This window comes from Lentilactobacillus parakefiri (assembly GCF_002157585.1).
GTDB lineage: Bacteria > Bacillota > Bacilli > Lactobacillales > Lactobacillaceae > Lentilactobacillus > Lentilactobacillus parakefiri.
This window is the reverse complement of the sequence record NZ_BDGB01000105.1, coordinates 1-57671: the sequence shown is the minus strand read 5'-3', so window position 1 is coordinate 57671 and position 57671 is coordinate 1. Positions and strand designations below refer to the sequence as shown.

Sequence of the window (57671 nt, the reverse complement as noted above, 5' to 3'; positions counted from 1 at the left end):
TAATCGGGCCAAACGTGCCGCCGACGCCCATACCATAAGCACCAGTATCACCAGAAGCAATAAAGTTGGAAATCCCTTGAAGGGCACCCTGAGCCATTAAGAGACTCATTGCTTGACCATAAACCGGTGTCAGCAATTTCTTCTGGTTCAAATAATGGGTGACATATTCATTTAGGCCCCAACTCATTGACAGTGAACTGGCCTTGTTCTCATCGAATGCGGTTGCGTAAGCATTGGTCAACCCAACGTCACTCCAGTTAGCCTGGTAGACACGGACGTTGGCTTGGGGAGCAATCGCACCTGATTGTTCAACATCAAGTGTCGTTTCCAGCGGACCGACGGAGCCGGTTGAACTGTAAACGGGTGAAGCAATCTTCTTAACGCTCAGACGGTTTGGCTTCACATCAAGCCCTTCACCCTTCCAGAAGGTTTCAGCGTCACTCTTCTTAAAGCCGGCAAAGGTAATAATCCCAACAGTTTGTCCCTGACCTTGATAACCTTTGTCGTACAGTGGCTTTAAATTGTAGTGATTAACAAATTTACTTGGCGCATTCTTCGGGTTCATCTTGCCAGTGGGCGTTTTGCTTTTGGCTTTACTGGAAACCATGCCGCTGCCGCCCTGATTGAAGGTGGTTACCCCCAACACGGTCAGCACCTTGTCAGCCAAGTTCGCAGGCATCACCGGTTTCTTTGATGAGAATTGGACTGGATTGGAATGATAAGTTGCCGTCTGCAGGTTGGTTGAGAATGCCTTGTTAACATTCTTAGCCTTCCCGCTCACCTTGATGATCAACCCATTTGAAAAGGTGCTTGATTTCAGATGATATTTATTGAAAAACGGCTTGAATTGACCAGTGACACTTGCCGGCTGACCAAATTGGTCACGGAAGTGCTGTGGCGTATAGAAATTCTTGAAGTCAGGATTCCCCGGAGTGTTCACGGCATAAATCTGATTGGCAATTTGATCTTCATTTTGGGGCTTCAAAACAATGTCCAACTGAATTTGTTTGTTAGGGGACATGGTCTTTTTGGCCATTAGTTGCTTAAGGATCTTCTGAATCCCATAAGGATCTTTCCCGGCAGCTTTCTGATGCGTTGCTGCTTGAGTCATTGGTGCTGCGGACACAAATAATGCTAAGCTGGCCAATCCGACCAGCCAACGATTGATTGTCTTCATTCTTCCCAACCTCTTTCAATATGATATTGGTCGAAGTACACCGGTTCTGAATAATCCCCCAATCATCAGGACTGTATATTATGTAACGGGCGCAATTTGCGAGGCGCCAAAAACATCTCCAATTATTGCGAGCATACACGTTTCGGCCGAATATGTCAAGAATGTTACAGGACTAATTGGGTTGGGTATTTATACATAGAGAAGCATCCCAAAAGCCAGATGACTTTTAGGATGCTTCTATAAGACTATCGAATTCAAACCACTAGGTGATCTAAATTATTTTGGATTTGCGGCAGTTAATGAGAGGTTGCTCCAGAATTCGTTGTTGGTTGGTGCAACACTGTAACCCTTAACCCGCTTGTTAACTGGACTCCAAGCCATACTGAAGCTTTCAGGCGCATAAGCAGCTTGACTGTTCATGTACCGTTGCCACTTCTTGTATTGTTGAGCCCGATACTTGGCGTTCCATGCCTTGTTATTATTCAAACTCTTCATCAGCGCGGTATTCTTCTTAGTTGCAAAGTGACCCATGTTAAACGGTGCGTCAACACCATAGATTTGAGTGGGCGTTGGTTCTGTTGAAAGCGACCATGAAGCCAAGAAAACATCAATTGAAGTTTGCTTTGGCTTCTGCAAAGTTGAATAGAAGCTGTTCATCTCCATTGGCTTCCCGCCAGTCATTTTGACGTTCAAACCAAGCTTGTGCCATTGTTGCAGATAGAATTGATATTCAGCTTCGGTAGCAGCTGAGCTTTGCATTGCACCCAAATGAATGACCAGCTTCTTGCCATTTGGATCAGTCCGCCACTTACCGCTCTTCTTGTAGCCAGCTTTATCAAGCAGTGACTTGGCTTTCTTCATGTTGTACTTGAAGCCAGGATTCTTGGCATCATAAACATCCTTGAATGCAGGTGGAATCAAGGTATTCGCTTGCCAAGAAACACCGTTTCCAAATTTCTTCTCAACAGCATTAACATTCGCAGCATAGATCATTGCTCGACGAAGATTTTTGTTAGCCATCTTGGAATTCTTGTCCATAACATTCAAACCAGTCTTGGTGTCCATGTGACCAACGTTAAATCCAAAGTAGTCATAGCCCATCGAAGGCGTTCCGGCAATACCGTAATCGCTTAGCTTCTTGAACTTAGGGTATTGACTGGATGGCATCACTGAGTTAGCACCACCGGCAACAAAGTCATATTTTTTCGACTTAAATGCTGCCAACGCATTATTGGTTGAAACAACTTGAATGGTAATGTGCTTAACTTTGGGTGTCTTGCCATAGTAATACTTGTTCGGTGACCAACTAGTCGATTCACCTTGAACCACTTTATCAAGTTTGTAAGGCCCAATGAAGATCGGGTTCTTACGAACTTTACTTGATGAAGCAAGCTTGGCGATTGGAATTCCCTTATAGTATTCGTAGGGTTCAACCGTTGTCCAAACGAATGAATTCCCAGCATACTTCATTGAAGGTGACATCTTGCTGTAATGAATAACGGTTGTCCGCCCATTCTGACCATCAGGGAAGGTAATCCCGGAAATCGTCTTAGCTTTCCCAGCATGGTAGGATGCCATTCCCTTAATTGCGGCATAGTCTGCAGAATACTGCTGAGAAGTGGTGTTCTTGTTACCAATAATTTCGTATGGATATTCAACATCCTTAGCAGTTACCTTTGCTCCGTTTGACCATTTAGCATCTTTTCGTAAGGTAATGGTAATAGTCTTAGCGCTACGATTAATCTTTTGGTTTGCAAGTCCGCGATCAATAATCTTATAATCCTTGCCAACATTGAATAAGCTACCTTCGCCACCAGGCGAAAAGACATCTGAATCTTCAGCGTTGGTTACCAAAGTTGGAGCAAAGATTCCTGCAAACGGTGCATCGTTAACCTCTGCAATCTTTAGTGTACTATTATTTCCTGCAGTAGTCGCCTTACCAGGGCCACTATATGTAGCTGACATTGATACATGCTTACCAGCGCCGGATTCACTGCTCTTACCATTAGAGCAGGCAGCCAGTGTCATAACCGACAGCATCGCAATTCCAGCCGTAAGCCATTTCTTTTTGCTCATGAAACATCCCTCCAAATCTTTATTCGAACGTCACTACCAACGAAACCTCACCTCAAAATGCAAAAACCGCATCATCTCCTTTAATGCTCATTTTTTACTTTTGATCCTGACCACGCCGTTGAGCAGCGTTGGTGGTTCGACGCATAACTTGGCCAATATAACTGATTGACAGACACAAAATAATAATCTCAATTGCGGCAGGCAGCCAAGTCCACCAGTATTGCGTAATATTTTCAGGGTCGTTAGCATTGGCGATTAAGGTTCCTAGTGATGGCGTTCCCATTGGCAGGCCAAAGCCCAAGAATGACAGCCCAGTTTCAACCCCAATATTTTCCGCGAATGACAAAGTAGTATCAACGATGATCAACGAAGAAATATTGGGCATGATTTCTCTGAAAATAATCTTAAAGTTACTGGTACCAGAGGTCTTAGAAGCGGCGACATAATCTTTTTGCGATTCAGCCAACGTCCGCGAGCGAATCAGCCGGGACGTTCCCATCCAATAGAAGATCGACAGGATCAACGTCAAAGTGATGGCGTTGTAATGTGGAATAATCGTCACAATCACAATAATCGTCATCAGCATCGGAATGATCATCATGAAGTCATAAACCCGTTGCATGGCCAAATCAACCAAGCCGCCGTAGTACCCAGAAATGAGGCCCCAGCAGATACCAAAAGTTGATGAGATGATCGTCAAACCAATCGCAATCGAAATTGAGTTCCGTGAACCAACAATTAATTCTTTGACAATCGATCGACCACCGGCATCGGCACCCAGCCAGTAATCCGGGGTGAAGGGCTTATTGTAGTAGCCCATGATGTTAGTTTCCATCATTTTGGGAACATCAATGAATTCTGAAGCGATAATCACAAACAGAATAAAGAATACTAATAAGAAGAGGGAAACCAACGCCGGTTTGTCAGCCTTGAACTCCCCCCACATGATTTTAAGCCGTGACGGGGTGGCTTCTTCGTTGGCTTCTTTGGTTAGTTTAGCGAGGTCAGCTTTTGAAATGGTCGTTGCGTCTTCAATATCTCGTTTCATCTTCAGCACCCCCTATTCAACCCGAACTCGTGGGTCAACGATACTCAAGACAATGTCTGAAAGCAAAGTTCCCAGCAAGTTCAAGAAGCCATACAGCAGCACTAAGGCGGTAATGACGGTGTAATCCCGGAAGTTGATGGCGTTCAAAAATAAGAGCCCCATACCTGGATAAGAGAAGACCATTTCAGTAAAGATCGACCCACCCAGCAGGCCTGTGATCGAGTAACCGGCAAACGCCGCGATTGGCAATAGTGAGTTACGGAAGATGTGGTGGCGATAGATGTCCTTCATTGGCACCCCTTTGGAGCGGGCGGTTCGGACATAATCGGAATGTTTGGCATCGATCACTTCAGAACGCAGATACTGAACGATATTCACCGTTCCAAACAACGCTCCTAGAAGCCCTGGCAAAATAATGTGATCCAGCCTGGACAACACCGTCCCACCAAGTCCACTGGCCTGAGCAGAAACCGATCCACTGGTTGGGAACCAGTTCAATGCATAACCAAAAATCCAAATTCCGATAACTAAAACAACGAAGAATGGAATCGACATTGTGACATATGTATATACACGTACCAGAGTGTCTTGCAGTTTGCCTTCATGATGGGCAGCGTACATCCCAAGCGGCAGACCAATCCCGTAAGTTAAGACCATTGTGAATAATGCGAGCCACAAAGTGTTGGCACCACGCTGTTGAATCAGATCAACAACTGGTTCCTGATACTCATAACTCATCCCCAGATCGCCATGGAACAGATGGGCCACCCAGTTCCAGTACTGCTGGTACCATGGGTCATAGAGTCCGTGAATGGCCATTAAATGGTGAATTTGAGCAGGATCAGCTCGAGGGTTGATTGACCCGGTAAACGGATCACCGGGCATCGCCTTAGCCAGCAAGAAAACCAAAATGCTCAAGATAATTAGTTCCGGAATCATAATTAAGACCCGGCGTAAAATTGTTTTCCACATCAGACGTTGACCCCCTTATTCTCAGATTGTTGTTCGAATTTCTTAGCTAACTCGGGCGGTAAGGCTACCGAATGGGTTGGTGAGACTTTGACCAGTGGAAACGCCATGCGGTCTTGATCATAATAAGTTTTCTGCTGCTCTTGGTAGATCTTCTCAATTTCTAATCGATGCTTGCGGTGGGCTTCGCGGTGATTCACGTTCGTTTCCGGAATCGCAGCCAGCAGGCGTTTGGTATAAATGTGCATCGGGTTATTGTAAATGTCGTCTCTGGTGCCAACCTCAACGATCCGGCCGCGGGTCATGATCGCAATATTCTTGCACATGTGGCGAACAACCCCTAAGTCATGGGAAATGAAGAGGTAGGAAATACCAAACTGGCGTTGAATTTTCTTCATGAAGTTCAAGACTTGGGCTTGAACGGAGAGGTCCAGGGCGGATACCGGTTCGTCAGCGATAATCAATTTCGGGTGGGTAGCGACAGCTCGGGCAACCCCGATTCGCTGTCGTTGACCCCCTGAAAATTGGTGGGGATATTTGTATAAGGCATCGGCGTCCAAACCAACAATATCCAATAATTGCAGGACCCGGAGCTTTTCTTCTTCCTTATCGAGATGCTCAAAATTTCGTAGTGGCTCGGCGATCACATCTTCAATTCGTTTGCGGGGATTTAAGCTCGAAAGTGAATCCTGGAAAATCATTTGCACATCACGGTTATAGTCGAGCTTGCGGCGATTTTCGCCTTTGGTAACATCTTTTCCTTTGTACATAACCGTTCCAGCGGTTGCCTTTTCCAAGCCAATGATGGCCTTAGCGGTCGTCGATTTGCCCGATCCAGACTCGCCAACCAGGCCGTAAGTTTCGCCGGCTTCGATGTCGAAGGTGACTCCGTCAACCGCTTTGACGTTGTCGACCACCCGGTTCCAGAAGCCGCCGCGGATGGGATAATGGACCTTCAATCCGTTAATTTCAATTAGACTCATGACCGGCACCCTCCTTTACTTGGTCTGGGAAATAAAAGTCTTTGTAGCAGGTGCAGCGGACAAGGTGATTGTCACCAATATCATGCATTTTTGGCTGGGCTTCGTGTGCCGAAGCGGGGATCCACGGAATTCGTGGCGCGAAACGATCGCCTGCTTTAGGCATCTTCTGCAGCGACGGAACCATCCCTTGAATCACATAAAGTTCATCGTTTTCGTTGTCGCGCTGTGGCATCGATCGCAACAGTGATCGGGTATATGGATGCTTAGGTTCATTAAAAATCTGGGAAGCCGTTCCCTGTTCAACAATCTGGCCGGCATACATCACGGCGACTCGGTCAGCGGTTTCAGCCACAACCCCAAGATCATGAGTAATCAGGATAATTCCGGCATGGTTTTCTCTTTGAATATCTCTGAGAACGTCCAGAATTTGAGCCTGAATCGTCACATCCAACGCAGTGGTTGGTTCGTCGGCAATGATTAAGTCGGGCTTGCAAGCGATGGCGATCGCAATAATAATCCGCTGACGCATTCCGCCTGAAAGTTGATGGGGAAACTGGTGCGCGGTTCGTTCAGGATCTTCAATCCCCACTTGGTTCAACAATTCAATCACCCGGGCATGACGCTGTTTTTCATTCATCTTAGTATGGTAGACCATCACTTCTTGAATCTGGTCTTCAATCCGTTTGAGTGGGTTCAATGCCGACAAGGGATCTTGGAAGATCATGCCAATCTTGGCGCCGCGGACTTTGTTATAACCTTGTTCGTCAAGCTTTAATAAATCGGTACCCTCAAAGTCAATTTCTCCCGATATTTTCGTTTCCTCAGGGTCATGTAATCCCATGATGGTGGTTGCAAGTGTGCTCTTGCCACAGCCAGACTCCCCCACAATCGCGAGAATCTCATCATGCTTGACTTCCAAGTTGACGTTTGAAACGGCATCATAGAATTGACCGTTGATTTTGAATGCGGTACTAACATTTTTGATGCTCAAAAATTGGTCATTATTTGTCTCAACCAAGAGAATGTCTCCTTTTGCCAATGTATTTATGTATAAATGAAGAGAATATTAAAGATTGATAAATTGTGTTGCCATTAATTAATTGGAGGTTATTATATTCTCATTGTATTCTAATTTCAAACCATGTTAAGTGTTTTTGGTAAATTTTTGAGTAAGCCTTCATGACGAACAAAGATAATCACCGATTCTAAGCGGATTCTGGCACTTTCTAAGATTCAAAATAAATAGTTGTCACACACCTACCATGCGGGTATATTTAAAAACCATCAATTTCTGAGGAAAGTCCATTATCAAAACAAATCAAAAAGCGCCGCCCAATTAGAGAAATCTAATTGAGCAGCGCAGTTGTTAATCATTTAATTATCTTAATATATTTAACATTACCAGTGATATAGCCGCCTGTCACTCGATACCTCAAGGTGCCATGGCGGATCACACTGTTGCCCTGTGAATAGTCAAACCCATAAACCTTGAAAACCTTGTGCACTTTCTTTGCGTAGTGTTGATTACGCTTAGTTAAGCCAAAGTTGGCATACCGATTAATGGTGCCTTTGGCTTGAACCTTCACCGGAAAGGTACGATGACCCATTTCGACCAGCTTACGATTGCCGGTAATATATTGACCATTCGTTAGGACAAATCTGGTTGTCAAATTGTGCGTGACGACTTTTTTGACCTTTAAGGTGGTCCCTTGCCTGTATTTTTTGATTTTACCGGTTAAGTTTGCCCACTTGTACCCATTTACACCTTGGGGGCTGATGACCGTCATGGTTGAGTGGCGCTTTGCATAATAAACCGGACGGACAGACTGCCAATCAGCAGTAATATATCCCGTCTCATGGCGGTTCTTAGTTAAATGATTGACATCTCGCACCTGATAACGCAAATGCCCTTTCGCATCACGGGTATAGCCGGTCACGACAAACATCGGCCGGTAAATCCTTGGTTTTTGGACATACCATGTCTGCCGATTTGCCTTTGAAAAGTTCTTAGCATTATAAAGGCCAATCTTTTTAACGGCATACACGACCGTTCCCATTTGAGCAATATTGTCTGGTTGATCAACCAGAGTTGAAGATGAGGAACGATCGCTTGGCGATGGCTCAGACGGTGTGCTTGGGTTACTTGGTGTCACGTTACTTCCGCCACCATTTCCCCCAGGCGTTGAAGCCGCGTTGATTCTGAAAGTTGCTTTAACGCTCGTTAAGCCAAAGTCGTCGTTGGGATATTGGTCTTGCAACCGTTTGATTTCATTGGGACTCAAGGAAATTTGATAAGTACCAACCGCTGATCCATCATGATCAATGACGTATTGATCCGAATTTAACATGATTGTAGCCACCGTGACCCCCTTTGTATTCCGTAAGGTCAACGTTGGTGCGTAATGACTCTGACTTACCTTTTTACCATCATAAGTTTTAGAGCCGTCGGTTAAGGTCGCCGTTCCTTTAGAAGGGGGGATGGTTGGAGCTTGATAATCAACGGTATAGTTTCCAGAGTAAACCGTGTCGTTGGCAGCTGTCAGCGCCCAACTGAATGAAAACTGCTTAGTGTTTCTTGGAATCTTAAATTTGCCAGTATCCTGATCGTAAGTGACATTGTTAGAAAGATTTGATAGATCAAGATCTAAATTTTTCTTATCATTTGTGTCAATATTAAACAAGTCACCAATTGACAAGGTGGCATTTTCTGCGGTCGCTGTGGCAATCTGATTGACCGCCCCGTGACTTGCCAGTTTGCCAGTTGAATTTGCGATTTTGGTAATTTTATTTTCCGAAGAGGCGTCAGTTCCAATTGTAGGTGTTCCTAGCACATCAATACCGCTGATGCGATTCCCAATAAATGCCTGGCCCCCAATCGAAGTAACTCCCTTTGGAATCGTAATCGTGTCCACCAGTTGATTATAAGCAAAGGCGGATATTCCGATCATTTTCAAATTCTCGTCAAAATTGATCTTAGTCAACTGATTACCGGCAAATGCCTGGGTACCAATTGTTTCTAAGCTCGATGGTAATGTTAGTGACGCTTTTAACCCAGTATAAATAAAGGCGCCTTCACTAATTGTTTTCAATGAGGTCGCTTCCGTAAAGTTGACGTCAGTTAGATTAGAGTCGTACACAAACGCTTGGGCCCCGATTGCCGGCAAGCTGGCGTTGAGAATCACCTTGTTCAAATTAGGCATTGCAGCAAAAGCTTTAAAACCAACTTCCTGCGTATCTCGCCCCAATGTGACCTGATTTGTCGCCGCGTATGCAAAGGCAAGCGACGCAATTGAAGTCACCGAATCGGGTAAAGTGATAGGCGTCTCTTGCTTGAGTGCAACAAAAGCTTGATCACCAATCGTCTTTAGACCAGTCGCCTGAGAAAAATCAACGTTCACCAATTTGTCCAAATAGGGAAACGCGCTTTGATCAATCGTAGTTAGATATTTCGGTAATGTCACACTGGTCATATTATTTTGAAAAGCAAACGCATTTTGCCCAATCTCAGTTACTTTATAGGTGGTTCCATTGTCACTCACAGTATCTGGAATGACAACGTTGGCAGAATCGCCACTCTGACCAGCCCAGATGCTGAGTCCTGTCAATGTAGCCGTCTTATTAGTTGGATCATAGGTCCACTTAAAGTCAGACTGCTGATTTGGTTGTGCTGTGTTTTTTACATCAGCAGCCTGGACAAGAGTCGGTGCAAACAAAAAGTAATCCATATCTAAAACACCGGCTCCAACCCCCAAAGTCAGTGTTAAAAGCGCTGCTACCAGCTTAGATCTATTCATATAAAAATCCCCCAGAATCAATTTAACTTAATCTCTTCGGATAATTATAGGTGTTATTTAAAAATTAACCGTTACAAATACATAATACTTTACTAATCTTAATGTTTTAGTATGCCTCTTTACTTATCTACCGCCGTAAACCGTTCATTATGGTGCGCCGGATGTTCAATCTCATCATTAATCACTTTTGCCATCGTACCGGCAGTAATTTCGGATTTGCCCTCAGGGTTTGTCAGGAGATCATTTTGACCAAGTACATAGTCCGTCGCATCACCGGGTTTAAAAGTGGCGCTCGGCGAAACGGCCACCCAATCAACATGATTGGTATTGGTTAACAGCTGATACTCTTTGAGCTGCTGACGAGGAATCTCAATGAACGACTCACTATTGGGCACTTTTTCTAACTTTTCCACGAATCGATGACCATTCTCAGTTTCCAAACTGCCAGCGCCCAAAATGAAGAACAGCCGTGGCTTGTCGGCCTCTTTGGCAAATTCGATCAGCCGGGCAGCTAAGTCAACGTGTTTGTATGCGTGGCTCATATTATGAGTCGCATAGGCATCCACCAACACGTCCAAGTCCTGAACATCGACCCGCTGGATATCAAAGGCATCTTTGACCACCAGCTTGACGGTATCAGGCAGCACTTCCTTTGCCTTTTCTGCATTACGAACAAATCCGGTTACTTCAAATCCACGATCCACTGCTTCCTCAGTAATCGCACTGCCGGCCATGCCGGTTGCGCCGATAATGCCAACTTTTAATGTCATATCAAAGCCTCCAATGATTTTTTTGCTTTTTTCGTCCGTCACAAATTAATTATCTGTCGACCTATATAGTCGGTCAACTATTTGGCATGATCACCATGAAAACAAATGAACCGGGCATTCCGACGATCGGAATACTCGGTTCATTAACTTATTTGATTGGATCAAAACCCGCTGATTCCGATTACTTACTCAATTCAACAGGCTTACCGGCAACATCAATCGTAATTGGTTCGCCATCAATTAACTTGAAGTGGGAACCATCCTGATCAACGTCGACTTCAATTAAACGATCACGGAAGACTTGTCTAAATGAATAGTGTGACCATTTCTTCGGCAGGAATGGTGCGTAATGCAACTTGCCGTCGCGAACCCGCATCCCAGCGAATCCTTGGACCACCGCAATCCAGCCGCCGGTCATCGCCGTAATGTGCAGGCCATCAACGGTATCGTTGTTGTAGTTGTCCAGATCAAGTCGTGCTGTTCGTTCATAAAGTTCAACGGCTTTTTCTTCATAGTGAAGGTCAGCAGCCAACACGGAGTAAATGGCAGGTGACAAGCTTGACTCATGCACGGTGTATTGCTCATAGAAATCAAAGTTGGATTTCTTCTGTTCCGGTGTAAAGTCATCAATGAAGTCCCAGATACCCTGCAGTACATCCCCCTGCTTAATGTAAGGGGAGCGCAAAATCTTGTCCCATGACCAGTTCTGGTTCAATGGTAATTGATCTGCAGGAATTTCTGATACCGGCTTGAGATCTTTATCGAGGAAGCCATCGTGTTGAACGAAGACGTTGAGATCTTTGTCATATGGCAGATACATGTTGTCGACAATGTCTTGCCAATGCTTCTTTTCATCTTCACTAACATTCAGCTTCTTAGCTTGTTCGGGTGAAACTTCCTTAAGAATCTGAAGCGTGTATTTCAAAGTCCACTGGGCCAGAATGTTGGTATACCAGTTATTATCAACGTTGTTTTCATACTCATCAGGGCCAGTCACGCCATGAATCATGTAATTCTTGTTTCGCTGGCTGTAGTGAACCCGGTCTGCCCAGAAACGGGAAATTTCGGTCAAGACTTTTGAACCTTCGTTTAGAACATACGAAGTGTCGCCGGTGTAACGGGTGTAATTGTAAATGGCAAAAGCAATATCGCCATTTCGGTGAATTTCCTCAAAAGTAATTTCCCATTCATTATGACACTCGATTCCGTCAAAAGTGACCATTGGGAACAGGGCACCCTTGAGTCCCTGCTGTTTTGCGTTATGGTACGCACCGTCCAACTGCTTGTAACGATACATCAAGAGGTTGCGGGTTACCTTAGGATCGGTAATTCCCAGGTAGACAGGCACCGCAAAGGCCTCGGTATCCCAGTAGGTAGCACCACCGTACTTCTCACCAGTGAAGCCTTTAGGGCCGATGTTCAAGCGTGAATCCTCACCATAGTAGGTGGAGAAGAGTTCGAACAAGTTGAAACGGATTCCCTGTTGGGCTTCGGTGTCACCATCAATGACGATGTCAGATTTGTTCCAGCGATCGGCCCAGACCTGCTCATGAGCTTCAAGCAGTTCATCGTATGACTGGCCGGCAACCTTGTCGCTTAATTGATGCATGGCGTCAGTTAAAGCAGCTTGAGTATCATAATCTCTGGAAGTCACAATGATCACGTGCTTTTCAAGTTGAGCAGATTCATTGGGTGCCAAGACACCGGTGAATTCGTTGACAACTTCTTTTTCACTGGGTTGAGCCACTTTGTCAGCAGTCAAATCCGTGACGTTACGCATTTCCATTCCGGAAGTGAACCGGGGTGTCCCAAACGGGTTCGGGGTTGTTTCGGCAAGGACATTGCCTGAATCAGTCCCCTGTTCAGTTGAGAGAACCTCCCAGAACCGTTCGTCGTAGTTGGCGTCCTCGTTCTTAACGTCACCGTCGATAGCGGAATCAATCACCAGATCCACTTTATTTGAGCCGACGTTTTGAACGCGCACCCGCTGAACGGACAATTCCGGCTGGGCAACGCTCAAGAAACGAACAAATTCGACTGCCACCTTGGCATCACCTTTGGTAACCGTAAACGAGCGGGTTAACAAGGCTTTTTTCATATCAAGATTGAGTTCGAAATCACTGAACTGGTCTTTGGCCAGGTCGATGGCTTCACCATTAATTTTAATGTGCATCTTGATGAAATTAACCGCGTTAACAACTTTCCCAAAGTAATCGGGATAACCGTTCTTCCACCAGCCAACTCGGGTCTTGTCCGGATACCAGACACCACCAAGATAGATGCCGTTTAAGGTGTCGCCACTGTAATCTTCCTCGAAGAATCCGCGCATCCCCATATAACCATTTCCTAGGCTGGTCATGGATTCTTGAAGCCGTTTGTCTTCTGGCTTGAAGTCATGAGTCACAATGTTCCAAGGCGTCACTTCAAAAGTTCTTTTCATAAATAAACGTCCTTTCTATGCTTTGTAAGTTTCTTTGATAAATCCAACTGAGGCTGCACCCAGGGCCATGATGATGCCGGCCAACAAGAACATATTTGGCTGAGCGTTACCCAATAATGGGAATAAGCCAAAGCTGGCAAGTGAGGCAACAATTTGTGGCAGGCAAATTGAACCGTTGAACAGTCCAAGATAAGTCCCCATATGTTCACCAGACAGGGCGTTGGTAACCATCGTTAATGGATAAGTGTTCATCGATGCCCATGCCATTCCGACTAGGATAAATGATAGGATCAAAATGTATTGGGTGTGAATGAAGAATACTGAGATGAAGCCAACTGCACCAAGGGCCAAGCTGATTGAGTAGCCCAACTTGTGATGGTTATTTGGCATTTTAGCCAAAACGTATGACCAGGCAACGGCAGCAATTGATTGAACGGCTGCTAAAACACCGTACCAGTTACCGGCAGCTTGGTAGCCTGCGGAAGCGGCGTTGGTGGTGTTCCAAACGTTGCTGGCAATCGCACCGGCAGAGTATGTCCAGAGATATTGGAAGGCAATCCAGCAGAAGAATTGAACCAATGTCGTCGTCCAAAATACTTTCGGTGCCTTCTTAAGCAATGTCCACCAGTTACCACCGGTTGAGTTAGCCTCTTCAGTAATACCGTGATATTTGGCGTAAGTCTTGGGATCATATTCATGAACTTTGAAGATGGTCAGCAAACTTGTCAGTAACAGAATTGCCGCACCAACATAGAAGGAAATCACAACTGATTGTGGAACGACACCCTTTTTAGCGGTATTGGCGACGCCGAATGCCGTAAAGATAAATGGGAAGATGGCTGCGATGACCGCACCACCATTTGACAGGAAACTTTGAATGCCGTATGCATAACTCTTTTGGTCATCATTGACCATATCGCCGACCATCATCTTGAATGGCTGCATGGCAATGTTAGACGACACATCCAGCAGGGCAACAGTGACTGCCCCGAATACCAATGCCGTAATTGATGCGTACCCGAAGCCAAAACTCCCCGAATTAGGCAACAGACACATCACGATGATGGCAATCAAGGTTCCTAATGCCAAGTATGGCAATCGACGGCCGCCCAACTTGGGTGCCCAAGTTCGATCTGAATAATAACCGATAATTGGTTGAACGATTAAGCCTGCAAGAGGTGGCAAAATAAAGAACCAGCCCAACTTATTGGGATACGCTCCAATCGTTTGAAAAATTCGACTCATTTGTGAGCTTTGCAGGGTAAAAGCAATCTGCACACCTAAGAAGCCAAAGTTGATCATCCAAATGGTACTGGCGGGAAGTTTGGGCAAACCAGACTTCTTGGTTGCGGCTGCGCTACTTTGTTCATCCATTTCATATTCCTCCAATTCAAAATATCGTATTAATAATAGCGTTTACATTTTGTATTATGGCACCTTTTGGCAAAAGTTGCAAACGGTTGCATGAAATTAATTGAGCATTTTCAAAATTTAAGGTTTAAAAACGTCGTGTTACCGGTTACTTTCGCGGTAAATCAGTTTTATAAAAAAATCAACACCAGTGGTTATGACGATGCGATTTCAGCTGACTCATTATGAGAGAAAAAAACTTTTTTGCCTTTTTTCACTGATATATAACGGCTGTGGTCTAGACCTTAATGGTAATATGAAAATAAAATGTGTAAATTAGATACTTCTTTTCATTGCACTTCCATCAAAAATGTTTTGTATTGAACAAGCATTCACAAGTAACTTGATGGATTACAATTTCATAAGGTGGTGAGATTTACATGTTGTTAGGTAGTGTTGAAGCCGGTGGTACAAAGTTCGTATGTGCTGTTGGTAACGAGGATTACCGAATTTTGGATCGGACGCAGTTTCCAACGACCACTCCAAAAGAAACCCTGCAAAAGACTGTTGACTACTTCAAACAGTTTAAGGATTTAAAGGCAATCTCAATTTCCTCATTCGGACCAATTGAGCTCCGTAAGAACTCACCTAAGTATGGGTACATTACAAATACCCCGAAAAAAGGCTGGGCTAATACAAACTTTGTAGGTCGGATTAAAGAAGACTTTGATATTCCAATCAGCTGGACAACTGATGTTAACGGCTCTGCTTATGGTGAGTACGTCATGGCAACGCTGTTCAACGAAAAGATCAATTCGCTGGTCTATTACACGATTGGTACTGGAGCTGGTGCTGGTGCGATTATCAACGGCAACTTTGTTGGGGATATCGGGCATCCTGAAATGGGACATGTTCGCCTCAAGCGTCATCCAGACGATCTCAATTTCAAGGGAATCTGCCCTTACCATGGTGACTGTTTGGAAGGTTTGGTTTCAGGACCAACGTTTGAAGCAAGAACTGGTAAAAAAGGCCAAGATGTTCCTCTCTCAGATCATACTTGGGATATCATGGCATTCTACGTTGCTCAAGCCGCAATCCAAGTCACTTTGATGATGCGTCCAGCCAAGATTGTCTTTGGCGGTGGCGTTGTCAGCGAAGAATTCTTGAAAAAGGTTCGTGAACAGTTTAATGAATTACTGAATAACTACGTTGACGTTGGTGATCTCGATAAATACATCGTGATGCCATTAGTCAAAGATAATGGTTCAGCAACCGTCGGGGATTTTGCTTTAGCGTTGAAAGAATACAACAAGTAATAGCTTATTTTTTTGGAAAGTTCCGCAAACGTTTGTGGAATGAATGGATTTTAAAAGGAGATTATTTATATTATGAAAGCACTCGTATTTACTGGAAAACAACACATGGAGATCCAAGACATTGACAAGCCAGAAGTAAAGCCTAACGAAGTTCGTGTTGACACTGCCTACGCTGGCGTTTGTGGTACCGACCACGCCCTTTACAATGGCCTTCCAGGTTCAGCCGATGCTGTTCCGCCAATCGTCTTCGGTCACGAAAACTCAGGTGTGATTTCCGAAGTTGGTTCAGATGTTGATGGCTTCAAAGTTGGTGATCGAGTAACTGTTGACCCTAACATCTACTGTGGCAAATGTTTCTACTGCCACACCGGCCGTCCAGAACTCTGTGACAACCTTTCAGCTGTTGGTGTAACTCGTAATGGTGGCTTGGAAGAATCATTCACTGCCCCTGCCACAAACGTTTACCCTATTCCTGACAACGTTTCATTAAAGGACGCTGCTGTTATCGAACCAATCTCATGTGCCGTTCATGGTATTGACTTGCTTAAATTAACACCATACCAAAAAGCTTTGGTTATTGGTGATGGCTTCATGGGTCAATTATTCGCTCAAATTCTCCAGTCTTATGGTGTCCATCAAGTTGACTTGGCCGGAATCATCGACGAAAAATTGGATCTTAACCGTGAAAAATTAGGCGTAACCAACACTTATAACACCACTCGTGACCAGATCCCTTCAGATTACGATGTTGTGATTGAAGCCGTTGGATTACCACAAACTCAACAACAAGCTGTTGAAGCTACTCGTAAGGGTGCTCAAGTATTGATGTTTGGTGTTGGTAAACCAGATGCTCATTTCGAAATGAACACTTACGAAATTTACCAAAAGCAATTAACTGTTCAAGGTTCATTCATTAACCCTAACGCATTCGAAGACTCAATCGCCCTTCTCCAAAGCGGTGACTTGAACGTCGATGCCATCATCAGCAACGTCTTTGACTTGGACGAAGTTGAACCATTCTTACAAGGTAAGACTAAGGGCGTTTCAAAGGCAGTTGTTAAAGTAGGTGAATAGTTTGAAGAATAATGAGGAAACCGCCAGCCAAGTTCTAAATGGCCGGACGATCTCGATGTCTAAATCAATCACGTTTTTCATCATTTCTTTGGTGATTAACTCCGCCGGAAACGTGTTGACCTTGGTTACCAGCGCCCAAATCCACCCTTCCTACTTGGGATCGGCCTATTGGACCGCTGCTGAAGCCAACCTGGCCGTTGCATTTGGCTGGAATCTGTTTTGGACATTCTTAATTCTTGGGGTCGTTATTACAATTTTAAATGCCATCCTGGTTGGACACTGGGAGTGGCGGCGCGCACTTGGAAATCTGATCTTCATGGTTCCCTTCTCAGCGTTAATTCAAGTATTCGAAGACTTCTTCCTCGGTAAGTACCCGGCACTGTTTGGTGGTTTTCCACCAGCCAAGACACCATTCATGATTGGATTTTATATCCTCTTGAACTTCTTGGGTGTCGCAATGATCGGAACTGCCATCTCCATTTATCAGCGGGTCAACCTCGTATTACATCCCGCCGATGATTTGATGCAGATTCTCCGATTCAAGTACTTCAAAGGAAATGCCAATACAGCGATGTGGGCGTCATACATTCCACCGACGTTGATGGCAATCTTGGCCTTCGCAATCACCCGTCAATTTACCAACTTGGGAATCGGAACCATCTTTGCGTTCCTGTTCCAAGGAGGCATTACGGGAATCGCGGGCACTAAGGTCTTCCCTAAGCTGAAGCATCAGGCGTTGGATGTGGGAAAGAACTAGAGAGCGCGAAGAGCAACGGGTGATGCGGTGTGTAAGGCCGAAAAGATTAAAATCCTGGGTTTGGATTTAAATCTTTTTGGTCTTACACGTTAGCATCAGTTGCTCGCAGCGCATTTCAAAGGCCGAATAGCTCTCAAAATCGGCCAATAAGCGTTTGCCCAAGGTGCTTTATTAAAAATCAAACCTGGTTTTTACTGGAGTTCCTTGGGCTTAGGTTTCCTCACAAATGAACACGGTTACAAAATGTTTTCCACAAATTGAAACGAAAGAGGCAATTAAACATGGCAATTAAAGATGATATTACTGGAATCCAACACGTTGGAATTCCATCCGTTGACTTAGATAAAACGATCGCATTTTACGAATCACTTGGCTTCGAACAAGCCGGCTTATTCCATAACGGCGAGAACCGTTGCGCATTCATGCGTTTTGGTAACTTAACCATCGAAACTTGGGAAGGCGATCCAACCGCTCGTAAAGCTGGTGCGATCAACCATATTTCACTCAACACACCAGATGTTGAAAAAGCTTTCGCGGATGCCAAGGCACAGGGATTACGGATGGTTAACGATGAAATTCAATCCATTCCTTCATTCTGGGATAAGGGGATCAAGTTCTTCAATATCCTTGGCCCTAACGAAGAAACCATTGAGTTCTGTCAGATTCTGTAGTTCCAGTCGAATGATTCTTTTGAAACAACTCTAATGAGTGGCTGGAATGAAACTTCGGTTTTGTTCCAGCCACTTTGTGTTTTATAATTAAATCATTGAATGAATTCCAGAAAGGAAGTACAAACAATATGGCTCATATTTCTTTTGATGGCTCAAAATTATCAAAGTTTGTCCATGACAACGAACTCGGTGAAATGCAGGCATTGGTTAACGCCGCCGATGACGAATTACGTAAAGGCACTGGTGCCGGCAGTGATTTCCGCGACTGGCTAACTCTGCCAAAGGATTACGACAAAGAAGAATTTGCACGGATCCAAAAGGCTGCTAAAAAAATTCAATCAGATTCTAAGGTCTTGGTTGTCATCGGGATCGGTGGCTCATACCTCGGTGCCAAGATGGCTGTTGACTTCTTGAATGAAACTTTCTTCAATTATTTGCCAGATGACAAGCGCAAATTCCCACAAGTGATGTTTGCCGGTAATTCATTGAGCTCCTCATACGTTTATGATCTGATCAACTTGATTGGCGACCGTGACTTCTCAGTCAACGTCATCTCTAAATCAGGTACGACCACTGAACCTTCAATTGCATTCCGAATCTTCAAGGAACGCTTAATTGCCAAATATGGTGAGGAAGGTGCTAAAGATCGGATCTACGCCACCACTGACAAGGCCCACGGTGCTTTACGCAAAGAAGCCGACGCCAGCGGTTACGAAACCTTTATCATCCCGGATGGTATCGGCGGCCGCTACTCCGTCCTGAGTCCAGTTGGCCTGTTGCCAATCGCTGTCTCCGGTGCTGACATTGAACAGTTAATGAAGGGTGCCGCAGATGCTTCGGATGAGTACAGCGACCCTGATTTAACCAAGAATGAAGCCTACCAATACGCTGCCTACCGAAATATTTTGTACCGCAAAGGCTTCACCACTGAATTATTGGAAAACTACGAACCAAATATGACCTACTTCGCTGAATGGTGGAAGCAGCTGATGGGTGAATCGGAAGGTAAGGACCAAAAGGGGATTTACCCTTCATCCGCCAACTTTACGACCGACCTTCACTCTTTGGGCCAATACATCCAAGAAGGTTTGAGAAACCTCATGGAAACGGTTATCAAGTTAGATAAGCCGAACCACGACGTTGACATCCCTAAAGAAAAAGACAACCTGGATGGCTTAGGCTATCTAGAAGGCCGCACGATGGACTACGCCAATACCGAAGCCTTCCATGCGGTGGTTCTCGCTCATACTGATGGTAACGTACCAAACATGGCCGTTCACATCCCTGACGAAACGCCTTACACTTTGGGATATTTGATCTACTTCTTCGAGGTTGCGGTTGCCATTTCCGGTTACTTAAACGGTATCAACCCATTCAACCAACCCGGTGTTGAAGCCTACAAGCAAAACATGTTTGCCTTGCTTGGCAAGCCTGGATTTGAGGAAAAAGGTAAGGAACTCAAGAAGCGCATCTAACTTCACTTAATTAGAAAGCAAACCCGCTCGCTGACATCATTGATGTTAACGGGCGGGTTTTCATTTGAAAGCATATTGATTAACAAAATTGGGCTTGGTCGTTTTGGATTGGCGTTTCGGTATGACTAACTATCGCATCTTCCTGACTCTATGGGTTGTTTTATCATCAACGCCAAAAATGACCCGTCACCTCATCGTGACGGGTCATTTTTGACGAAGACTGATTTTTAAGTTACACAAACATGGCGACCTATAACACTTGTATCTAGAGTCGCTATCTATTCCGGGATTGCAATGGTAAATCCAGGAGCTTCATCATCGATAAGACGGTGCGGATTATTGTAATAATAAATACCAATCTGATATTGGTTTAGTGCATTCCGTTTTGTTTGACTGTAGCTTTTATCTAAACCATCTTTGATTAACTTAAATCTATTGTTATCGGAGATATTTGGCTTGTAAAATCGCTTATTAAAATACCTTTGGACCGTTGGAAATTCAAGAATGTTTTTGTATCCATCAACTGTCGGGCTATTCCAATCCCAAGGGCTGGCCCCGTTAGCAGCTTTGGTAAGTTTTATGGATAATTGAGTATTCGGAAACAACTTCAAAACTTCGCGGGTTAGTTTTTGTGATGGTGATTTTTTAATGTAATCTAAATATTCAGTGTCGGTATTGAAATAACGATAATTGATATTATTGAGTTGTTTATAGTTTGGGTTAACACCATGGGTTAGATAGCCATGCCAAACGATCCCTCGTATCTTACTGGCTTCATTACCATTCGGGGTAATTCCTTGAATATAGTAATAAACTGATCTTTTTGAATTGTATGACAAGATCACGCTTTTGCCATAATATCGCCAACTATAATTTTTATAATTACGTAAGTTAGCTTTAGCTTTCGTATGTGTCCCGTTCCAAAGATAAGCATTCTTAGAATTATTAGCTAAGTGGTATGCTACGTTGGCATTATTACCAGTCATTTTTTTGACAACTGTATACCCTGAGTCAGCACTAGTGCTAATCATTGTTGTAGCAAATCCAATGAGCAGGCTAGGAATTAATAGCATCAAAAATTTTATTCGTTTTGGTACGTTAATTATCTTCTTATTCATTTTAAATCTCCCTTCAGTAACCACATTATCCAATAGCTTGGAACGGCTTGCAAAATTATTAATCGTTGAAATGGGCAAGATAGAAGCGAATAAGTGCTCAATCTAATAACGAGTTTGGAGATTCTTGGTTAAGAAAGGTCGGCAAAACAAGGTTTGTTCATCACAATTAGTACAAAATCCCAGCCTTCTTTTTGCTACTTAGTCATTGGTGGCAATAAATTGATCATAATAATTCCATAAAAAATGCTATTTTTTGGAAATGCATATGCCCCAATCGACCAACCGGAAAAATCAGAGAACGTTTTATGCTCAGCCTTCAAATACTTTTGAAGCCGAGCTTTTTCAAATTGCAAGAAGCTTACCTTATTCCTTCTAAGCTGATTATACGCACCCGGTGCTGCTGTGTAAGTAGTAAAGCCGGTAACCTTCTTTTGCTTGTCAGCACCTAAAACTGCCCCTTCATATTCGTAGTAAGTATCGCCTGGTTCAGTAGTATTGACCGCATGAATATAGTATTCGGCCACTTGTTGCAACTGCTTATCCGGAATGGCACCTGGAAATAAATTGATTAATGATTGATTTAATTTTGAATCAATTAAGCCAGCCGGATAGGTTCCCTTAGCCAAAGCACCTTTAGTTAGATAAGCTTTCCAAATGTAGCCACTCATACTCTTCTTTGCGTTGGTCACTTTATAAAAAATTCCGGTTTTATGCCCATTAGTCATTTTTAACGACTTTGAAACGTACCAAGTTGTTACTGGCCAGTGAGCCAGACGATGTTGTCGTTTTGTGAGGTTCGCATTCCATAAGTACGCACGACTACTCTGACCGTTCCAATGATACGGAACATTCTTATAAATCTTAGTTTTAATAGGCGTGTATGCTCCTGTGGCGTATGCGGGATAAGCTTGAGCAACAAATCCAAGACCGCAGGCTAAGCTACCGGCCACCAATTCTTGCATTAATTTATTCATCATGTGACCTCTTTCCGTGGATATTTTAACTTCAGTATATACTAGCAGGCCTACTAAAAGATAAGGTAAATGAGTTGAAAATGAACAATAGCTAGAATCAAAAAGAGGCGTCTCGTTAGCTCATTAACGGAGCGTTTTTTCGTTTGGCGGTAAAGTGGCGGTGAGTCGTCCGGAAGTGGTCGGCTTTAATGGCTCAATTGACGATATGCTATAAGCGTCAAATCGATTTGATACTTCAACCGCTAATTTAATGCCGGAGTTAAATTGGCCAACAAAAAATAAATTTAAAGAAAGAAGATTTTAATTATGGTAGAAGTAACACCACGGTATCATTTAACGTTTCCATTGCACAACAAAGTGGTTCAAAAGTTTTATTTAGATTTTGCACGTAACAAAGCATATGCTTTACAGATGAAACCTGGCAATACAACTGACATGCAGTTGTAATGGGCAGACTTTGATAAGGATAATCCAGAAATTAGTTTCACGCCTTACATGAGCTTGAATAACTTTGGTCATGGACAAACATTTGAACTGTTTACTGATAAGTCAGATGGTTCTTTGTGGGCGTGGGTAGCAACGAAATATAGTCCAACTCAAACTGATGGTAAAAATGGTACGGGCGATCATTGGGCTAGTCGAATTGGTGTCATTCCATTGGATGGAATTGATAAAGACGCAAATTCGGTTCACTCAATTACCTATCTGAATTATCTAGGAACTGGAGCGGGGGTTAAGAACATGTCATTACATCGAACAGATGCAGCTCTTTCCTCTACAGATGGTCGCTTAGCGATTTGGACACAAGGTTCGGGAGATGCTAGTACCGCAACTGAACGGGTGACGGCGTTCAATGCTGATAAATTATTTGCGGCATTAAAGAACGGGAATATCTCTGCAAAAAGTTCATCAATGATTGCAGGCGGGGAGTATTATGTTTCAACTCATGATATTACTTCGTACGTATATCCACAGAACTCCTGGCAAGATATGGAGTTATCTAATATGACTGGCTATGGTTATAATTGGGTTTACTTATCCAGTGGACAGGTTGGTTCTGAAACAAAAATTGTTCGTGCTCCTTGGAACTTTAAGAGTTCTAAAACTTTAATTGTTCCAATTAATGACCTCAGTAATGATCATGAAACAGAAGCCCTTCAATTATATGGGAATGATATCTATTTTGGTGTTGAAGAACAAGTTGGCTCCTCACATAATCACTATATCTATAGCATTCCGAAGGATTCATTCTAGTCACTAATCAAATATTAGCTTTGTGGCCTAGATAAAAAGCAATGCATCATATTTCGTTTTTCCGAAATATGACGCATTGTTTTTTCTGGAATTATTTTGCAGTAGCTAGGTAAATTAGCGTGCCATTATTTTGACTATCATCTAGCTGATAGGATGGATATGGGCTGGTGAAGTACGACTTAGGACTGTCTTGTGCGCCGTCCCATGACGCAATGCCAATATTATAATTCTTCATGCTTTCACGCTTAGAAGGCGTATAGCCATTCGCATTTAAAATAGCTTCAATGTGATTAATCCGAGGAGTGATGGGTTTACCAGCTGTTTTACTTAAATACCACATGACATCGTCACCAATTTGAGTTGATCCGGTTGGCTTTAAGTCATTCAAATACACGTAATCAGTGTAGTTTGGTGCTAGTGTTGGGTGAGCGTTGATACTTGTGGCTGCAGCCTTCGATAAATCGAGTTTAAGCTGAGAGTTGGGAAAGAGCTTCAAAATGGCTCTGGTTAATCTTTGAGTGCGATCAGTTTGAACATAATTAATAAAAGCTGATTCAGATGTAAAGTTAGCCGGTGATTTCGCCAGTAAGCGGGTGAGATAGCCACTCCAAACCCACCCTTTAATCTTAAGATTGGAGCTAGCGCCAACGTAATAGTACACCGCTCGTTTACCCGTATAGTTTTTAACTTTGGCGTAGAAAACATACCAGTTAGAGTTAGGGTAATTCTTAAGATTATGAAGCTTCTTAGTATGGTGATAATCCCACAAATAAGCTGAGCGTGAAACTGATTTAGCTTTATAAGGGACTGCCCCAACTTGTGCCTTATGATAATTGAATGAATAGTTAGCTGGAATAGTGCTAGATTGAGCTTTATTATCTGAAACGATTGCGAAACTAAAAATTGTTACTAGTAGAATCGTGAGTGTTAACTTGAGCTGGTTCATTTAAATGCCCCCTAAGACAGTTGCAGATACTGTTTCATGCGTTGTTTTTCGCAAGATATATTCTGTGAATAAACCGAGTTATCTGATCATCATGTTGTGGATTTATATTATTAGGATCCTTAAGGTTACCAGTTGAAATAAAATCGGTAAAATTCTGATTTTTGATGGGCGCAGTTGCAGTGATATTTTCAATCGAAGGTGACAGACTGATAAGTTGCTTCCGTTATTATCACCAATAAAGTCTAACGATTTATCCCATCCCAATTCTTTCTATAAATGAAAGTTTAAAATCCATCGTTCAACAATGTTAGGCGAATTGTGAGTTTAACTAAACAATCTCATGCCCAACAATGATGTGATCAATTGCCTGCTCATCCTCTGCTGGTTTATCCAGTAATAGCTTAACTGCCGACTGCCCCATCTCATCGGGATGAATATCAACTGAATGGAAATGCTGATCGGTGAGTTCACTTGGTAGTGAATTGTTGTAACCAAGAACTTCAACGTTTTTATTAGGATTGATCATTTTGAAACGGTGGTACATTTGCAGGCCACTATAGTCATCGATGGCAACAATCCCATCCATTTGTGGATTGTCACGAATGAACTGATCTTCTAATTCATCGTTATCTTGCGTGGACAGCACTACTGGTAATTTATCGACCTGCTTCATCGCTGCTAGGTAACCCTTGCGACGGTCAATTTCATACGGCCAGCCGTTATGGGTTTGGACAAAGATGGGATTCTGGCAATGATAGTGATCAATTAAGTAGTTGGTGCCGTCAAATCCGGCCTGGACGTTGTCGTTATCGACATACAGCCAATTCTGCCCAGCTGCGGATTTACCAATCGTCACGAAGTCCACGTCTTCTTTTTGCAGCATTTCGATGACCGGATCATTTTGGTGGGAGTACAGCAGGATAAAATGTTTAATTTGGGCGCGGGTAATCATTGATTTAACATTCTCAATTACCTGCTCAGTACTATCGCCAATCGCGATTGATAAGACATAGTTGCGGCGGTTAAGCTGCGCATTAATTCCCCGCAAAATGCCAACGTAAAAAATATTGTCGACGACGCGGTTATTAACTGGGAAGACCACACCAACTGTATTGGCTTCACGGTTAGTCAGATTTTTGGCGTTATAGTTGGGTTGATAGCCCATCAGATCGGCCGTTTTCTTGACGTTGCGCCGCGTTTTGAGACTGATTCGTTTGTTATCATTGAGTGCCCGTGAAACGGTGGACACCGACAGGCCGAGCCGCCTGGCAATATCTCGAATTGTGACCATGTTAAATGCCTCCCCTCTATTAGAAGTTTACCCTTTTTGAAGTTGCGATCTTATTAAACTTTTGTATCAATTATTAATATTGAACCCTACTACTAGATTTTGACAGTATTATGTGATAATTTCAACATATGAGGTGATTATGGAAATGAAAAAACGCAGATCATTAGCTGCTATTTTGGCGGTCGTGGCAAACTTTGCCCTTATCTTAGCCGGCTGCAGCAATTCTTCAAATAAAAGTTCTAACAACCAGTCCAATAAGGCTAGCATGCAAAACGAGACCCAAAATAAATCGGCCAAGCAATTATTGACGTCAAATGATAATCTTTGGTACATGAATGGTTCTATCAATTATAAGAGTAAGTCGGGGATTGATGCTTACAAGTTTAACTCCAAGAACCATACTGTCACCATCTACAGTGTCAACAAGATGTACAAGACCTACAGTGAAGCTAAGCAGGCAAATGATCTGGACAAACAGGGAACGTTGAAATATACCTTCAAGAACGACTCAGCGAATAAGCCGGTGATTTACATGAAGGGAAAACTTTCAGATATCCCAATGCATCAAACAATCTCGGTGAAAAATGCCGTTCGCGGGAAGAATCACCAGTCTCATCTGACGGTAACCGGATATAAGGTGGTTCGCAACCTTGATGATGATCCGGCACCTCAGGTATGGGTAACACCCAAAGAGTAATTCATATACCTTAAATAGATGATGGCAAGATGACCTTTTGCCATCATCTTTTCTTTTGGCCACCTTCTGCCATCGCTAAGGCATCGACAGTGCATTTTTCAGCTGTTCCCCATGACGTTATGGTAGGATGAAACCAGCGATTTTTTATCCAAGGGGGATTCGAATATGAAGGGTAATCACCTATTACGACGGTCAATCAGAACCTTTTTTCATAACTGGGGTGCCTATGTTAGCTTGGTTATTATCATTAACCTATTGCTGGAAGTGATCGTTGTGCCGGTGATGGAGTACCTGACCGGCGTCATCTTAAACCTTAACAGCGTTCCCTACTTATCCTACACCAATGCAGTCTGGGTTCTGACCCAACGGCCACTGGCGGTTCTGGAACTATTCATTTTACTGCTGGCAATCTTTGCTTTGGTCTTTTGGCAATTTGCCTTTCTGCTTTCCGGTATTAGCAACATTGCTCTCAAGCAGAATCTGACTCTCTGGCAGGTCTTTCAAAATGCCATTACTAACATGCGAAGATTGCGCTTGGGCAGCTTCCTTTTCTTCATCGGCTATTTTATCTTAGTCCTGCCGTTTTCGGTGGCCTATTTGAATTCACCACTACTGTCAAAGGCGACGATCCCCACTTTCATCTTGGATGATTTGGAAAAACAGCCGTTAATCGCCATCCTGATCACAGTACTGGGAATTGCGGTCTTTTATCTGGGAATTCGCTTGATTCAAGTGCTGCCACTGATGATCATCCACCATCAACGCGGCTTGGAAGCTGCCAAGAATAGCTGGCAGTTAACCCGCCACAACACCTGGCAGTATCTCTGGCGAATCACAGTGCTCGGTGCGATTAGTGTTGCCTCGACCACCCTGGTTTCGTATTTGCTTTACTTTTTCCAGACCTATTTAGATAAACAGTCAAAAATGATTGGCTTTATCGGCGCCGTTACCAACATGGGCCTATTAACGGTTTGGCAGCGGATCGTGGCATCGTTTAGTCTCGTTGTTTTCATGCTCATTTTGTTAATGGTTCTGGATCAGTCCAAATGGCATTCAACGGCGTCGGTAGTCCGCCTGCCCCGGAAACGACGAATTGGTCGGCGGGTAATGGGAATCCTTCTGATTAGCCTATTTCTGGTTGGAGACGTTATCTTTAACGCCGTCTATCTCCAAGGGGCCTTGCTGGCCAAACCAGTCACAATTTCCCACCGTGGGGTCAATAATAGTAATGGCGTTCAAAATACGATTCCAGCACTAAACAGGACCAGCAAGGATAAGCCCGATTACGTTGAAATGGACCTCCATGAAACTCGTGATCACCAATTTGTGGTCATGCACGACGAAAATTTATGGAATTTGGCGGGGGTTGATAAAGATCCATATCAATTGACCCTCTCCCAAATGACCAAGATGAAAGTTCATGAAAATGGCCACAGTGCCCACATTGCCAGCTTCGATCAATATCTAAAGGCTGCTGAACATAATCACCAAAAGCTGTTAGTTGAAATTAAAACCACTAGTCACGATAGTCCAAACATGTTGCAACTATTTATTCAACGCTATGAAAATCGCCTGCTGCGTGATCACGACCACATCCATTCACTGGATTATCACGTCATCAGTGGACTGAAAAAGCAGGCACCCAAGCTCTTCGTTAGTTATATCCTGCCATACAATTTCTCCTTCCCCCAAACTAAGGCCAATGCCTATACCATGGAAGAGACCACTCTCAATGAAGCGTTCGTCAACGAAGCCCACGCCCACCGGCAACAAGTGTACGCCTGGACAGTCGATGACGAAGATGACATGACCAGAATGCTCTTCTTGAACGTTGACGGCATCATCACGGATAACCTCACCGATCTCAAATCAACGATCAATTCCACCTTCAATCATCCTAGTTACGCACAACGTTTACTGATTTACTCGAACGAGCTGCAGGATGAGGAAAGTTAATTATTCACAATAATCATTTTAAGACATCAAAAAGGGAATCCCAGCCGGGGTTCCCTTTTTGTAACTTGATGCTCTTCTACTTCACGAATAAACATACACAGCAATTCAAATTGTGTCAAGCGATTCTGCTTGCTTCTCTACGCCAACGAATCCCATGCCGAAAGCTCAACCGGCGCTTGTTTCAGCATGGCTTTTTGATCATTTGAGAGGTACTTTTTATGAACCACAACTTCGTAGACGTAATCGTCCATCCAATCGTCATTCATGGTGAAATAACCCTTTTCGCCGTTCTTATCACCCCAGGAATTTTCAATTTTCCATTTGGTGGGTGTCTCACCATCCAGATCAACCCCGGTGAAAGTCATCGCATGAGAAACCGCCGCTTGATGGTATTGCAGCCGGGTTGCCTTGTCCATCTCCAAGTCCATGTCGAACAGTTTCGAGTAGCGATACAGGTGGCTGTCCAAGTAGCCCTTCTTCCGATCCATTTGTTCGAGGACGTCGTTACCAAACCAGACCGTTTCACCGTCCTTGAGTTGGGCAATGGTGGCGGCTTTTAAGACGTCCATTGGCAGATTTAAGAAGGTAATTTGCTTGCCGCCAACGACGTTATTTTGGCTTGGTAGTGAATACAATTGGTTGTAAGCTTTTTCTGGTGAATTGGCTAACACGACATAATCATCCAAATCAACACCGAAGTATTGATCATAGAATTGTTGCGGTGTTAAACCGGCAATCTTGTGGTACTTCTTATCATCATCACGATAAGCAAAATTAACGGTTGTTGGGGGTTCGCCGAATGAGTAAGCCGTGATGCGGTAGACTTCACTCAACATTTGTTTGCGAGCGGCGCCAATTGCCTCATCGCTTTTTTCATCGTTGACCATCGCCCGCAGTTTGGCAGCGTCAATCCGCAGTTTTCGGTTCATGACCGTATCAAAAGCACCAGTGTTCTCAACGTTGGCAGTTTCCGGAAAATCACTCACCGGCACCACACCATATTTTTGAACCAGCGCCGCCGCCATCGCCCATTGGCCGCCATCATCGCCAGGGAAGTTCAAATAATTCTCAACTTCTCGGTCATCGGCAGGCCGACTAGCAGTTGCTAAAATCCGGTCATAGAAGATGTTGGCGCGCTCGATTTTGTCCCAGAAGAATAGGTACTTTTGTGATAGGTTAAAGTCTTTGACCTTATACTTCGCAGCAAACTGGTGACGCAAAGTATTCACCAGCGAAAACAGCCAGCAGCGACCGCTTTGCTTCTGATTGGTGACCGAACCCGTCTGGAGATCCACTGAAAAGACTGGGTTCAACCGTACTTGGGCATCCGGATCCTGAGCTGCTTGGTTAATGCCATTTTGTTCGATTATTTTCGTCAGCACATCACTCTTAGGCGCGTTCTTGAAATCATTGTGGAGTGTTGAGAAATCCTGCTCCGTTAAAACACTATTCTTATCAGTCATTCAGACATCCCTCCTATGTAATTGTTTCATATTGTAAATCTTTTCTCGATTGGTCGCAATGTGGCATCTGTTACTAAGGGTTACATGTTCAACAGAAACCCATTGGATGATTCCTGTCGCCGAGTCTCAGGCCCCAGCCCTGCCTGCTATAGTGGCTTGGATTTCGAGCCTGTAGTCTCGAAATACCAAGATGCTGTGTTTACCAACTAAGCTGTAAAAGCAAAAAAGTCTACAGAATAATCTGCAGACCCAAATGATGATTACCTAATATTAGATACGCTTCTTAAGCCGTGGTGTAACCAAATAAGCAATTAAAGCCCCAACCGCTCCTTGAATCAAGTTAGTACCAATACCAACATACCCGGCATAAATGTTATAAAGAACCGAATCTGCCACAAAGTAGCCAATTACCATAATGACAATTCCCACTGAGACTGCGATCAGTTTGATCCATTTACGATCGACATTTCTTCCCGCAATCAGACCAACAATCAGTCCTTCAGCGTCATGGACAATTAACGAGAACCACATGTACTGGCCATAGCCGGAAATCAGATCCAGCAAGAAGCCACTGGCCCCGCCGACAATACCACCAACTCTTGGTCCCAGCAATAGCGCACTGATGAAGATGCCAGCATCACACAGATTAATGTTTCCATGGGTCATTGGGATTGGAATGATGAAGAAGCGGCTGATGGCAACCGTGACGGCGATAAACATTGCCGTTAAAACCACCTTGAAAATATCACTACTAACCTTGCCGCCTACACTTTTACGATCCATTATTGACTCCCTCCCAATACATAATCTTCTTTATTTGCTTCGGTAAAATCATACTTTGCCCGTTGACCGCCAATTAATTTTGGCCGTGAAGACAGGCAGACCACGTTGGCTGCTCCGACACGACGGTTGGTCATTCTGACCGGGATCTGGACGTATTTGACGTGCATGCCAATCTCGGTCCCACCAATATCAATGCCACCGAAAGCAGTGATGTGCTCAACTTCAACCGGGTCATCCATCCGTTCATAGGCTGCCACCTGAGTTCCGCCCCCAGCATGCATTGCTGGAACCACCGAGACAATTTCTAAATTGTTGCGCTCAGCGACCTTTCGTTCAACCAGCAAGGCCCGGTTGATGTGCTCACAGCCCTGAATGGCCACGTGAATATTTCGTGGAATCAAAAATTCTTCCAAAGTTGACACCACGGCCCGGCCAACATCTAATCTGGAGTTGGTCCCCTTCCAATCACCAGAAATTTCACTGGTACTGCAGCCAACCACAAAGATGCCATTTTCCGGGAATGCGACCCGTTCAAAATATTCAGTTAAGACCGCTGATAAATCACGCTTGATTGTTTGTAAATCCATCTTTTACACTTCTTCCCCTGTTTGTCCTAACGTAAACTTCGCAATATTATACAGTGACCTGGTCAAATTCAAACCAAATTTGCGCTGATTCTTCGGTGCGTGGCTGGTTAAACTCACCGCATCGTACACCCCAATAACTGCCTTTTGGACGGCCGTATCAAAGTCCAATTGAAAGTTCAAATAGCCGATTAACAGTGCTGAAAACAGATCACCCGTGCCATAAAAGTGTCCTTGAATCAACGGCGACCCGGCCCATTTGAGGTGGCCATCACTCATATACACACAGCCAATTCCACCATCGCGGTGAACCCCGGTGACAATCACTCGGGTACTGGCCTTGCTGGTCTGACGGAAGGTGGTCACCGCTTGATGAATGGCCTCATCACTGGCATTTGCCTTGAGGGGTTGCCCACTTAGTAGCTCCAACTCAGTGATGTTTGGCGTCATAATGGTTGCAATCGCAGCCAACCGCTTAATGGTATCCAGATAGTCAGCCTCGAAGCCATCATACATGTGCCCCTGGTCACCCAAGACGGGATCGATCAGCAATTCAGGCAGGTCCAAACCTGAAAGATAATCGCGTAAAAAGTTGGCGGTACTGGATTTACCGATATAGCCAACGATCCCTGACTTAAATTGAAGGTCGTCCAATCCGTTCCAATGGCCAGTGGCACAGGTCATGAAATCATCTGTACTTTGAGTGGTGGGATTGCCGAAGCCTTCTGTCTGAGTTGAAAGTAGTTCTGTTGGCAACGTCGCTGTCTGAATCCCAAACGCTGAAAAGACAGCAATTGCAGCCGTCGCCGAAAGCCTACCGACAGCGGAAAAATCTTCTGCAATTAAAACACTCGGCTTAATCATGATCACCCTTCCAAATCGTAGTTGTTACAAATATTGTACCCCATTGCCAATTGAAAAGTTAATCCCTTACACATTAAATGGAACATTCTCTCATTAAAAAGCATTTTAAGTATACCAAGATTTCCAAAAGAAACAATAGACAGTTTGCTTTTAATGTCAATGACTCTGGTATAGTAGAGCTGTAATCAGTTCGGGATATAGAAAAGAGTGATCACCATGAACTTTGTCACCAAAACCAGTATCACAACCCTGGCACAAACGTTTATCATGGGCTCAATTGATGCTTACACCTTTCAAAACTTTGACGGATCATTTGTCAGCGCGCAAACCGGTAACCTCGTTGTGTTCGCTTACGAATACGCCACAAAGGGTTGGCAGACGGCTTACATTCGGGTGCCTGTACTATTGGGGTTCCTACTTGGGGCATTCATCTCACAAGCCTTTAAGCACATTCAACTGGCGAACGATCGACGATTTAACATTTTTTTGCTATTTAGTATTATCCTGCTGGGATTTCTGGCGTGCGCGGCAACTTTTCACCTTTCGATGCTCAACATGCTGTTCAGTCTTGGTCTCTTCTCAGGTTATGAGCTGACAGTTTTTAACAAGGTTGGCACCACCAGCGTTAACAACGGCATCATGACCGGAAATCTCAAAAATTTTGCCAACAACTGTTATGAAGCCATTTTTAGCCATGATCGGGGTGCCTTGCTGAAAGCTGGCCGCTTTTTGAGTGGGATTATCATGTTTATTCTCGGGATTATTTTTAGTGCTTACCTGCTTCATGCTGCCGGGTTAAAAGTCTTTGCTGCCGCCTTGATAATCAATTTTATCCTGCTAATCATCCCACTGTTTAGTTGGGGAAACCGACAACGGAATAAAACAATCAGTTGACATTGACTTATCTTTGAGTTAGATTAAAAAGCAATTAGAGAACTTACGAAATATCAAGCTATGAGAAGAAGAGTAGTCGCTCGGATCGATTTCAGAAAGCCTGGCAGATGAGAGCAGGTATCGAAACGACGGTGAAGATGAGCTCCAAAGGGCATTGATCCGTTAACGCGGATGAATCGGTAGGAACCGTTAACTTCCCGGGTATCATAGGTACCGTTGAGGCGTTGTCTGCAAAGGCAACGTGAATGAGGGTGGTAACGCGAGCATTCGTCCCTTGATTGTCAATTTGGCAGTCAGGGGACGAGTGCTTTTTTTCGTAAGTAAAGCTTTTACAATGACAGGAGGATTTTTAAATGACAAATACAGCAGTTACAACTCAATTTCCATATCGGTACGACGTTGTCGGCAGTTTATTAAGAACGCAGGCACTAAAGGATGCTCATGCGAAGTATCACGCCGGCCAAATTAGTGCTGACGACCTGCAGGAAGTCCAACACGCGGAAACCAAGAAGATTGTTGATAAACAAGTTGAACTTGGTCTAAAAGACATCACTGATGGCGAATTTAACCGCAGCTGGTGGCACCTTGATTTTCTCTGGGGATTAACCGGCGTGGAAAAATACGATTATCACAAGAGTTACAAGTTCCACGGCAGTAAGACGCGAACTGATAACGCCGAATTGGCCGGCAAAGTCGCCTTTAACCCTGATCATCCCTTCTTTGACAGCTTCCAGTTTCTCCAATCAATTACCCCTGATGGTGTGACCCCCAAGCAAACCATTCCGTCGCCGACAATGCTCTTCCGTGACAATCGTAGTGATAACTGGCCAAAATTTTACGATACTTGGGATGAGTATTTGGCTGACGTCGCCAAGGCTTACCACGAAACGATTTTACACTTCTATGAACTTGGTGCCCGCTACATTCAACTTGACGACACCACTTGGGCCTTTTTAATCAGCAAATTAAATGAAACCGTCGACGATTCCGCTGCACATGCCAAATATGTCAAGTTAGCCGAGGATTCCGTGAAAGTCATTAACCAATTGCTGGCTAATTTGCCAGAGGACCTAACCGTGACCACCCATATCTGCCGTGGCAATTTCAAATCAACCTTCTTATTTTCGGGTGGCTATGATGACATCGCTGACTACCTTGGTCAACTTAATTACGATGGCTTGTTCTTGGAATATGACAGTCAACGAGCTGGTGATTTCTCACCCCTTGGTAAGATTTGGAATGGTGATAAAAATAAACGAATCGTCCTTGTTCTCATCACGTCAAAATCGCCTGAGTTAGAAGATAAGGATGCCATTATCAACCGCATCGATCAGGCCAGCGGCAAAGTACCCCTAGAAAACTTGACACTATCTACTCAATGTGGCTTTGCTTCAACCGAAGAGGGTAACAAGCTCACCGAGCAGCAACAGTGGACCAAGCTCAAACTGGTTCAAGACATTGCCCGAGAAGTTTGGAACGACGACTAACTGTCAGCCAATTGAAAAGAGGCATTCTAATGGATAAAAGTACGCAGAAATATCCGCAAACAACTGATCGTCAAAAGACCCACTGGCTGGGCCTAATAATCGGTTTGATTGGTGGCTTAACCATTGACGCGTTGTTTAGCTTTCGAACCGGAACATTTTTCACCTTTATTGGCATTGTTCTGGGAATGAGCGGCCTACTAGATTTTAAGCAGTGTTAATGGATTGAGGCTTTTTAATAGGTTGCTTTGGGGACTAAAAACGGGTACACATTCATTAAAAGATTTCTCATAATTATGTAAGGGATGATGAAGATGCTCGCTTGGATCAGCCTGCAGCACAGCATCGTAGAGATTAATGCACTTCAGTGATAAATGACACCTGGCACATATCCGAACGGACGGGTTCCAAATAAACCGTTTGGCTGTGCTGATATTAACTGGAGTGCATCTAATGACAATTAAATATCCAAGTACTATTTTTAAAGGCTACGCGTACACTTTTTTCTCTTTCTTCGGTATCACCTCACTTTGGGTGATTTACCTGCAGATGCAGGGTCTGAGTCTGGTGGAAATCGGCCTGTGCGAAAGCATCTTCCACGTTGCCAGCTTTATTTTTGAAGTGCCGTCCGGTGTGCTGGCCGACCGCTTTTCGTACCGGTTCTCACTCTTCTGGGGCCGAATTGCCTCGATTGTTTCAGCCATCCTCATGCTGGCAGCCCACAGTTTCTGGCTATTTGCCCTAAGCTTCGTGCTGAGTGCACTATCGTACAATCTTCAATCCGGCACCATTGATGCGCTGATGTATGATTCGTTGGTGACACCCATGCAGACCAAACGATTTCCCAACGTTATCAGCAATCTCAACGTTGTGATTGAATTCGCGCAGACGGCTGTCGTCGTCATTGCCGGATTTTTGGTCCACTGGCATTTCGAATTAACTTATGTTGCTGCGATCCTGGTTGGCGTCTTCGGCCTGGTAACCGTTCTATTAATGAAGGAACCGGCCGTCCCCAAATCAATTGATCAGCCAAAACAAACCGTCAAATCAATTATCATCATGGCTTATCGAACGTTGAAGAACGATCGGCAATTGCGTGGTTTGATGATCTTCCAAGCAATTTTTGATGGCATTTGTACCAGCTACTACTTCTATTTTCAGTCCTTAATGGAAACCAACCATTTTTCAGGATTCATGATTTCTCTGTTGATGGTGGTTTCTTCCGGCATGAACATTGTCGGCATCAAATTGACTCCGTGAATTCAGAAACGGTTTACGAAGCCAACGTTAGTCAGTGGATTGAGTGCAACCCTGGTGGGCTTGTTGCTGTTGACCTGGCTGAACTGGATTCCAACCTTAATTGTTCTATTTTTGTTTTCCCAACTGCTGGCATCGCTAATTGAACCGATCTTCAGCAGTTACTACAATGAAATGATTGCTTCACAACAACGGGCAACGCTACTGAGTGTTGCCAGCGTCCTATTCTCTAGTTCAATGATCTTTTTGTTCCCATTGGTGGGCTGGCTGGTACAGATTCAAACATTTTCGTTTGGCTTTGGCGTTGTCGGCTGCTTAATGCTGATATTACTGCTGGTAAGCAAAACGCAGCTTAAGTTTTAAAACTAAAAAAGGTTGGTTTCAAAGTCCCGCAGATGGGATTTTAAAACCAACCTTTTTATTTGCTTACAGCAATGCTTCACCCTTATTATGATCAACCCGTCGTTCACTTTCCGGCATCATACTGCCACCCGTCGCCCAGACAATGTGGGTCGCATTGGCCGTGTTGAATGCCGGCACTTCAGTAATCGCTCGTTCAATTGCGGTGAAGCCAGCCGCAGCTGATGGTTCAACCGTGATATTCTCGGTATCCATCAACTGGGCTTCATATTTGTAAATGGTCGGATCTTCGAAAGTCATACTGCCAAATAACAGTGTGCGCATCAGCTTACCCGCAATGCGCGATGGCCGGCCAACCGCCAAGCCGTCAGCGGCAGTCTTGCCGTCCAAGCCAATATCAAAAACTGAAATCGCATTATTAAGCTTGGTCATCATCCCCAAAGTTACTGATGGGACATGGGTTGGCTCGCAGAAGATGGCGTGAATGTACGGCCCGATAATTGTCTTCAGTCCAAAGGTGACGCCGCTGGGACTGCCGCCAACACCCGCTGGCAGATAGACAATCACAGGGTGGTCATGGTCGACTTTGATCCCTTGCTTATTGAACTGCTGCTGCAAGCGGACGGCCGCAACCGCATAGCCAATGAATAAGTCAGCTGATCCCTCATCATCGATGAAATGAATACGCGGATCTTCGGCAGCTGCCTTTCGGGCTTGTGGAATAACTGAGGAAAAATCAGTATCCAACTCAACCACGTTAACCCCGTTGGCTCGGAGTTTGGCCTTTTTCCAGGCTTTGGCATCCCTTGACATATAAACGGTCGTCTTGAAGCCAAACGTCGAAGCAGCAATGCCCACGCTCAATGCCAAATTTCCTGTGGAGGCAACCATCACCCCGTATTGAGCAAATAAGTGCTTATACTCAGGCGACCTTAATATGGCATAATCATCGGTTTCTTCAAGCTCGCCTTGAGTCATGGCGATGTGTTCGGCAAATTTTAACACTTCATAGATCCCACCGCGAGATTTAATTGATCCGGATATGGGTAATTCACTATCAGCCTTTAAATAAAGGCCCCCAACCAGTGCTGTATCATGTTTCTCATTCCAAGCTGACCTCATTTTAGTCAACTCGATCAATGGCGATTCAATCACAGCGTGCATTTGTGCAGTTTCTGGAAAGGCGGCTTCAATATAGGGCGCAAAACGATCCCAGCGGGCAACGGCGTCAAAGATATCAGCCTTGGAAAATGGCAGTGTGGCTGACTGGCCATAATCTGGGTTTTTCCAAAAAATTGGTGTTCCATTCATCAAGTCTTTAACTTGCGGATATTTAACTTCCAGTGATTGTGTATTGTTCATCTCTATGATCCCCTAAGAATAATTTGTGAACTACTCGTCACTAAAGTAACGAGCTTCTAGGAACACCACATACTTGTCTATCATTCTTTGAATGATAGATAGAGGTTATGGCTATTTACTAAGGACTGTCCCAGCCCAGTTTAGTCATGCGTTTCTAAGCATTTAAAATATTCTTAGCGGCGTTGATGTCTCTGTCGTGGTTAATCCCACAATTAGGACAAGTCCACTGCCGAATCTCCAGAGTGTGCTTACCATCGTCATATCCACAACTGGAGCAGATTTGAGAAGTTTTTCTTGGATTAACAATGACTAGCTGTTTTCCATACCAATCGCATTTATATTGAAGCTGAGAACGAAGCTCCCTCCAAGACTGATTTGCAATGGCTCTAGCTAATTGATGATTTTTCATGAGATTTTTGGTTTTCAAATCTTCAATCTTAATCACATCATATTGTTTCACCAATTGCTTAGTTAGTAGATGGAGATAATTATTGCGCTGGTTAGCTATCTTCTCAGAGTATTTGGCAACCATCAATCTAGCTTTCTGGTAGTTTTTAAAATCAGAAAGCTCTCTTGGCACTAACGCTTTGTTGTGCTTATCCCAAGCAATTTCTTTTTGAGCTTGCAACCGACGTCTGGCCAAGCGTTTTTCCCAGTAATGTTTTTTCTTAGCTAAAATCTGATCAAAGCGAATAGTAGGGTGTTTAACCCCATCACTGGTAATCATCAGGTCTGCTACACCTATATCAAGGCCAACAGAATTGTTAGCCTTAGGTAGTTCTTTAATATCTGCATCTACTAAGACAATTGCATAATATTTACCAGTTGAAGATAAGCGGATAGTGACGTTCTTAATCTTTCCAGTTACTTTTTTACCTGATTTAAAACGGACAAAGCCAATCTTTGGTAGTTTCAAATGGGAGTTGTCCACTTGCTTGATATTTCCATTGACTGAATTAGATTGATAGCTTTGCTTAGGAAACTTACGTGATTTAAATTTGGGGGCGTCCTTTATGCTCCTTGAACAGCTTTTGGTAAGCGTGATGCAAGTCTCTTGATACATGGAGTAGAGATGTTGATTCAGCTTGTTTAAGAAAAGGGTGTTCTTGCTTCAAAGACTTAATCAAGTAGTTCATGCCGAACTCATTCACATAGTTTCCACCATTCTCACACCGTTGTTGTTGCACGTCTAAAAGTTGATTCCAAACATATCGGCAATAGCCAAAGTTATCAATAATCTTTTGTTTCTGTTCTTGATCGGGATATATTCTTGCTTTAACTGCTTTGAGGGTCATCTAAATTCACCTCTTTTGTTCTTTGTTCATCAATATACTTCTTAACCGCTTGTTCATTAGTAGCGCCAATACTTTCCACATAGTAACTAGGAGACCACAGATGCCGCTTTTGCTTCTTCCAATAACTCTGCTGAAGTTCTGGGCATTTTTCAAATAGCTCTTTGGCACTAATTCCTTTAAGCCACCTAACAATATTTGTCACGGATAACTTAGGGGGCGCGCTAACTAATAAGTGAACGTGGTCATCTTTACCGATTTCCATGTGGGGAATACTAAACCCGTATTTTAAAGCAATTTTTTCAAGTGATTGCTTTAATTCTCTCTCAACATTTCCTTTCAATACTTGGTTGCGATATTTGGTTCCCCAGATGATATGGTAATTAAGATTGTAGACTGATGTTCGACCATACGTAAGTCTGTTAGTATCTTTCATATCTTTAATTATATCGCATTTATATCAAACCATGTGTAACTATTAGAAAAGAAATGAGCAATTCATCACGTCCTTGAAAGAACATGTTTCCTTGCTCAACATCAAAAATATTGTAGTCCGAACGCAAGAAAACGTAATGCTGGGGCTATAACCTTTACCAAGCTTTAATCATGCTTGCAGGCGGATGTTACTTTCCGTCAAGCTAGGCAATAACATCCCCATGACAGCTTATTCGTTCACCTGGTTGGTACTTGGTGCATTATGCTTGATTGAAGCTGGCACCTTAAACTTCTTCACTTGATTAACATTGGAGTAGGTACTGGTGACCTCCTCGGTAATCGACTTTTTCGATGATTTGTCCTGGTATTGCATATAAATGTCCGTATTGGTTGGCAGATAAGTCTTCTTGTCCAGGGTGTATTTGTAGGTAAACTTGGTAATTGTGACCTTCTTCAAAACATTTTTAGTGCTCTCAGTGTAATTGGCTTCAGCCAAAATCAGCTTCTTGGCAACCATCGAACCTAACTTACCGTGTCCATTGTATGAAAGGACATCGGTTGTTTTGTTCTTCTGGAGCTTGAGATGCTTCTTCAAGTACTGCATGGCTTTTGCGCTAGCACTACCGGAAACCTGTCGACGAACGCTCTTAATGAGTGGACTCTTCTTAGGCAGCCGTTGTTTGGACCAGCTATTATCAGCATGAATATAGACCGTTCTACCGTCAATGAAGTAATCATAGTTTTTAACTAATCCAGCCGTATTATTTAGCTTGGCCTGGACGATCATTGGCTTAAGGTGGAACTTGGCAGAAAATTTGCCGGTAGATGTTTTATTATTTTGCGTATTTTTATTAATCTGAACAAGATTACCACTCTTAACCCGGTGAGCGGCTTTTTGAGCATGGTTAACGACGGTCATCGTATCAGAGGGTTGATTAGCAGATTGTTTAGGTGAACAGCCTGCCAACATGATACCCATGATAGCCGTTGCCGCAATCATTAATTTTTTCATCAGACACTCCTTATTAACGTTTAAATCAAATCGAACATGGACCACAGGACCACATAGACGCCAACTACCACCAATAATGATAACCAATGGGCGGCCAGCACCCTTTTGGTAGATTTAAACCATTTTGAAAAATAGTAAACCGACCGGTTCTTCTGAACCAAATCGATAATCTGGAAGGCAGTCATTGTTGTGCAATATATCAAGACGATGTAAGAAATAACAAATAACAGTTCCATGGCAATTCCGCGCCAATTGCCGTTCAAGGCAACCATCAAGAACTGCCAAAGATAGGATCCAAGCAGATCAAAATAAAAGAAACTGGGGATCACAATGGCAATCCTGGTGGGAAGAATTGTGACAATCACATAAGCCGCCAACAATAAGATTCCACGCAGTAAGACCTGAAACAAGCGGCCGTCATTGATAGAAACGTTGACCGTTAATGGCTGGAATTTAAAAATAACGGATGCCAAAAAGAAGGCGGTGGCCCCCCAGGCGATGAAGATTAAGTACGTCGAACGACGCAGCCTCAAGTTTTCTAGCAAAGAACCACCTCCTTAATCGCTTCACTAATAACTTAATCCGTCACAATCGTGAGTTGCGGTTTCCACGTCTTGGCTGTCGCATCAGGAACAATGAAGACACCATAATGGCCGTTAACAGAATTAGCAGTCAAACCAGTGACGTGACTGGCAACCACTGCTGCGTAGTATTTCAAGGCATTGGTTGTCCGGTATTTGGACCAATAAGAATAATAGCCGGTCATGGTCTTTGGATCGACCTGTTTAACGGTAAAACTAGTTGATTTGGGATTAGCAACACCCGCTTTGGCTGCAGCATCTCTGGTACTAATATCCTCAGTCGCAAGTAACTTAGCCATCGTGTCTAGTTTGGTATCAGCAACACCTTGGGTCAATTTAGCAGCTACTTGGTCCATGACCAACTGTTGAAATTGACTTTGCGGTAAGCTTGCCAAAGTAGTCAGATTATCTTCGAAGAATTGCAGTGAACGCTGGGGTGAAAGCTTAATGAGCCCCTTTGCCGCAGAAGCATGTTGGGACGGATTAATGCCCTTAGTTAGATAATTCCGCCAAATAAAGCCGTCAGCGCCATTACCATAGTTATAAACTTCATAATACACATGCCGCTGGCTGCCATGTTGCATCACAACACTATTCTTAACATACCAAGTTGTATTCGGATAATTTTTAAGGTTATGGAGCCGTTTTGTGTGGGTTGTGTTCCACAAATAAACCGCACTCTGAGACTTGGCGTGATAGGCTACTGTGGTACTCCGGCTTAAAACCCTTGTCCAGATGTATCCAGGATTGGCAGCCGCTGTGGTTGTATTTGTCGTTGACGAGATTGAATTTGCTGAAACTGGAAAGCCCGTGGCAGTGAAGACGCCAAACGTCACCAACGCAAGCAATAATAACTTCTTCATGATGTTTTCCTCCTATGTACTAGCCAACTAATTATATCAGAAAAACGGATTGAAATATGCCCTCTAGTGAAGATATACGCAAAGACGGTGGGGTGATATTTAATTATTTTCCGAATGCTAAAGGGATTCGCCAAAATCCTGTGTTCGGATGTTTGGAGAACCCCCTTATACAACACCATGGGCTCACTATTCAGGTAAGTAATCTCCAGAAGAGGAACAATTACTTTTGATAGGACAATCCTCTCCGCAGGCGTTTCCAAAAACTCGTATCATCGGTTTGCAGGATGAGGCCCTCATAAATCTGACCAATGTACCAAGTCAACAGCCCAATGCTGATCACCAGAATGGCTAAAGAAATGCTGACTTCCACACCACTGGCATTATCATTGATAATTCTCATCGGCATGAAATACGGCGAGAAGAATGGCACATACGACAGGATTTTTGAAATAACGGCATCTGAATTACTCTGAAACGGCATCGTCAAGAAGAATGCAATCATGCTCAGGTAGATAGCAGGTTGGGCGGCCTTGGGCGCGTCTTCTGCTTTGGCAACTAATGCACCGCTGAAAGCCGAGATAATCGTGTAAATAATCACGCCTAAGAACACAAACAGCAAGTTGATCCCCAGCATATTTTTAATCACATCATTGACCAGTGTCTGATTATCAGAAATGAGCTGCTTAATGTTGTCCAAGTGCATAGCAATCTCGAAAAAGCCATAGCCACCAACAATGTAGACGACAATTTGGGTTAAGATGACGCCAAAGACCCCGAGAATTTTTCCCACAAAGTATTTAGAGGCTTTCGTGCTGGAGAAAATAATCTCCATCACTTTGGTCCCTTTCTCAGAAGCAATCTCTTGTGCAGTGACTGAAGAATAGGTGATCAAAATCATATAGATCATGAATACCAACACCCAAAATGAAATGGTTTTCGCTAAGTTGGCACCACCGTGCTTGGTTTGAATTTTTTGCTTGAAGGCTGGTTGAACTGCCAGTGCAGTCGCTTGTTTGGTACTCAGCTTTGCATTGGCTAAGTTAAGCTGTTGTTGAGTCTGGGCAAGGAAGACGTTGATCTTGGTTCTCATCCCGCTGCCCAAGGAATCGCCGGAGTGATAGACGCCAGTGACTTTTTGCTTGTCGGCCGATAAGACCAGATAGCCGGACAGATTATTCTTGCTGACACTTTTCCGTGCAGCAGTCTCGGTGGTGACGCTGGATTTCACATCATCCCGATTGGCTTTGATAAATTGCTTTCGGAGTGCTGGCTGATCAGAAATGACGGCAATTCGCTGCTGATCAGAGCTGGAAGTGGCGCTGGTATAGCCGATCCCCAATGAAATCGCCAACAAAATGAATGGGGACAGTACCAAAACAATGAAGCTCCAGGATTTGACTTGGCGGAGATAGGTTTCCATTGAAACAATTAAGGTTTTATTCATGAGAGATCCCCGCTTTCATTCTGAAAATTTCATCAAGCGTTGGCGGCTGCTGACTAAACTCTTCAATATAATTGCCATCGGTGAGTTGCTCAAACACTTCAGGACCTTGGCTGGGGTCATCCAACCGTAATAGAAACCGTCGTCCTCGAATATTCTGAACTTTAACGACGTGTGGGAGTTGCGCCAGATGTTCTTCAGTCCAGTCAGTGATCACATAAATTTCTGATTTCCCGAACTGATCGCGCACTTCACTGATGGTGCCGTTTAAAACAACTTCACCAGTTCGCAGCATGACCAGTCGATCGCAAACCGCCTCAACATTTGCCATATCGTGACTGGAAAAGATAATCGCTGCCCCTTGATCACGGGCCTCCAAAATTGCCTTTTTCAGCAAATCAGCATTCACTGGATCCAGGCCGCTAAAGGGCTCGTCCAAGATAATCAGCTTGGGGTGATGAATCAAAGTAACGATCAACTGAACTTTTTGCTGGTTTCCCTTTGATAGATCCTTGATCTTATCATTCTTCTTACCCTTAACCGCAAACTTCTTCAGCCAGTCATCGATTTGGGGGCGGATTTCTTTAGCAGATTTGCCCTTCAGTCGCGCCAAATAAACGATTTGCTGCTCAATGGTCAGCTTTGGCATCAAGCTTCGTTCTTCGGGAAGATAGCCAATCGCATCAAAATCAGCCTCCTTAATTGGCTGACCATTCCAATGGATTTGACCATCGTACCTGAGAAAGTTCAGGATGCTGTGAAAGGTGGTTGATTTACCAGAGCCATTTTGGCCGATTAACCCGGTAATCTGATTATCGGGGACGTCAAAGCTGACGTCGTCCAGTGCAGTTAGATTACCAAATTGTTTGTGGAGATGATTGATCGTAAGCATGTGAGGCCCTCCGATTTTTATTCCGTAACTTTTGGCCTTATCATACCATAATCTACCGACTAATTTGATTGGAAACCGCAAATGTCAACGAATTTGTACATAATAAAAGCAGGCTCGCAAATCCTGCGAGTCTGCTCGTAATCGTTTCAATTATCGATATTGTTTCATCGGTTTAACAAAGTGCCAGCTGCGTTGATGGTAAGCTTGATCCCAGAATTCCCATTCCAGTTCGCAGCTCTTCAAAAATTCTTCTTTAACGACGTCTAAATGATGCTGGTCGTAGTGCTCCGCTTCCCGGTCAATTAAGGCAAACATCTGCGGCAGAATACTGTCATCATCGTCGCCCATATCTGCGTAAAAATCGATCCATGGCTTGAAAACATTGTCGTTGCCGTTCTTGCCCTACTTCACAAACCGGTTTGCGATTTCCAGGTAAGTCCACGGGCACGGCGTCATGGCTGCAACGATGTCAATCAAATCACCGGTTCGCGCAGCCCGATACATGTGCTCATTATATAGGTAGGTGCCTGGGGCTTGAGGTTCATGCTGCAGAGTTTCATATTTCACTCCGGCAACGTTACAGAAGTTGTGGTGGGGGTGAATTTCGCTATTCAAGATGAAGTCAATTTGCTTGGCAAAAATGGCCATGTCAGCTCTGGTTTGCGATTTCTGAATGGCGTCTGCATACACCTTAATGAACGCGTTCAGATAGTTATAATCCTGACCAACATAAAAGGTCAGTGCTTCTTTCGGTAAATCACCATTGCCGATTCCTTCGACAAAAGGATGTTGATAAATCTCGTGTAAAATTGGCTGTCCAGCTGCGACTAATTCTTCAGAAAATTTCATGAGTCAGTGCTCCTTAAAGAAAAATTTTCAAACAGAACGCGACCAGACTTGGCACTTTTCGAACTCATTATTCCACTTCCCTACGTTGGTATTAACCAAATCAGGTTCAAAGGGATTGGCGAATCGCCATCTCAGCACAAGGCACCCCTAGTGATCTTATTTGAATAACCAAAGTTTACCATATTTTGAGGGAGATTTTACGATTTTCTCCTGATATGATAGGCTGAAAGCAACAATTTTTCTGAGGGTGGGGGAATATTATCGCAAGGAGAGTTATTTCATGAAATTCAATTGGAAGGTCGCACTGATCAGTTTTTCCCCATACGTTCCTTTGATAATCATTTATTTTTTGATTCATTTATACATCGTAAATGATGTCATCGCTTTGTTTGTCGCATTCGGTATCTTTTCGGTCTTATATATTTTCGTTCACTATCGATATGCCAAACCTTTCTTCAAGAAGCATCCTGAGCTGGATGTCCAAAATTTGGAATTCAATCCCGTGGCAAATATTGTCTTTGCACTTTGGGTTGTCATAATGGTTGCTCTGGTCTTGCTCAATCTTTATCCGCAAAGTCCAGAAGGCTATATATTGGTATTTGCCATATTTTATTCCATCATTAGCGGATTCAAATCATACAGGGGAACTGCAAAATGACATTTAACTGGAAATACGCGCTATTCACCAACACACCAATATTCCTCACATTGATCATCTACACCGGTATGACCGCATTACACATTGATCCCATCGGGCTGATTTTTGTCGTCGTTGCAGTCTGGCTTGCATGGTATACCTATGCTGGTTGGAAAGTCTACCCTCGTCATCCCGAATTTAATTACCATAATTATCAGCGCAGCGCGATTTCGATGATCATCATCACATTCTCAACAATTGGCTTTCTATTCTTACTCCTGAAACTCCAACTAATAGGGAACATTGCCCTCTTTATCTCGTGGATTGCCATTTCAAACTTCTTTGTGGATGGGTTCGCCAAGTATAAGGACCTTCAGTAATTTCAGACCCTTGATAAGATAGTAAATTTTGAGAGCGACTACAGCCCAGATAGACACAGTTCGCAAACTAGAAACCTCCCAATTGGAAACCAGAAGCTCCTTTCTAGTGACTATCATCCCGAGTCGTCATACATTGGGTGGAGAAGGAACCACCAAAATCATAGTGTAGGAGTCGAGAAAGATGACATTAAGTAATTTGCTGAAACAAAAACGATTAGCTTTCAACTTAACCCAGGAGGCGTTGGCCGAAAAGATCTATGTGTCTCCTAAAACCATCTCAAATTGGGAAACCGGCAAAACATTTCCTGATATTGAAAGTCTAATCAATTTGTCTCAGTTGTATCACCTTTCTCTAGATGACTTATTGGTGAAAGGATCTGGTATTGTGAACGATATGAAAGATAAGGCGTTAGTTGCTGATTTGTCTCAAAACAGGATGTTCCAATTCTTTGGGCCAATCATGTGCAGTACAGTGTTGTTTATTTTCTTGTCACTGAACGAATTTGTACCAACAATGCTTCCCGCAAACTTCCGAGTCGGGCTGGGTGTCCAGGTAATCTTGTTGATCGCCATGGCATTTAACGTTGTCTCGGCAATTTACTTTCGCATTCGTAAGAAGCAATTGATTGAAAGGCAAACCAATTAATACGCCTCTTCAACAAACAGAAAGGGCCACAGTCTCCGCGGAGATTTGTGACCTCTTCTTTGTATTTAACAACCCTACTAATAGACTGAATCTACGCATTCTTCACCGCAAACATTGGCAAGGTGTTCAAAAAGACACAGTCATCACGACTGGTTGCCCGCCCTTCGGCCAAAATTGAACACCGTTGAACCACATTGGCGCCAACTTTCTTCAATAAATGCTCTGCGGACGCCAACGAGCCCCCTGTGCTAATTACGTCATCCACAATGATCACCCGTTTGCCACGCAGTTGTTCTGCGTCACATCCATCCAAGACTAGCTGTTGATGATAATCCGTGGTGATCGATCGCATGCCAATCGCAATCGGGTTCCGCATGTACGCCTTGACACTTTTCCGCAAAACAAAATAGCGCGGATGATGAGTGATCATACTCAATTCCTGAGCCAAGGGAATCCCTTTGCTTTCCAGCGTCACCAGATAATCAAAGGGAATGTTAATCCGCTTCGCCAACTCCTGGGCAGCATAACGAGTCAACTCAGCATCCCCCAACAAGACAAAGGAGGCGATTGCCGCGGTATCTGTGATCGGGATAATCGGTAGTGTCCGCTTCAGTTTTCCAATTGTTAGTTCATATTCCTTCTGCATCTTGACCCTCCAGATTATATAAGATAGAAAGAAAGCATTATAAACGACCAAATTTCGTGAGAAATCCTGATAATTATAGTCACATTGGTTAACATAAATTGCATTTATATAGTTTTTGTTCGCCTATGTATATGATAATACGCTATTTAACACTTTTTATCCACACAAAACGATTCAGACACGAATTTTACGGCAAAAATATCAGAACGTTACTTTTAACTGACAATCCGTCACCAATGAGAACACATTATGTGGTCTATTTGTAAACTTATCTATAAAATGCCCCTATATCTAGGTAAATATTGTGGGAATCAATCCAACTATTTGTCACCACCCAAACCACCCTTAGTGTGATTCAAATTTTTTTAAATTCGAGAAATCCGCGACTCCACGCGATTATGCAGGGTACAAGCAAATTCGCCTGATACACAATATATTGATTCTGAAATCGGATAGATATACTATATATAGTATCAGTTCGAGCAATTCAAACGAAATGAGAATATAATGTACATATGGGAGGAATCATTATGCAAGCTATGAAACTTTCATCAGTTGCACTATCTGATGAATTTATAAAACAAGTTAAAGAAGAAGTAACACCCCACTGGGGAGAATTAGGCTGGGTTACCTACAAGCGGACCTATGCTCGTTGGCTGCCTGAAAAGGGCCGTACTGAGAACTGGGACGAAACCGTTAAGCGGGTGGTTGAAGGAAACATCAACCTCGATCCAAGACTTCACGAGGACAACGTTGACCCACAAGTGGTTGAGGACTTAACTAACGAAGCTAAGAAACTCTACAAGTTAATCTATGGTCTATCAGCTACGCCATCAGGCCGAAACCTCTGGATCTCTGGTACCAGCTACCAGGATCGTAATGGTGATGCCTTAAACAACTGTTGGTTCATCGCTATTCGACCACAATTATATGGTCACAGCCATATTTTGCCAGAGTATCTTCAACCAGACACCCCAGCCGTTTCAATGCCCTACTCCTTCATGTTTGACCAATTGATGAAGGGCGGCGGTGTTGGCTTTTCCGTCACTAAGGACAATATCCACAAGATTCCTTTAGTTGATAAGAAGATTGACTTGAAAGTGATCATCGACAAGAACAGCAAGTCATACAAGGATTCCCTTGATATGGGCGCTACTGATAAGGATGAGTGGTTGAAGAATCATTCAATCAAAGATGTTCGCTACTATCGTCTACCAGATACCCGTGAAGGCTGGGTTGTTGCTAATGCTCACCTGATCGATATGCACTTTAATGGAACCAATATCGATGGCAAGACCAACTTAGTTCTCGATATGAGTGATATCCGTGAAAAGGGTGCTAAGATTAAAGGCTTTGGCGGAACTGCTTCAGGTCCAATGCCACTGATCGAAATGTTATTTGATATTAATGATTTACTCAATTCACGCGCCGGCCGTCATTTGTCATCGGTTGATGCGACTGATATTGGTAATTTGATCGGTAAAACAGTGGTTGCCGGCAATGTCCGTCGTTCTGCGGAATTGGCTTTGGGCTCTGCTGACGATGAAGACTTTATTACCATGAAACAGGACAAAGACAAGCTATATCATCACCGTTGGGCATCTAACAACAGTGTGGCCGTTGACTCAAAATTCGATAACTACGGCCCAGTTGCTGATTCCATCCAACACAATGGTGAACCTGGAATCGTCAACTTGGAACTTTCTAAAAATTATGGCCGTAAGATTGATGGTCTGCAAAAAGATATCGATGCCAACGTTGAAGGAACCAACCCATGTGGTGAGATTTCACTGGCTAATGGTGAACCATGTAACCTATTTGAAGTCTTCCCTTACGTTGCCAGCCAACAAGGTTGGGACCTCGACGAATCATTTACTTTGGGGACACGTTTCTCAAAGCGGGTTACGTTCAGCAGTTACGACTGGGAAGTTTCACGGAACGTCATTGAAAATAACCGTCGGATCGGAATTTCTATGTCAGGCATCCAGGATTGGATTTTAGCTAAATTTGGTAACCGGGTAGTAACCGGCTATGAAGACGCTACTGATCCTGAAACAGGTGAAGCCATCAAGAAACCAATCTATGACCCACGGGTTGTCAAAGAAGTTGATGGCTTGTGCAAAGCCGTTGTCCGTGCTGATAAAGATTACTCAGATACGCTGGGATGCAAACCTTCAATCAAGCACACCACGGTTAAGCCATCAGGAACCGTTGCCAAATTAGCCGGCGTTTCTGAAGGCATGCACTTCCACTATGCTGGATACTTGATCCAACGGATTCGTTTCCAAGATTCCGATCCATTACTGCCAGCTTTGAAAGCTTGTGGCTATCACGTTGAACCAGATGTTTACACCAAGAGCACCATGGTTGCTGAATTTCCAATCCGCGCCTCACACGCTGACAGTGACAACTTCGCTTCAGCCGGAAACGTTTCGATTGCGGAACAATTTGCAACTCAGGCCTTTTTGCAGACTTACTGGTCAGACAACGCGGTTAGTTGTACCGTTACTTTCCAACCGGATGAAGGCAACCAGATTGCCCCATTGATGAGACAATACCGCTTTACCACTAAGTCAACTTCATTGCTGCCATACGTTGGTAATGAATTTAAGCAAGCACCTAAGGAACCCATTGACGAGAAGACTTATGAAGCCAAAGTCATGGAAATTCACGGCGATGTTGCAACGGTCTTCGCAAAGCAAAACGACAACCATGATAAGAAGGGTGTCGAGTTGGTTGACCAAACTGACTGTGCTGGCGGAGCTTGCCCAGTGAAGTAGCCTGTGAGCAAGCCGGTTAGCTTTCGAGCATTAATTTGATACGCATCTTTAATGCGGTTTCCGCATTGAAGATGTGTATCGGATTAAGCGGAGAAAGCTGGCTTGCGGAACACATTTCAACCATAGTCTAAGTAGTGTCAGTTGCTTACGAGCACGTTTCGGCAACATAAGCGCAACTACTAACAAATGCGTTCAACCTTGGCCGCGGTCCCCCACCGATCGGCCAAGCCCTAAAAAGATCATTCCCACGGAGAGGCCAGGGCAAATTAATTTGCCCTGGCCTCTTTCATTACATATTTCATGGAGGTATTACAATGTTAAAGATCTACACTAAAGTCGGTGACCACGGCAAGACCAAACAAGTAACCGGAAAAATGGTGCCTAAGTACGACCTGCAAATTGAGGCATTAGGCGCACTGGATGAACTGGACTCATGGCTAGGTTATGTTATCTCGGTTCTATCCCCTAAGAGTGCCTCACTGGCCTCTTCCATCCAAACGGTGCAGCGAAACCTATACGAGCTACAAACAGATATCACTGTTAAGCGCCATCACAACATTACTTTTGATGACACCAAAAAGCTGGAAGCAGAGATTGACGAAATCATGGCCAAGTTACCTGCGATCAAAGCCTTTATTCTCCCTGGTGGCAATCAAGCAGGTGCGTCGCTCCAATACGCCCGCGCTTTAGCAAGAAGAGCCGAAAGAATGGTGATTGAATTAAACGATAAGCAGCAACCACTCAATGACGAAATCTTTGAGTACCTAAACCGTTTATCGGATTACTTGTTCGCCCTCGCGCGTTATGCCAATTATTTAGAAGGCTACGACGAAATTAAGAGTAAATATTAGTTACCAAAAAGGTGAATCGCAAACCAGCTGTCAGATTGGTTTTCGGTTCACCTTTTTAATTTGCAAAAGTCTTCGGCCCGCCCCGTTCAGCCTCTCACAATCCAAGAGACCGTTTCATGCGGATTAAAACCTGTCGTTGGTCTTTGCCAAAGATGGTCGATTTGCGGTAGGCGAGTCCAATCTTAAATACTGGCTGTGGACTATCGGTCAATCTCAGGGCAACCACGTCGGGATTATCAATCTTGACTGCCTGAGTCAACAGACTAACGCCAATTCCACTGGCAACCAGATTAACAATACTTTGGGCTTCGCTGGATCTAAAAATGACTTGCGGCCGAATGTGACTTTGCTGCGCGAGTGTGTGAAAAACCCGGTCATGAACAAAGTTGTTATTAAATAAAATAAACGGTTCATTCTTCAACTGCCGAAAAGAAATCGCAGTCCGACCGGCAAAGGGGCTATCTCGTGCAACAATAACAGAAAACGGCTGCTGGTCAAATTCATCCACTACCAGTTCCGAATCCACCACTTCATCAACGTATCCCAAGAAGGAGGCGTCTAATTGGCCGCTCTTGAGGTCTCGCAATGCCGATAACGAACCTTCTTCAACCGTCTCAATATGATTTAAATCATCGGGTGATAATTGCTTGGCAACTGCCGGAAAATAGTTAGTTTCAATGATCGGCGGCATCCCAACCACTAAGTGCTGCCGTTGACTATTTTCAATCTCACGGAACGCCAATTGATAATGATAGAGAATTTCTCGGGCGTGGACCAACAATTGTCTGCCCGCAGTCGTGAGTGTAATTGCCTGGTGAGGATTCCCTCGGACTAATAGCTGACTGCCAAAAGCAGTTTCAAGTCGCTTAACGGCCGCTGAAATTGTTGGCTGACTGACCGAATAGCGTTGGGCAACTTTGGAGAAATTCTTTTCGGTTGATAATAAAACGTAATATTTCAAATCATTGATGTTCATATGTAAGTCCCCTAATGCTAAGAAGAATAGTTGCTACTATTATAAACGATAATGGTCCTCATAAACATTGACTATACAAAGTTTAGAAGACTATTGTAAGGGAAATATATGAAGAAGAGGCAACCAAATGACACAATCCATTTTAAATGACCCATTTAAGAATAAAGGCACAGCGTTTACGGAGCAGGAACGCGAACAGCTCAGCTTAGTTGGCATCCTGCCGCCAGCGGTTCAAACATTGGCTGAACAAGCAGAACAGGTCTATCAACAATATCAGTCAAAATCGTCGGCTTTGGGGAAACGGACTTTCTTGATGAGCATTTTTAACGAGAACCGTGTCTTATTTTTTAAGGTATTTTCCCAACACGTTGCCGAATTCATGCCCATTGTCTATGACCCAACCATTGCGACGACCGTGGAGCATTACAGTGAACTGTTTGTTCAACCCCAAAACGCGGCCTTTCTTGCCATTGACAATCCCAATTCGATTGAGGATAGTCTTAGAAATGCTGCCGGTGACAGAGACATTCGCCTCCTTTGCGTGACTGACGGTGAAGGAGTTCTGGGAATTGGCGACTGGGGAACTCAAGGCGTTGACATCACTGTCGGTAAACTGATGGTTTACACGGCAGCCGCCGGTATCGACCCAAGTCAGGTTCTCCCGGTTGTCATTGATGCCGGAACCAATAATGAATCTTTGCTTAACAACCCGCTGTATCTGGGTCTTAAGCAACATCGGGTTCGCGGCAAACGATATGATCAGTTCATTGATCAATTCGTGTCGGCCGTCGAAAAGCTATTCCCAGATGTTTACCTGCATTTTGAAGACTTTGGCCGCTCCAACGCCGCCAATATTTTGAACCGGTATAAGGACAGCCAGTTAGTCTTTAATGATGATATTCAGGGAACCGGAATCATTGTCTTAGCTGGCGTGCTTGGAGCCCTTAATATTTCCAAGCAAAAATTAACCGACCAGACTTACCTGTGTTTTGGTGCTGGATCTGCTGGTGCAGGGATTACCATGCGGGTTTATAATGAGATGATAGCGGAAGGGTTATCTCCCGAAGATGCCAAACAGCACTTCTACATGGTTGATAAGCAGGGACTGCTGTTTACCGATACCCCTGATTTAACACCAGAACAGAAACCATTTGCCCGTTTGCGAAATGAGTTTGCAAATCCTGATAGCCTAACCGATCTTCTTTCGGTTGTTAAGGCCGTTCATCCGACAACCCTGGTGGGAACCTCAACCCAACCGGGAACCTTTACCGAAGCAGTCATTAAGGAAATGGCTGCAAATACCGAACGGCCAATTATCTTTCCCATTTCCAATCCAACAAAATTGATGGAAGCCGGTGCCGCTGATTTGATCAAGTGGACCGCTGGTAAGGGATTGATCGCGACTGGGGTTCCTTCTAACGATGTGCAATATCACGGAATTACCTACCAGATCGGCCAGGCAAATAATGCCCTCATTTATCCCGGGCTCGGGCTTGGTGCAATTGCCAGTTCAGCTTCTGTCTTAAACGATGCCATGATTTCTGCGGCGGCTCATTCTCTCGGGGGAATTGTTGACCCTGAACAGGCAGGAGCAGCAGTTCTTCCGCCTGTGACTAAGCTTAACCAATTCTCTGATAACGTTGCAGCAGCGGTGGCCCAAAGTGCCGTCGACCAGAAACTTAATCAAAAACCTATTAAATCAGTACAAGAAGCAATTCAAAAGACACAGTGGCAACCAGCGTATTAACGGAGGCAATGATGACTGAATATCGGATTGAAGAAGACACCCTTGGTCAAGTCAAGGTACCCAAAGACGCATTATGGGGACCACAAACTGAACGAAGTAGACACAACTTTCCAACTGGCCCATTAATGCCGGTTGCGGTCATTCGTGCACTTATTAGCATCAAACGGGCGGCAGCGGTTGTGAACCATACTCAACACACGTTACCCACTCAAAAGGCCGGCTTGATTGACCAAGCCTGCCATCAATTGTTATCACTCGACGATGCCAAACTCATGGCCGACTTTCCACTCCACGTTTACCAAACGGGATCCGGAACGCAAACCAATATGAACGTTAACGAAGTAATCGCAAACCTCTGCCGTCAGCTTAACCCAAATGTGACAATTTTGCCCAACGATGACGTCAATCACTCCCAGAGTTCAAACGATACTTTTCCAACGGCTATGAATATCGCTGCGAGCTTAGCAATTCAAAAACTAAAAGAACAGATTGACCACTTGATTGCAGTCTTAACCGAAAAGCAACAGCAGTATTGGAACGTTGTGAAGATCGGTCGCACCCATCTTCAAGATGCCACGCCAATCACCTTTGGCCAGGAAATCAGCGGCTGGGTTAGTTCTTTAACTCATGACCTTCATTTCATTGAGGAAATCAGCCAGACTTTGCTGGAGGTCCCAATTGGCGGTACCGCCGTTGGAACTGGTCTGAACACCACAAAAGACTTCGCTTCGGCAATGGTGATCGAACTCAGTTCCGCATATGGCTTGACGTTTTCAACCCAAAACCAATTCTACGGCCTCGCAAATCATTCAGGAATCACAGCCACCCATGGCGCCGTGAGAACCTTGGCCGCTGATCTATTGAAGATTGCTAACGATATCCGTTTCCTTGCCAGCGGACCGCGGGCCGGATACGGTGAGTTAAGTATCCCCGCCAACGAACCCGGTTCATCAATTATGCCGGGGAAAGTCAACCCCACTCAAGCAGAAGCCATGACCATGGCAGCAACTCGGGTAATGGGCAATGATACGACAATTGAAGTCGCCGCGAGTCAAGGGAACTTCGAGATGAACGTTTATAAGCCAGTGATTATCTTCAGTTTCTTAGAGTCGGTCGACTTATTAACCGGTGTTATGAGGAACTTTACCGATAAAATGGTTGCTGGCATCACCGTCAACCAAGACCGAATGAAGCAGTTAGTCGATAACTCCCTCATGACCGTGACTGCGCTATCTCCGCATATTGGCTACCATAAAGCCGCCGAGATTGCTCAAAAAGCCCATCAGGACGGAACAAAGCTGAAAGTCGCCGCCCTAGCCCTTGGGTATGTGACCGCTGGGGATTTTGATAAATGGATGAAGCCGATTGATATGACCAATAATAACCGATCATAATAAAAACTGGATTGCGATTACGCAACCCAGTTGTTTCTTTTTAAGAATTCTAATGATACCTCTAGTCTTGCAGAGATTTCCAGACGACCTGCCAAAAATCTGCTGCTGGCTAACGAGTCACCACCCCGTTCCAAGACAGCATTCCACCACTAACATTAATCACCTGATAACCACGCTTGCGCAAAATTCGCGCCGCTTTCAGACTTCTTCGACCAGATCGACAAATCAAATACCACGGCTGCGGGGTGAAGACTTGTGTGATATTGTCAGGTAATCCCGATAAGGGTACATTTTGAGCGGATGGAATGTGACCTGCTTGATACTCATCAATTTCACGAACATCAAGAACTGTTGGCTTCGTTGGTAGCAACTGCTTCAGCTGGGTTGGGGTGATTGACTTGATTTTTGAAAATAGCAATAAAGAACACTCCTTTAAAATAGATGATAATTCGAGTATAAAAGAACTCTGTCAAAAGTGAAACCCAGCTTCTTATTCAATAAAGTTTCGGGTTGTGAAAAGTCCCAAAATCTTGTATGGTAAACCCAACAGAGAGTGAGGGATCCATTATCCAAAAAGCAATCCATGCCGCAAATGCATGGCTGATTTTTGCCATCATCATCGGCATCATTTCAACCCCATTTGACTTGTTGCTGCACCATGAAAGCAACTTTTTTGACCTACTCAAGATATTTTTCGCAAATGGCCTGATGGGCTTTCTTGGCTCATTACTACTGGTGTTAATATTAGCCTGGCTCCCAGTCTTTCTAATCGTTGGTTTTTTTATCTGGCTGAACAAGCTAGTGGCAAAGCAAGATTATTTTAAATAACGATTCAGAAACATTGGTTATCTAATAATAAAACCCCACTGTCAGAAGATGACAATGGGGTTTGTTTTAACGATGAGCCTTATTTACTTTCGCATCATGAATAATCTTCAAAGCCCGCTTACGGATCTTGATACTTGGGCTCTTTAGTCGGCGATGTGCACTCGCCAAATCTTGTTTTTCCATACTGAGCACCTCTTTAAATAAATTCTATTACCAGCTAGCCTTATGAACACCCGGAATCTGGCCAAGGTGGGCATACTTCCGGAAATTCAAGCGCGACATGCCGAACTTACGCATGTATCCACGAGGACGACCGTCCAACTCGTCACGATTTCGCAGTCGGTTCGGATTCGAATCCTTTGGTAACTTGGCCAATGCTTCATAGTTGTGTTCTTTCTTCAATTCACGACGAATATTGGCATACTTTGCAATTAAAGCTTCTTGACGTTTATTCTTTTCAATCTTAGACTTCTTAGCCATATTGTTCCTCCAAACAAGTGTATTTTTTAGAATGTGGGTTTTAGGTTATTTTGTGTACACTCAATAGTAGCGATTACTATTATGTCAAGAAAAATCCCCGCTGTCAAGAATTATTTATTCAGCATGCTGGCCTCGCTGCCGAACCCAGTAGGTGAGTTCAAGAATAACAGTACCCAACCAAAGGCCCACAGTCACTGCAGAAATCTTACCCCCAAGATGTAGATGAAAGCCCCAATTGCACAACACCAACACGGTCAAAAAAACAGCTGATGAATAAAACACTTTACGATAATCAGGCCACCTTAAGACAGTCGGACGCCCATTTAGTTTATCTTCAAAACGCTTAACACGAACCATGACAACTAAATTCAGCATGGCAATCAAAAATAAGAATATCCCTGCAAGCCCACCGTGTCGAATGAACAAAATACTGACAATAAATAGGATGTCAATCACCAACGTCACCTGCTTAATCGGCCGAATCCACCGTAAAGCTTCCTTCTTCTTCAAATATTCCTTCATCCCAATATCCTCCTTCAAGAGGACGTCCAATGACACTTGGAAAAGATCACTCAGTCTAATCAAGCTATCAATATCAGGATAACTATTTTCTGTTTCCCAACTTGAAATTGTCTGCCGGGAAACGTTCATTTTGGCGGCAACTTGTTGTTGCGTTAAATCCTGCTTGATTCGTTCAACCTTCAATCGATTACCAAATCGCATCAGCCATCCTCCTTTCTGTTGAGACTAGTGTATAACGGAAACCAAAGTGAAACCTAGCAAAGAATCTAAGCATGCCGTTTCCGGGCATTATTTAGGTAACCAATGTGTTGATATATAAGCATTTGTAAAGCAAGTGACCGTTATTTGACCGTTAAATAACAAAATTTATTTAATTTTTTCTACTATATTAAAGGTGTAAAATATAGGTGTATATGAATAAGGAGGATAAGTTTTGAATCAAAATAAATTTTCTAATAATGAGGACAATCCGGAAAAGTTATTAATAATTGGCAATGGCTTTGACTTAGAGTGTGGTTTACAATCAAACATAAAAGACTATATTAATTTCTTAGCCAGTATTAAAAAAATACGCTTTGATAAAAAAAACATTTCAATTGAAGACGATGAGTTAAATGAAGATATCGAAGAAGTTTTGAAGACTTCACCTTCAACAACTTCAGTGGAACAAGGTTTAAAATTTTTTGATGATTTAAAGGGGAAAAATTCTGTAAATTTTGAAAATTTGACAATAAGTTTTTGGGATTTAGTATTTTTGGATTACCATAAAAAATCCAAAAATTGGAATGATGTTGAGAATGCAATTTCTAATTTTTCTACTAATTACACTGGATTTCCATACATTTATCCACAACTACATTCCCTTTTAAACAAGTTTTATCTTTTTGCGTCTCAAAATAATAAGAAGTTTGTTGAGTATTTAACTTCTGAAAATTTTTTATTCACCGAATTAAAAAAGTTCGAGGGAAATTTTAAGTGTTATTTGGAAGAAGCAGTAAAAAAAAGTGAATCTACTAATTCGTATAAAAAAAATTCCATTAGGCTTTTAAATAAATTAACCGATAATAAAAAATATAATATTCCTCAATTGTCAAATCAAGTGCAACACTAAGAATCTATTCTTAGAAGTGGTCTAGTTGCTAAGCTAGTTCAGGCATTAGATCAGCTGGACAGCGATAGTTCAATGACCGCCGCAGCCGGTTGTTTAAGGTATCTTGAGCCAGTTGAATATC

The 57671-nt window shown here is 43.6% G+C and carries 54 protein-coding genes, 2 pseudogenes and 1 riboswitch (1 of these 57 running past the window's edge); of the genes and pseudogenes, 22 read left to right on the top strand and 34 right to left on the bottom strand.

Annotated features, from left to right (window positions below; translation table 11 throughout):
• The 10 genes from LPKJCM_RS11080 to LPKJCM_RS11035 all read right to left on the bottom strand — a co-directional run.
• On the bottom strand, positions 1-1177 hold the 5' portion of the coding sequence (locus LPKJCM_RS11080; RefSeq protein ID WP_057961288.1) for a S53 family peptidase. Its footprint begins 713 nt before the window's first position; the window shows 1177 of its 1890 coding nt (coding positions 1-1177); its start codon is at positions 1175-1177; its stop codon lies off the left edge, out of view.
• Between the two features lie 276 nt (positions 1178-1453).
• Positions 1454-3253, bottom strand: coding sequence for an oligopeptide ABC transporter substrate-binding protein (locus LPKJCM_RS11075; protein ID WP_057961289.1), 1800 nt, complete (start codon positions 3251-3253; stop codon positions 1454-1456).
• A gap of 94 nt (positions 3254-3347) precedes the next feature.
• Positions 3348-4301, bottom strand: coding sequence for an ABC transporter permease (locus LPKJCM_RS11070; protein WP_057961290.1), 954 nt, complete (start codon positions 4299-4301; stop codon positions 3348-3350).
• Positions 4302-4313: 12 nt separating this feature from the next.
• A complete protein-coding gene (locus LPKJCM_RS11065) occupies positions 4314-5273 on the bottom strand; it encodes an ABC transporter permease (RefSeq protein WP_057961291.1) in 960 nt (319 codons plus the stop codon).
• Entirely contained in the window at positions 5273-6253 is a 981-nt protein-coding gene (locus tag LPKJCM_RS11060) for an ATP-binding cassette domain-containing protein (RefSeq protein ID WP_057961292.1), read from the bottom strand. The genes LPKJCM_RS11065 and LPKJCM_RS11060 overlap by 1 nt, the downstream gene beginning before the upstream one ends.
• Entirely contained in the window at positions 6240-7271 is a 1032-nt protein-coding gene (locus tag LPKJCM_RS11055) for an ABC transporter ATP-binding protein (RefSeq protein WP_057961293.1), read from the bottom strand. The genes LPKJCM_RS11060 and LPKJCM_RS11055 overlap by 14 nt, the downstream gene beginning before the upstream one ends.
• A 352-nt stretch (positions 7272-7623) precedes the next feature.
• Entirely contained in the window at positions 7624-10047 is a 2424-nt protein-coding gene (locus tag LPKJCM_RS11050; RefSeq protein ID WP_057961294.1) for a leucine-rich repeat protein, read from the bottom strand.
• 119 nt (positions 10048-10166) lie between these two features.
• Entirely contained in the window at positions 10167-10817 is a 651-nt protein-coding gene (locus tag LPKJCM_RS11045) for an NAD(P)-dependent oxidoreductase (protein ID WP_057961295.1), read from the bottom strand.
• Between the two features lie 181 nt (positions 10818-10998).
• Positions 10999-13257 (bottom strand): glycoside hydrolase family 65 protein, encoded by a 2259-nt coding sequence (locus tag LPKJCM_RS11040; RefSeq protein ID WP_057961296.1) that lies wholly within the window; start codon positions 13255-13257, stop codon positions 10999-11001.
• A gap of 15 nt (positions 13258-13272) precedes the next feature.
• Entirely contained in the window at positions 13273-14631 is a 1359-nt protein-coding gene (locus tag LPKJCM_RS11035) for an SLC45 family MFS transporter (RefSeq protein ID WP_057961297.1), read from the bottom strand.
• Positions 14632-15047: 416 nt separating this feature from the next.
• On the opposite strand from LPKJCM_RS11035, the gene scrK reads away from it, so the two are divergent.
• The 5 genes from scrK to LPKJCM_RS11010 all read left to right on the top strand — a co-directional run bounded on the left by scrK (position 15048) and on the right by LPKJCM_RS11010 (position 19900).
• Complete coding sequence (scrK, locus tag LPKJCM_RS11030) at positions 15048-15923, top strand: fructokinase ScrK (RefSeq protein WP_057961298.1); 876 nt, start codon at positions 15048-15050, stop codon at positions 15921-15923.
• A gap of 72 nt (positions 15924-15995) precedes the next feature.
• Positions 15996-16997, top strand: a complete 1002-nt coding sequence (locus tag LPKJCM_RS11025; RefSeq protein WP_057961299.1) for a zinc-dependent alcohol dehydrogenase family protein — start codon at positions 15996-15998, stop codon at positions 16995-16997.
• Position 16998: 1 nt separating this feature from the next.
• Positions 16999-17754, top strand: coding sequence for a DUF6198 family protein (locus LPKJCM_RS11020; RefSeq protein ID WP_057961300.1), 756 nt, complete (start codon positions 16999-17001; stop codon positions 17752-17754).
• A gap of 281 nt (positions 17755-18035) precedes the next feature.
• Positions 18036-18425, top strand: coding sequence for a VOC family protein (locus LPKJCM_RS11015; protein WP_013729005.1), 390 nt, complete (start codon positions 18036-18038; stop codon positions 18423-18425).
• 128 nt (positions 18426-18553) lie between these two features.
• A complete protein-coding gene (locus tag LPKJCM_RS11010; protein WP_057961301.1) occupies positions 18554-19900 on the top strand; it encodes a glucose-6-phosphate isomerase in 1347 nt (448 codons plus the stop codon).
• Between the two features lie 278 nt (positions 19901-20178).
• On the opposite strand, the gene LPKJCM_RS11005 is transcribed toward LPKJCM_RS11010, so the two are convergent.
• Together LPKJCM_RS11005 and LPKJCM_RS11000 are read right to left on the bottom strand one after the other, a co-directional pair.
• Positions 20179-21018: a hypothetical protein gene (locus LPKJCM_RS11005; RefSeq protein WP_057961302.1), complete on the bottom strand. Its 840-nt coding sequence runs from the start codon at positions 21016-21018 to the stop codon at positions 20179-20181.
• A 194-nt stretch (positions 21019-21212) separates the two neighbouring features.
• Positions 21213-21992 carry a hypothetical protein gene (locus LPKJCM_RS11000; protein WP_057961303.1) on the bottom strand — a complete coding sequence of 260 codons (780 nt, stop codon included), beginning with the start codon at positions 21990-21992 and terminating at the stop codon, positions 21213-21215.
• A gap of 306 nt (positions 21993-22298) precedes the next feature.
• Here LPKJCM_RS11000 and LPKJCM_RS13625 point away from each other — a divergent pair, with 306 nt between their 5' ends.
• A complete protein-coding gene (locus tag LPKJCM_RS13625; RefSeq protein ID WP_225364190.1) occupies positions 22299-22439 on the top strand; it encodes a hypothetical protein in 141 nt (46 codons plus the stop codon).
• 54 nt (positions 22440-22493) lie between these two features.
• Positions 22494-23246: a helveticin J family class III bacteriocin gene (locus LPKJCM_RS10995; protein ID WP_240034637.1), complete on the top strand. Its 753-nt coding sequence runs from the start codon at positions 22494-22496 to the stop codon at positions 23244-23246.
• Between the two features lie 91 nt (positions 23247-23337).
• Here LPKJCM_RS10995 and LPKJCM_RS10990 read toward each other — a convergent pair whose 3' ends face one another.
• Positions 23338-24192, bottom strand: a complete 855-nt coding sequence (locus tag LPKJCM_RS10990) for a hypothetical protein (RefSeq protein ID WP_057961304.1) — start codon at positions 24190-24192, stop codon at positions 23338-23340.
• A gap of 328 nt (positions 24193-24520) precedes the next feature.
• Complete coding sequence (locus tag LPKJCM_RS10985) at positions 24521-25483, bottom strand: LacI family DNA-binding transcriptional regulator (protein ID WP_057961305.1); 963 nt, start codon at positions 25481-25483, stop codon at positions 24521-24523.
• A gap of 145 nt (positions 25484-25628) precedes the next feature.
• Here LPKJCM_RS10985 and LPKJCM_RS10980 point away from each other — a divergent pair, with 145 nt between their 5' ends.
• The gene (locus LPKJCM_RS10980; protein ID WP_174659034.1) at positions 25629-26180 is read left to right on the top strand and encodes a hypothetical protein; all 552 of its coding nucleotides are present in this window, start codon (positions 25629-25631) and stop codon (positions 26178-26180) included.
• 165 nt (positions 26181-26345) lie between these two features.
• Positions 26346-28136: a glycerophosphoryl diester phosphodiesterase membrane domain-containing protein gene (locus tag LPKJCM_RS10975; protein WP_057961307.1), complete on the top strand. Its 1791-nt coding sequence runs from the start codon at positions 26346-26348 to the stop codon at positions 28134-28136.
• A gap of 137 nt (positions 28137-28273) precedes the next feature.
• Here the strand turns inward: LPKJCM_RS10975 and LPKJCM_RS10970 are convergent, their stop codons facing one another.
• From LPKJCM_RS10970 to LPKJCM_RS10955, 4 genes are all read right to left on the bottom strand, one after another.
• Positions 28274-29599: a C1 family peptidase gene (locus LPKJCM_RS10970; protein ID WP_057961308.1), complete on the bottom strand. Its 1326-nt coding sequence runs from the start codon at positions 29597-29599 to the stop codon at positions 28274-28276.
• A 270-nt stretch (positions 29600-29869) separates the two neighbouring features.
• Entirely contained in the window at positions 29870-30382 is a 513-nt protein-coding gene (locus LPKJCM_RS10965; protein WP_057961309.1) for an ECF transporter S component, read from the bottom strand.
• Entirely contained in the window at positions 30382-30969 is a 588-nt protein-coding gene (locus LPKJCM_RS10960) for a TIGR01440 family protein (protein WP_057961310.1), read from the bottom strand. Before LPKJCM_RS10960 ends, LPKJCM_RS10965 begins: the two co-directional genes overlap by 1 nt.
• 3 nt (positions 30970-30972) lie before the next feature.
• Positions 30973-31830 (bottom strand): PfkB family carbohydrate kinase, encoded by an 858-nt coding sequence (locus LPKJCM_RS10955; protein ID WP_225364188.1) that lies wholly within the window; start codon positions 31828-31830, stop codon positions 30973-30975.
• A 216-nt stretch (positions 31831-32046) separates the two neighbouring features.
• On the opposite strand from LPKJCM_RS10955, the gene LPKJCM_RS10950 reads away from it, so the two are divergent.
• The 4 genes and pseudogenes from LPKJCM_RS10950 to LPKJCM_RS10935 all read left to right on the top strand — a co-directional run bounded on the left by LPKJCM_RS10950 (position 32047) and on the right by LPKJCM_RS10935 (position 35828).
• A complete protein-coding gene (locus LPKJCM_RS10950; protein WP_057961312.1) occupies positions 32047-32724 on the top strand; it encodes a YoaK family protein in 678 nt (225 codons plus the stop codon).
• Between the two features lie 353 nt (positions 32725-33077).
• The gene (locus tag LPKJCM_RS10945; RefSeq protein ID WP_057961313.1) at positions 33078-34211 is read left to right on the top strand and encodes a vitamin B12 independent methionine synthase; all 1134 of its coding nucleotides are present in this window, start codon (positions 33078-33080) and stop codon (positions 34209-34211) included.
• 29 nt (positions 34212-34240) lie between these two features.
• The gene (locus LPKJCM_RS10940; protein ID WP_057961314.1) at positions 34241-34429 is read left to right on the top strand and encodes a hypothetical protein; all 189 of its coding nucleotides are present in this window, start codon (positions 34241-34243) and stop codon (positions 34427-34429) included.
• A gap of 232 nt (positions 34430-34661) precedes the next feature.
• A pseudogene (locus LPKJCM_RS10935) lies at positions 34662-35828 on the top strand (MFS transporter).
• Positions 35829-35891: 63 nt separating this feature from the next.
• On the opposite strand, the gene dsdA reads toward LPKJCM_RS10935, so the two are convergent.
• From dsdA to tenA, 10 genes and pseudogenes are all read right to left on the bottom strand, one after another.
• Positions 35892-37187 carry a D-serine ammonia-lyase gene (dsdA, locus tag LPKJCM_RS10930; protein ID WP_057961315.1) on the bottom strand — a complete coding sequence of 432 codons (1296 nt, stop codon included), beginning with the start codon at positions 37185-37187 and terminating at the stop codon, positions 35892-35894.
• 154 nt (positions 37188-37341) lie between these two features.
• Complete coding sequence (locus LPKJCM_RS10925) at positions 37342-38250, bottom strand: RNA-guided endonuclease TnpB family protein (RefSeq protein ID WP_240034638.1); 909 nt, start codon at positions 38248-38250, stop codon at positions 37342-37344.
• Positions 38180-38482, bottom strand: coding sequence for a helix-turn-helix domain-containing protein (locus LPKJCM_RS13790; RefSeq protein ID WP_240034639.1), 303 nt, complete (start codon positions 38480-38482; stop codon positions 38180-38182). The genes LPKJCM_RS10925 and LPKJCM_RS13790 overlap by 71 nt, the downstream gene beginning before the upstream one ends.
• The gene (gene tnpA, locus LPKJCM_RS10920; protein ID WP_057961316.1) at positions 38463-38915 is read right to left on the bottom strand and encodes an IS200/IS605 family transposase; all 453 of its coding nucleotides are present in this window, start codon (positions 38913-38915) and stop codon (positions 38463-38465) included. The genes LPKJCM_RS13790 and tnpA overlap by 20 nt, the downstream gene beginning before the upstream one ends.
• A gap of 228 nt (positions 38916-39143) precedes the next feature.
• Positions 39144-39926, bottom strand: coding sequence for a DUF6612 family protein (locus LPKJCM_RS10915; RefSeq protein ID WP_057961317.1), 783 nt, complete (start codon positions 39924-39926; stop codon positions 39144-39146).
• 20 nt (positions 39927-39946) lie between these two features.
• Entirely contained in the window at positions 39947-40471 is a 525-nt protein-coding gene (locus LPKJCM_RS10910) for a hypothetical protein (protein WP_057961318.1), read from the bottom strand.
• A gap of 32 nt (positions 40472-40503) precedes the next feature.
• A complete protein-coding gene (locus LPKJCM_RS10905) occupies positions 40504-41370 on the bottom strand; it encodes a hypothetical protein (protein WP_057961319.1) in 867 nt (288 codons plus the stop codon).
• A gap of 220 nt (positions 41371-41590) precedes the next feature.
• Positions 41591-42814 carry an ABC transporter permease gene (locus LPKJCM_RS10900; RefSeq protein ID WP_057961320.1) on the bottom strand — a complete coding sequence of 408 codons (1224 nt, stop codon included), beginning with the start codon at positions 42812-42814 and terminating at the stop codon, positions 41591-41593.
• Positions 42807-43703, bottom strand: coding sequence for an ABC transporter ATP-binding protein (locus LPKJCM_RS10895; protein ID WP_057961321.1), 897 nt, complete (start codon positions 43701-43703; stop codon positions 42807-42809). The genes LPKJCM_RS10900 and LPKJCM_RS10895 overlap by 8 nt, the downstream gene beginning before the upstream one ends.
• Before the next feature lie 150 nt (positions 43704-43853).
• Positions 43854-44552 (bottom strand): annotated as a pseudogene (tenA, locus tag LPKJCM_RS10890) (thiaminase II).
• Positions 44553-44612: 60 nt separating this feature from the next.
• Positions 44613-44711, bottom strand: a riboswitch (TPP riboswitch).
• A gap of 121 nt (positions 44712-44832) precedes the next feature.
• Here tenA and LPKJCM_RS10885 point away from each other — a divergent pair.
• The 3 genes from LPKJCM_RS10885 to LPKJCM_RS10875 all read left to right on the top strand — a co-directional run bounded on the left by LPKJCM_RS10885 (position 44833) and on the right by LPKJCM_RS10875 (position 46215).
• Positions 44833-45210: a hypothetical protein gene (locus LPKJCM_RS10885; protein WP_057961322.1), complete on the top strand. Its 378-nt coding sequence runs from the start codon at positions 44833-44835 to the stop codon at positions 45208-45210.
• Positions 45207-45569 carry a hypothetical protein gene (locus tag LPKJCM_RS10880; RefSeq protein ID WP_057961323.1) on the top strand — a complete coding sequence of 121 codons (363 nt, stop codon included), beginning with the start codon at positions 45207-45209 and terminating at the stop codon, positions 45567-45569. The genes LPKJCM_RS10885 and LPKJCM_RS10880 overlap by 4 nt, the downstream gene beginning before the upstream one ends.
• Positions 45570-45750: 181 nt before the next feature.
• Entirely contained in the window at positions 45751-46215 is a 465-nt protein-coding gene (locus LPKJCM_RS10875; RefSeq protein ID WP_057961324.1) for a helix-turn-helix transcriptional regulator, read from the top strand.
• A gap of 91 nt (positions 46216-46306) precedes the next feature.
• Here LPKJCM_RS10875 and LPKJCM_RS10870 read toward each other — a convergent pair whose 3' ends face one another.
• Positions 46307-46861, bottom strand: coding sequence for a phosphoribosyltransferase family protein (locus LPKJCM_RS10870; RefSeq protein WP_014940772.1), 555 nt, complete (start codon positions 46859-46861; stop codon positions 46307-46309).
• A 530-nt stretch (positions 46862-47391) separates the two neighbouring features.
• On the opposite strand from LPKJCM_RS10870, the gene nrdJ reads away from it, so the two are divergent.
• Positions 47392-49641: a ribonucleoside-triphosphate reductase, adenosylcobalamin-dependent gene (gene nrdJ, locus LPKJCM_RS10865; RefSeq protein WP_057961325.1), complete on the top strand. Its 2250-nt coding sequence runs from the start codon at positions 47392-47394 to the stop codon at positions 49639-49641.
• Between the two features lie 314 nt (positions 49642-49955).
• On the top strand, positions 49956-50492 hold the full coding sequence (locus LPKJCM_RS10860; protein WP_057961326.1) for a cob(I)yrinic acid a,c-diamide adenosyltransferase: 537 nt from the start codon (positions 49956-49958) through the stop codon (positions 50490-50492).
• A gap of 94 nt (positions 50493-50586) precedes the next feature.
• On the opposite strand, the gene LPKJCM_RS10855 is transcribed toward LPKJCM_RS10860, so the two are convergent.
• The gene (locus LPKJCM_RS10855) at positions 50587-51468 is read right to left on the bottom strand and encodes a LysR family transcriptional regulator (RefSeq protein WP_057961327.1); all 882 of its coding nucleotides are present in this window, start codon (positions 51466-51468) and stop codon (positions 50587-50589) included.
• Between the two features lie 127 nt (positions 51469-51595).
• On the opposite strand from LPKJCM_RS10855, the gene LPKJCM_RS10850 reads away from it, so the two are divergent.
• A complete protein-coding gene (locus LPKJCM_RS10850; RefSeq protein WP_057961328.1) occupies positions 51596-53215 on the top strand; it encodes a malolactic enzyme in 1620 nt (539 codons plus the stop codon).
• Positions 53216-53226: 11 nt separating this feature from the next.
• Positions 53227-54609, top strand: coding sequence for a class II fumarate hydratase (locus LPKJCM_RS10845; RefSeq protein ID WP_057961329.1), 1383 nt, complete (start codon positions 53227-53229; stop codon positions 54607-54609).
• Positions 54610-54718: 109 nt separating this feature from the next.
• Here the strand turns inward: LPKJCM_RS10845 and LPKJCM_RS10840 are convergent, their stop codons facing one another.
• Positions 54719-55027 (bottom strand): rhodanese-like domain-containing protein, encoded by a 309-nt coding sequence (locus LPKJCM_RS10840; protein WP_057961330.1) that lies wholly within the window; start codon positions 55025-55027, stop codon positions 54719-54721.
• A 116-nt stretch (positions 55028-55143) separates the two neighbouring features.
• On the opposite strand from LPKJCM_RS10840, the gene LPKJCM_RS10835 reads away from it, so the two are divergent.
• The gene (locus LPKJCM_RS10835) at positions 55144-55437 is read left to right on the top strand and encodes a hypothetical protein (protein ID WP_057961331.1); all 294 of its coding nucleotides are present in this window, start codon (positions 55144-55146) and stop codon (positions 55435-55437) included.
• Between the two features lie 66 nt (positions 55438-55503).
• On the opposite strand, the gene LPKJCM_RS10830 is transcribed toward LPKJCM_RS10835, so the two are convergent.
• The 3 genes from LPKJCM_RS10830 to LPKJCM_RS10820 form a co-directional block, all read right to left on the bottom strand.
• The gene (locus LPKJCM_RS10830; RefSeq protein WP_087069643.1) at positions 55504-55620 is read right to left on the bottom strand and encodes a putative metal homeostasis protein; all 117 of its coding nucleotides are present in this window, start codon (positions 55618-55620) and stop codon (positions 55504-55506) included.
• Positions 55621-55647: 27 nt separating this feature from the next.
• Positions 55648-55917 carry a 30S ribosomal protein S14 gene (gene rpsN, locus LPKJCM_RS10825; RefSeq protein ID WP_057961332.1) on the bottom strand — a complete coding sequence of 90 codons (270 nt, stop codon included), beginning with the start codon at positions 55915-55917 and terminating at the stop codon, positions 55648-55650.
• A 114-nt stretch (positions 55918-56031) separates the two neighbouring features.
• Positions 56032-56640: a helix-turn-helix transcriptional regulator gene (locus LPKJCM_RS10820; protein ID WP_057961333.1), complete on the bottom strand. Its 609-nt coding sequence runs from the start codon at positions 56638-56640 to the stop codon at positions 56032-56034.
• Between the two features lie 232 nt (positions 56641-56872).
• Between LPKJCM_RS10820 and LPKJCM_RS10815 the strand changes: the two genes are divergently transcribed.
• A complete protein-coding gene (locus LPKJCM_RS10815) occupies positions 56873-57550 on the top strand; it encodes an AbiH family protein (RefSeq protein ID WP_057961334.1) in 678 nt (225 codons plus the stop codon).
• Positions 57551-57671: the final 121 nt, after the last annotated feature.

Bases quoted from the DNA above. Each gene is read 5' to 3' on its own strand.
- LPKJCM_RS13625 (WP_225364190.1), top strand. From the start codon at position 22,299: ATGGTAGAAGTAACACCACGGTATCATTTAACGTTTCCATTGCACAAC.
- LPKJCM_RS11035 (WP_057961297.1), bottom strand. From the start codon at position 14,631: ATGGATGAACAAAGTAGCGCAGCCGCAACCAAGAAGTCTGGTTTGCCC.
- LPKJCM_RS10960 (WP_057961310.1), bottom strand. From the start codon at position 30,969: ATGGATTTACAAACAATCAAGCGTGATTTATCAGCGGTCTTAACTGAA.
- LPKJCM_RS10965 (WP_057961309.1), bottom strand. From the start codon at position 30,382: ATGGATCGTAAAAGTGTAGGCGGCAAGGTTAGTAGTGATATTTTCAAG.
- LPKJCM_RS10850 (WP_057961328.1), top strand. From the start codon at position 51,596: ATGACACAATCCATTTTAAATGACCCATTTAAGAATAAAGGCACAGCG.
- LPKJCM_RS13790 (WP_240034639.1), bottom strand. From the start codon at position 38,482: ATGACCCTCAAAGCAGTTAAAGCAAGAATATATCCCGATCAAGAACAG.
- LPKJCM_RS10985 (WP_057961305.1), bottom strand. From the start codon at position 25,483: ATGGTCACAATTCGAGATATTGCCAGGCGGCTCGGCCTGTCGGTGTCC.
- LPKJCM_RS10945 (WP_057961313.1), top strand. From the start codon at position 33,078: ATGACAAATACAGCAGTTACAACTCAATTTCCATATCGGTACGACGTT.
- LPKJCM_RS11070 (WP_057961290.1), bottom strand. From the start codon at position 4,301: ATGAAACGAGATATTGAAGACGCAACGACCATTTCAAAAGCTGACCTC.
- LPKJCM_RS10905 (WP_057961319.1), bottom strand. From the start codon at position 41,370: ATGAAGAAGTTATTATTGCTTGCGTTGGTGACGTTTGGCGTCTTCACT.
- LPKJCM_RS10880 (WP_057961323.1), top strand. From the start codon at position 45,207: ATGACATTTAACTGGAAATACGCGCTATTCACCAACACACCAATATTC.
- LPKJCM_RS10940 (WP_057961314.1), top strand. From the start codon at position 34,241: ATGGATAAAAGTACGCAGAAATATCCGCAAACAACTGATCGTCAAAAG.
- LPKJCM_RS11005 (WP_057961302.1), bottom strand. From the start codon at position 21,018: ATGAATAAGAAGATAATTAACGTACCAAAACGAATAAAATTTTTGATG.
- LPKJCM_RS11065 (WP_057961291.1), bottom strand. From the start codon at position 5,273: ATGTGGAAAACAATTTTACGCCGGGTCTTAATTATGATTCCGGAACTA.
- LPKJCM_RS11050 (WP_057961294.1), bottom strand. From the start codon at position 10,047: ATGAATAGATCTAAGCTGGTAGCAGCGCTTTTAACACTGACTTTGGGG.
- LPKJCM_RS11010 (WP_057961301.1), top strand. From the start codon at position 18,554: ATGGCTCATATTTCTTTTGATGGCTCAAAATTATCAAAGTTTGTCCAT.
- LPKJCM_RS11040 (WP_057961296.1), bottom strand. From the start codon at position 13,257: ATGAAAAGAACTTTTGAAGTGACGCCTTGGAACATTGTGACTCATGAC.
- LPKJCM_RS10845 (WP_057961329.1), top strand. From the start codon at position 53,227: ATGACTGAATATCGGATTGAAGAAGACACCCTTGGTCAAGTCAAGGTA.
- tnpA (WP_057961316.1), bottom strand. From the start codon at position 38,915: ATGAAAGATACTAACAGACTTACGTATGGTCGAACATCAGTCTACAAT.
- LPKJCM_RS10855 (WP_057961327.1), bottom strand. From the start codon at position 51,468: ATGAACATCAATGATTTGAAATATTACGTTTTATTATCAACCGAAAAG.
- LPKJCM_RS10955 (WP_225364188.1), bottom strand. From the start codon at position 31,830: ATGATTAAGCCGAGTGTTTTAATTGCAGAAGATTTTTCCGCTGTCGGT.
- rpsN (WP_057961332.1), bottom strand. From the start codon at position 55,917: ATGGCTAAGAAGTCTAAGATTGAAAAGAATAAACGTCAAGAAGCTTTA.
- LPKJCM_RS11000 (WP_057961303.1), bottom strand. From the start codon at position 21,992: ATGAATAAATTAATGCAAGAATTGGTGGCCGGTAGCTTAGCCTGCGGT.
- LPKJCM_RS11075 (WP_057961289.1), bottom strand. From the start codon at position 3,253: ATGAGCAAAAAGAAATGGCTTACGGCTGGAATTGCGATGCTGTCGGTT.
- LPKJCM_RS10870 (WP_014940772.1), bottom strand. From the start codon at position 46,861: ATGCAGAAGGAATATGAACTAACAATTGGAAAACTGAAGCGGACACTA.
- LPKJCM_RS10875 (WP_057961324.1), top strand. From the start codon at position 45,751: ATGACATTAAGTAATTTGCTGAAACAAAAACGATTAGCTTTCAACTTA.
- LPKJCM_RS10820 (WP_057961333.1), bottom strand. From the start codon at position 56,640: ATGCGATTTGGTAATCGATTGAAGGTTGAACGAATCAAGCAGGATTTA.
- dsdA (WP_057961315.1), bottom strand. From the start codon at position 37,187: ATGAACAATACACAATCACTGGAAGTTAAATATCCGCAAGTTAAAGAC.
- LPKJCM_RS10900 (WP_057961320.1), bottom strand. From the start codon at position 42,814: ATGAATAAAACCTTAATTGTTTCAATGGAAACCTATCTCCGCCAAGTC.
- scrK (WP_057961298.1), top strand. From the start codon at position 15,048: ATGTTGTTAGGTAGTGTTGAAGCCGGTGGTACAAAGTTCGTATGTGCT.
- LPKJCM_RS10990 (WP_057961304.1), bottom strand. From the start codon at position 24,192: ATGAACCAGCTCAAGTTAACACTCACGATTCTACTAGTAACAATTTTT.
- LPKJCM_RS10950 (WP_057961312.1), top strand. From the start codon at position 32,047: ATGAACTTTGTCACCAAAACCAGTATCACAACCCTGGCACAAACGTTT.
- nrdJ (WP_057961325.1), top strand. From the start codon at position 47,392: ATGCAAGCTATGAAACTTTCATCAGTTGCACTATCTGATGAATTTATA.
- LPKJCM_RS11025 (WP_057961299.1), top strand. From the start codon at position 15,996: ATGAAAGCACTCGTATTTACTGGAAAACAACACATGGAGATCCAAGAC.
- LPKJCM_RS11060 (WP_057961292.1), bottom strand. From the start codon at position 6,253: ATGAGTCTAATTGAAATTAACGGATTGAAGGTCCATTATCCCATCCGC.
- LPKJCM_RS11045 (WP_057961295.1), bottom strand. From the start codon at position 10,817: ATGACATTAAAAGTTGGCATTATCGGCGCAACCGGCATGGCCGGCAGT.
- LPKJCM_RS10885 (WP_057961322.1), top strand. From the start codon at position 44,833: ATGAAATTCAATTGGAAGGTCGCACTGATCAGTTTTTCCCCATACGTT.
- LPKJCM_RS10895 (WP_057961321.1), bottom strand. From the start codon at position 43,703: ATGCTTACGATCAATCATCTCCACAAACAATTTGGTAATCTAACTGCA.
- LPKJCM_RS10975 (WP_057961307.1), top strand. From the start codon at position 26,346: ATGAAGGGTAATCACCTATTACGACGGTCAATCAGAACCTTTTTTCAT.
- LPKJCM_RS10970 (WP_057961308.1), bottom strand. From the start codon at position 29,599: ATGACTGATAAGAATAGTGTTTTAACGGAGCAGGATTTCTCAACACTC.
- LPKJCM_RS10860 (WP_057961326.1), top strand. From the start codon at position 49,956: ATGTTAAAGATCTACACTAAAGTCGGTGACCACGGCAAGACCAAACAA.
- LPKJCM_RS10835 (WP_057961331.1), top strand. From the start codon at position 55,144: ATGGTAAACCCAACAGAGAGTGAGGGATCCATTATCCAAAAAGCAATC.
- LPKJCM_RS10915 (WP_057961317.1), bottom strand. From the start codon at position 39,926: ATGAAAAAATTAATGATTGCGGCAACGGCTATCATGGGTATCATGTTG.
- LPKJCM_RS11015 (WP_013729005.1), top strand. From the start codon at position 18,036: ATGGCAATTAAAGATGATATTACTGGAATCCAACACGTTGGAATTCCA.
- LPKJCM_RS10925 (WP_240034638.1), bottom strand. From the start codon at position 38,250: ATGTATCAAGAGACTTGCATCACGCTTACCAAAAGCTGTTCAAGGAGC.
- LPKJCM_RS10980 (WP_174659034.1), top strand. From the start codon at position 25,629: ATGAAAAAACGCAGATCATTAGCTGCTATTTTGGCGGTCGTGGCAAAC.
- LPKJCM_RS10830 (WP_087069643.1), bottom strand. From the start codon at position 55,620: ATGGAAAAACAAGATTTGGCGAGTGCACATCGCCGACTAAAGAGCCCA.